Origin of the sequence: Streptomyces sp. NPDC028722 (assembly GCF_040637655.1) — a bacterium.
Lineage (GTDB): Bacteria > Actinomycetota > Actinomycetes > Streptomycetales > Streptomycetaceae > Streptomyces.
The window spans coordinates 1-57671 of the sequence record NZ_JBEZWU010000004.1 but is presented as its reverse complement, the minus strand read 5'-3'; the positions used below and the strand labels follow the sequence as shown (position 1 = coordinate 57671).

Genomic DNA, 57671 nt, shown 5'->3' with positions numbered 1-57671 from the left:
CTGCGGCCCCCGCCCCGACAGCACCTCTCCGTACGCCTGCATCAGATCGGGCAGCCGCAGCGTCGCCAGGTCCTGGCGGGACAGGTCACCCGGGCAGACGGACAGCCTCAGGTCCCGGTACGCGCAGCTCTTCTCGTACAGCGTCCGCAGGAAGCGGCCGTTGCCCAGCTCGTCGATCCAGCCCTGGCCGACCACGTGGCCGGCTATCGACCGCAGCTCCTCCAGGGCCTCCTCGTCCCACAGGTCCCCGTTCTCGGCCGCCAGCACCTTGCCGATCTCGGTGAGTTCCTGCGGCCGGTAGGAGGGGAAGTCCACCCGGGTGGTGAAGCGGGAGGAGAGCCCGGGGTTGGCGGCGAGCAGACGGTCCATGCCCTCCGGATAGCCGGCCAGGATCACCACCAGGTGGTCCCGGTTGTCCTCGGCCCGCTTCAGCAGCACCTGGAGCGCCTCGTCGCCGTATGCGTCCCCCTTGCCGTAGCCCGAGTTGGACAGGGAGTACGCCTCGTCCACGAACAGCACCCCGCCGATAGCGGAGTCGATCAGCTCGTTGGCCTTCACGGCCGTCTGCCCGAGGTACTCGCCGACCAGGTCGGCCCGCTGGGCCTCCACCAGATGGTCGCCGCCGAGCAGACCCAGCGCGTAGAAGACCCGGCCCAGGATGCGGGCGACGGTGGTCTTGCCCGTACCGGACGGGCCGGAGAAGACGAAATGCCGTTTCGGCGGCTGTACCGGCAGCCCCTGCCCGGCCCGCAGCCGGGCCATGTTCAGCTGTGCCGACAACGCCTTGACCTGGCGCTTCACCGGTTCGAGCCCGACCATGCGCTCCAGTTCGGCGAGTGCCTCCTCCAGTAACGCGGGGTCGGTCGGACCGGCCGGGACCGGCGGGCCGGACACCCCGCTCTTCACCCGCACGGAGGGGTCGGCCACCGACGGCAGCGGCCCGGTCGGCAGGTCGGGCTCCGGCAGCCGCAGGTCCCGGCCCTCCGCGCCGAACAGCGGGTCGAAGCCGTCCGGTCCGTCCACCGTGTCCAGTCCCGCGCCGGTCAGTGTGATCGCGGCGAGGTCGGACGTGTCGTCGTACCCGTCGCCCTCGGCGATCGCGGCGAGCCGGGCGGAGGTGTCCATGAAGGCGGGGTCGGCCCGGTGCACCGCCCGGTACAGGGGGAGCGCGGCGGCGCTGCGGCCGGTGCCCTCGTGGGCGCGCGCCAGCCAGTACCGCAGCTCCTTGCGCTGCGGCTGCTCGCTGCGGCAGCGCATCAGCGCCGCCGCCAGCAGCGGTTCGGCCTGGCCGTACATCTCCAGCCGGACCCGGGCCATGCCGCCGAACAGGCCGGCCTCGATGCCGAGCAGGGCGTCGCTCAGCAGCGGGTCGGTGTGCCGTATCAGCTGCTCCCAGTCCTTGACCAGATAGGCGCGGCAGGCATGCAGGAAGCGGACCTGCGCGTCGGTGTCGACCGGGGGGAGCCCGGCCAGGGCCCGGTCCAGCTCGGGCACGTGCCGTCCGTCCAGCCAGTGGGAGGCGTGCGCCAGCAGCAGATCGCGCGGGCTCTCCAGCACCGGCTGCACCCACCAGCCCAGCCAGTACCAGGAGTTCAGGGACCGGCGGTGCCGGGTGCGCTGTTCCCCGAAGCGTTCGCGGTGCCGGAACATGCGCAGCAGCGCGGTCGTCGTGTCGACCCGGAGGGCGTGCAGCCCCAGCCAGGCGTCGGCCATGCCCGGGTCCATCCGCACCGCGGTGCGGAACTCCTCCTCCGCCTGCGGATAGGCGCCCATCGTGTAGGCGTCCACGCCCCGCAGCCAGGCAAGGTCGGCCGGGGCCTCGGGGCCCCGCGTGCCGAAGTCCATCACGTCCCCCCACAGACCGTGCCCCCGTGGTTCACCACCGGGCAGTCGCCCGACGGCCGCCGCGGTCTAACCGCTGGGCCGCGGACCGGAGTTGCCGATGCGCCAGACAGACGCGAAGGTCGCACCGAAGGCATCGTACCCGCGTGGTGACCGCGCGCCGAAGGGTGCCGCACCAGGCGTTCCGCGAGGTGGGAGCAGACGGGGCGCACGCGGTTTCGTGACCGAGGGTGAGCGGATCGGTGCGCGCGGCGGCCGGGGAGCGGACCGCGGGCAGAACGAAGCCCCCGGTCACGGGGGAACAACCGGGGGCTTCGTGTCGGTGGGCGGCCCCGAAAGGCCGCACACGGAGAACGTAAGACCTGTACGGCCATGGGTCAAGCAACCTCGGGGCACTCGCGGAAGTTGTCCGGCCGGACTCTTCACGACTTCACCACATCGCGGGCGGACCTTCACGCTCGGTGACCTTCCGGTCCGCCGCGGGGGCCGCGCCGGGTCCCGGCAGCACCTCGTACCCCTCCTGAATCCTCAGCACCAAGAGATCGGCATGGGGGCGTGAGGGATCGGCGGCGAAGTGCGCGCGCTCCGCCGCGACCCAGCCGTCCCAGAACTCCCGCTGCTCCGGTCCGTCCCGCAGCCGGCCGCGCCGCCAGGACTCCGTCGGGGGCAGTTCCATCCACAGCAGCCGCGCCAGGTGCGGGCGCAGTGCCCGGCGGCCGGCGCCGACGCCCTCGAGGAGGACCACGGGCGCGGGCGCCAGCGGGCGCGGGACGCCGAAGGCGCGGGCCCGCCAGTCGTACGGGGTGTAGTGCGCGTTCTCGCCGCGGCCGAGTGGGTCGATCACCTGCGCCGTGAGCCGGTCCGTCCAGGCGAAGAGCCGCTCGTGGCTGGCGATGTCGTCGAGGTGGAGCACCGGAGCCCCGCCCAGCGCAAGGGCCAGCCGCGCGGCGAAGGTGGACTTGCCGGAACCGGCGTGCCCGTCGACGCCGATCAGCCGGACCGGTCCGAGGGACGGGGGGAGCCCGCGCAGCCGGGCGGCGAGGTCGTGAATGGCGTTTCCCGGGATGTGGAGCGGTGCGGGATGTTTTCTGCGAAACAGTGTAGTCGCGTCTTGAACCATCGGCTGCCGGCCAGTCAATGGCACCGATAAACGTCCCGAATCCCCTGACCGATATGTCGAATTCGGCGTTCCGGGTGTGCCCGACGCTGAGTAAGGTGCCTCCTGCGCAACGTGATGCGACGTGCGGGGACCGGCAGGGGGGACATGGCCGCGGAGTTATTCGAAGGGCACTACGTATGGCATCCGGCGGCCGACGACCGGGTCCTGGCGAGCGTATGCGTCGACGTGCGCGCCGGACGTTATCGATACGCGCACGAGGCCCTCGCCGAGACACGTACCGACTTCGCCCTGCGGGCCCACCGCTCGCTGGTGCTCGCCTCCGAGGCGGCCGGCACCGACCTGGTCGAGCGCTGGCTCGCCGAGGAGCCGACGCCCGAGGCGGCGCTGATGTGGGCCCGGGTGGCGGTGCAGCGCGCGCTGCGGGCCGCCGACGCGCGGGACGACCGTGCCGAGAGACTGGAGCGCATCGCGCTGACCGCCTGCGACCGGGCCGCCGCCGAAGCCCCCCGGGACCCCACCCCCTGGGTCGCCAGGCTCTCCATGGCCCGGCTGCACCGGCTGCGCGATCCGGCCCCGCAGGGCCTGCTCACCGCGCCGCCCGGCCCCTGGCGGCTGTTCGCGCACATCCTGTCCCTCGACCCCTGGCACCGCGAGGCCCACCACCGCTTCCTGTCCTTCTTCTTCACGCGCCACGGCGGCTCGGTCAACGCGGCCTGGGACGTGGCCGCCTTCCTCAGTCAGCGGGCGCCCGCGGACTCCGCGCTCCGGCTGCTGCCCCTGGTGGCCCTCGTGGAGAGCTACAACCCCACCCGGCTGCTCGCCGACCGGATCTGGGAGGAGCCCCAGTGGCGCTCCACCGCGCTCGCGGTCTACCAGAACTGGCTGCCCGCGCTGGCCGGCTACCGCTTCACCCCGGTGCTCGACCTCGCCTACCTCGCGCACGCGCTGGTGATGGCCCAGTGCGAGTTCGAGGCCCGGGCGGTGTTCACGGCCATGGGTCCGTACGCCTCGCGCATGCCCTGGAGCGCCTTCGGTGACCCCGCCGAGCAGCTCTCCCGGGCCCGGCGCGCCTGCGGCCTGCCCGTTCCGGCGCCCGCCTGACCCGGCTCGCCCCCCTGCCCCTCGTCCTCCTGCCCCATCGAGAGAAAGGCCGATCTGTGTCGGAACAGATGTCGACTCCCCGGGCGCGGACGCGCGCGGTGGACTCCGTCGTGCTCGACGACGACGCGACCCTGCACGCGATGGGTTATCCGCGGAAACTCACCCGGCGCTTCCAGGCGTTCGACAATTTCGCGATCTCTTTCACCATCATCAATATCCTCTCGGGTATCTTCTCGTCCTTCGGATTCGGTATGAACGCGGGCGGACCGCGCATTCTCGTGTTCGGCTGGATCGGCGTCTCCGTCATGGTGCTGCTCATCGGCGCGGCCATGGCGGAAGTCGCCTCCGCCTTTCCGACGAGCGGCGCCCTGTATTTCTCGGCCGGTAAACTCGCCAAGCGGCACAAGGGCGCCTGGTCCTGGTTCACGGGCTGGCTGAACTTCGTGGGCCAGATCGGCGGCACCGCTGCCACCGGTTACGCGGCCGCCACCTTCATCCAGGTCTTCGTGCAGCTTCAGTGGCCCTCGTACCGGCCGACCGCGCACCAGACGGTGCTGATCACGGCCCTGGTGATCGTTCTCCAGGGACTGGCGAACACCTACACCGTCCAGCTCGTCGCGTTGCTCAACCGTATTTCCGTGTGGTGGCTCCTCATCGGACTCGTCGTGATCGTGGGCGCACTCATCGTGATGCCCGATCAGCACCAGTCCGCGTCCTTCGTGACGCATTTCGAGAACAACACCGGGTTCACGAACGGGCTTTACGGCGGCATGCTCGGCCTGCTGGTCACCAGTTGGACCTTCACCGGGTTCGACGGCAGCTTCCACATGTCCGAGGAAACGGTCCGCGCGACGGTGAGCGCCCCCAAGGGGATCACCCGCGCCATCGCCTTTTCCGCGATCACCGGCCTGCTTCTGATGCTGGCACTGGTCTACAGCATTGGTGACTACGACACGGTCGCCGGTTCCGCCGCGCCGCCCGTCCAGATCCTCATCGACGGCCTCGGTCTCGGCGTCGCCAAGGTGATGCTCCTCATCGTCATCGGCGCCATGCTCTTCTGCGGTCTCGCCAACCTCACCAGCAACACCCGGCAGATCTTCGCCTTCTCGCGGGACGGCGCCATGCCCGGCTCCCGCTGGTGGCACTCGGTCTCGCCGCGCACCCGGACACCCGTCAAGGCCGTGTGGTTCGCGGTGGGCTGCTCGCTGGCCCTGGTGGTGCCGGGCTGGTGGTCGCACACGGCGTTCACCGCGATCGTCAGCGTCAACGTGGTCGGGCTCTTCCTCGCCTACGCCGTGCCGATCTTCCTGCGGCTGCGGCTCGGGGACGCCTTCCAGCCCGGGCCCTGGCACCTGGGCCGCTGGGGCAGGCCGATCGGCTGGCTCGCGGTGGTGTGGATCCTGCTCAGCAGCGTCCTGTTCATGCTGCCGCAGGCCTCGCCGATCACCGTCGACTCCTTCAACTACGCGCCGGTCGCGCTCGCCGTCGTCCTGCTGGTGGCCACGGTGTGGTGGTTCGCCACCGCCCGCCGCCGTTTCCAGGGCCCGGTCAGCTACGGCCGCCCCGACGAGGTCGCCGCGATGGACCTGGTCTGATCCGGCCGGCCGCACGGCCCCGGCGCACCCCTCCCGCGCCGGGGCCGTCCCGTGCCCGCGGCGAACCCTTTCGGCGGACCAGACCAATATTGGTGCCGCGGCATGCGCGCAAGTGCTGGCAGGGCGATCCGGCCTGCCCCATAGTTGGCGCACAACCGTGCACCGGACCTGCCCTACTCGGACACCTGGGGGTCGTCGCACCCATGAGCCAAGCCCAACAGCCGTCCCGCAGAACCGTCCTGGCCGTCGCCGTCGCCGCGGCGGTGACCGGTACGGCGGCCCCCGCGGCCGCCGCCGCACCGGCAGCCGCCGCCGACGCGCCCGGCCGGGCGCGGCCCCGCCCGATCGACTACCGCGCCTGGACCACGTACGCCGACTGGCGTTCCGGCACCGCCGAGGGCACCCGGGCCGTCTCCGGCCGGCGCCCCGGTGTGGTGATCGGCGTCCCCGCCGGCCGCACCGACTACACCGACCCGCACACCGGCACCACCGCCACCTGGGAGTACGCCACCTGGACCTCCCCGGTCCACCGCCTCACCACACCCGCGACCGAGGTCGTCGCCTCCTGGAACGCGCACACCCCCGACGGGACCTGGCTCCAGGTCGAGCTCCAGGGCACGTACTCCGACGGCACCGGCACGCCCTGGTACGTGATGGGGCGCTGGGCGGCCGGCGACCAGGACATCAAACGGACGTCGGTGGACGGGCAGACCGACGGCAGGAGCAGCGTCTGGACCGACACGTTCGCCGTCGACGACGCGAGCACCGGGCTGCGCCTGGCGTCGTACCGGCTGCGGCTCACCCTCTACCGCCGGCCCGGCACGCGTCTCACCCCGGCCGTCCGGCGGCTCGGCGCGATGGGCTCCGACGTCCCCGACCGCTTCACCGTCCCGGCCTCCACCCCCGGACTGGCCCAGGAGCTGGCCGTCCCCCGCTACTCGCAGGAGATCCACAAGGGCCAGTACCCGGAGTACGACAACGGCGGCGAGGCCTGGTGCAGCCCCACCTCCTCGCAGATGATCATCGAGTACTGGGGCGGCCGGCTCACCGCGGAGCAGCTGTCCTGGGTCGACCCGTCCTACGCCGACCCGCAGGTGGACAACGCGGCCCGGGCCACCTACGACCACCAGTACCAGGGCTGCGGCAACTGGCCCTTCAACGCCGCGTACGCCGCCACCTTCGAGGGCATCCAGGGCGTGGTCACCCGGCTCGCCTCCCTCACCGACCTGGAGACGCTGATCGCGGCCGGCATCCCGGCCATAACGTCCCAGTCCTTCCTGAAGACCGAGCTGACCGGCGCCGGTTACGGCACCTCGGGGCACCTGATGACGGTGATCGGCTTCACGGCCGACGGCGACGTGATCGCCAACGACCCGGCCTCGCCGGACGACGAGGCGGTACGGCGGGTCTATCTGCGCCGGGAGTTCGAGAACATCTGGCTGCGCACCAAGCGGTACAACGCCTCCGGCAAGGTCGTCTCCGGCACCGGAGGGGTCTGTTACCTGTACTTCCCGGCCCACCCCACCTCCCACCAGCGCAGGGCCCTCGCCGCGGTGGGGGTGCACTGAGGCGTGTGACCAAGCTCATGGCCGCAAATACCGACACGGGTGGCATGGTGGACGAAGGACGGGGAAGTCTCGCCCTTTCATCCGACCTCTGTGAGTAATCACCATGACCGCATTCCCGGCCACCGCCCCCCGTGCCGCCACCGGCGGCCCCAAGGAAGACGGCCCGGACATCGTCGAGCACGTCATGGGCTGGGTCCTCGTCGTGGTGTTCGCGATGCTCGTGACCCAGCTCGGACTGCTCTGAACGACCGGCCGCAGGCACGGCATGTTCTGACATACTGCGGGAGTCCCGCCGGCCGCCTAGACCAGGGTCGACCTTGAACTTGCCGCAGCAGCGTGCCGCCACACCGGTGCGCGGCACCGAGCGCTCCGCGACGCGTCGCGCCGAACTCATCGCCATCGGGCGGAAGTTGTTCGCCGACACGTCCTACGACGCGCTGTCCATGGACGACATCGCCCGACAGGCGCGGGTCGCCAAGGGGCTCATCTACTACTACTTCCGGTCCAAGCGCGGCTATTACCTGGCGATCGTCCAGGACTCCGTCGCCGCTCTGGTCACCTCCGCGGCCGACGGCGTCGGGCTGCCCGCCGTGGACCGCGTGCACCGCACCGTCGACGGCTATCTGCGCTACGCCGAGAGCCACCAGGCCGCCTACCGCACCATCGTCAGCGGCGGCGTCGGCTTCGACACCGAGGTGCACGCGATCCGGGACGGCGTGCGCGAGGTCATCGTCACCACCATCGCCGAAGGCGCCTACGGCAACGGCGAAATCCCCCCGGTGGCCCGGATGGGCCTGCTCGGCTGGGTGTGCAGCGTGGAGGGCGCCACCCTGGAGTGGATCGACCGCCCCGGGCTGCCCCGGGACACGATGCGCGAGCTGCTGGTGCGGACGCTCGGCGGGACCCTGCGCGCCATCGAGGAACTGGACCCCGCCTGCCCGGCCCCGCCGCCCGCCCGCCGGGACGGCTGACCCGGAGAACGCCGGGGAGAGGCCGGAGAACGGAACGGGAGCGGAGGCTCGTGGTCCCCCGCTCCCGTCTCCCCCTGGTGCGGGGCTAGTTGATGGCGTTGATCAGCTCACCGTTCGCGGTGTCGCCGCTCAGCTCCCAGAAGAAGGTGCCGCCGAGTCCCTGCTGGTTCTTGTACGTCATCTTCGTGGCGATGGTCGACGGGGTGTCGTAACTCCACCAGTCGCTCCCGCACTTGGCGTACGCCGTGCCGGCCACCGTGCCCGTCGCGGGGCACTTGGACTTGAGCACCTTGTAGTCGTCGATGCCCTGCTCGTACGTTCCGGCCGCCGGGCCCGTGGCCGTACCGCCGGGCGCCGCCTGGGTGACCCCGGTCCAGCCGCGCCCGTAGAAGCCGATGCCGAGCAGCAGCTTCGAGGCCGGGACGCCGAGGCCCTTGAGCTTGGCGATGGTCGCCGAGGTGTAGTAACCGGCCTTCGGGATGCCGGAGTAGGAGTTCAGCGGGGAGTGCGGGGCGGTCGGACCCTTCGCGTCCCAGGCGCCGAAGTAGTCGTACGTCATCGGGTTGTACCAGTCGACGTACTGGGCGGCGCCCCCGTAGTCCGCGGCGTCGATCTTGCCGCCGCTGGTGGCGTCCGCGGTGATCGCGGCGGTGACCAGGCCGCTGGAGCCGAACTTCGACCGCAGGGCGGCCATGACGTTCCTGAACGCGTCCCGGCCGCTGGTGTCGCAGGTGTCGCCGCAGGCGTTCGGGTACTCCCAGTCGATGTCGATCCCGTCGAAGACGCCCGCCCACTTGGAGTTCTTCACCAGGTCGTAGCAGGACTGGGCGAAGGCGGCCGGGTTCTTCGCGGCCTCGCCGAACCCGCCGGACCAGGTCCAGCCGCCGAAGGACCACAGCACCTTCAGACCCGGGTGCTTCTTCTTCAGCTTCAGCAGCTGGTTGAAGTTGCCGCGCAGCGGCTGGTCCCAGGTGTCCGCGACGCCGTCGACGGACTCGGCGGCGGTGTAGGCGCGGTCGGTGGCCGCGTAGGAGTCGCCCATCGCGCACTTGCCGCCGGTGACGTTGCCGAAGGCGTAGTTGATGTGGGTGAGCTTCGCCGCGGAACCGGAGGTCTCGACGTTCTTGACGTAGTACTTGCGGTCGTAGGTGCCCCATTCGGTGAAGTAGCCGACGACCTTGGAGGAGCCGGCCGCGGCCTGCGGGGCGCCCGGGGCCGCCGCGGTCGCCGTGCCCGAGCCGGCCAGCAGGCCCGCGCCGAGGGCGGCGGTACACGCGGCCGAGACGAGCGCCCGCAGGACGGAGCGGTGGGGAGTGTGCATCGGGTGTCTCCTCGTGGGGGAAGAGGGGATCGCGCGCCGATTGGCATGAACGCGGTAAAGCGTTGGTCATGCACAGTAGGAGGACTAGACCAGTCGGGTCAATGGTTCGGACCAATTTCCGCCTCGGACGACCTCCCGGGAGGCGGTCCGAAGTAAGCGGTCGTTAACTGGTGACGGGAGGTCGCCGATCGGGCATACTCACAGCGCATGCCGCTGGTCAGCAGCTTCCGAGACCCGGGAGCGGGCGCCACCGGCCAGCGCGACGAACAGGCGGAGCCGCCCCCACCCCCGGGCCGGACCGCCGGTGCCCGAACAGGGAGGAGCCGACGCCATGTCCGACCGCGACCCGCAGCCGGTGGAGCGTCAACTGCCCACGGACGAGGCGAGGGATCTGCTCGCCCTCGTCCGGGACATCGCCCGGCGTGAGATCGCCCCGCAGGCCGCGCAGGAGGAGGACGAGGGCCGCTTCCCGCGCGAGATCTTCACCCTGCTCTCCGAGTCCGGCCTGCTGGGCCTGCCGTACGCCGCCGAGCACGGCGGCGGCGACCAGCCCTACGAGGTCTACCTCCAGGTCCTGGAGGAGCTGGCCGCGGCCCGGCTCACCGTCGGCCTCGGCGTCAGCGTCCACACTCTCGCCTCCTACGCCCTCGCCACGTACGGTGCCAAGCAGCAGCAGGTCGAGCACCTGCCCGCGATGCTCGGCGGCGGCCTCCTCGGCGCGTACTGCCTCTCCGAGCCGTCCTCCGGCTCCGACGCGGCCTCCCTGCGCACCAGGGCCGCCCGGGACGGCGACACCTGGGTGATCGACGGCACCAAGGCCTGGATCACGCACGGCGGCATCGCCGACTTCTACACCGTGATGGCCCGCACCGGCGAGGACGGCCCCCGCGGCATCACCGCCTTCCTCGTGCCCGGCGACGCTCCCGGACTGAGCGGTGCCGCGCCCGAGAAGAAGATGGGCATGAAGGGCTCGCCCACCGCCCAGGTCCACTTCGACGGCGTCCGGGTCCCCGACGAGCGGCGGATCGGCGAGGAGGGCCAGGGCTTCGCCATCGCCCTGGCCGCCCTCGACTCCGGCCGGCTCGGCATCGCGGCGTGTGCGATCGGCCTCGCCCAGGCCGCCCTGGACGAGGCGGTCGGCTACGCCACGCAGCGCCGGCAGTTCGGCCGGCCCATCGCCGACTTCCAGGGCCTGCGCTTCATGCTCGCCGACATGGCCACCCAGATCGAGGCCGGCCGCGCGCTCTACCTCGCCGCGGCCCGCCTGCGCGACACGGGCCGGCCGTTCGCCAAGCAGGCCGCCATGGCCAAGCTGCACTGCACCGACACGGCGATGAAGGTCACCACCGACGTCGTGCAGATCCTCGGCGGCTACGGCTACACCGCCGACTTCCCGGCCGAGCGCTATATGCGCGAGGCCAAGGTCCTCCAGATCGTCGAGGGCACCAACCAGATCCAGCGCATGGTCATCGCCCGTCACGTGGCGGGACCCGAGGGTCGCTGAACTGCCCCCGCAGGACCGTCGGGGCCGCGAGCCTGGTCCACTCCGGGTCATGGCGGCCGGGCAGGGTCCGGCCCCGGTCGGCCCAGGTCCGCAGCAGATCACGGTAGATGGGCGGGTCCTGCGGCACCGCTGACGGAACCGATTCCGCGGGGCGCGGGACGAACATGCGGCGCTGATATCCGGTCGCCGAGTCCATGAGGCTCATACCCGGCCAACGCGGTGGCGGCCGGACAGGTCACCGCCCGGCGGATTCGGGCTTCAGTTCCCGCGCGTCCGGTTGCCCCCACCGCCGCCTGCGTACGCCGCGAAGACCGCCGTCCCGGCCACCCCGCTCCCCGCACCACGACGGCCCGCGCGCCGTGCGCGGTGCGGGTGCGGGGAGGGGACGGGCCGGTACCCGGGTGTGTCAGGCGGCCTCGCGGCGCATCGCCGGTACGCGCATCGGGCGCGAGCCCGGGCCCCCGACGTGCGAGAAGGGCTGTGTCCGCCAGTCCAGACCCTGGGGGAGCGTCAGCAGCAGAGCGGTGTCCTGCTCCTGGGGTTCGCAGGACTCGTCCGCGGGGCGGGCGTCGGCCGCCGCGCGGCCCGTGCCCGCGCACACCGTCAGCCCGAACGGGTTCCACGGCGAGGCGCACAGCGCGTGCTCCGGCAGGACCTCCTCGTCCGCCAGCAGCGCGATCGGCTGCGCGCAGTCCGGGCAGATCACCCGGTACATCTCGAAGGTGTCGTAGGCGTCCAGTTCCTCGTCGAAGAGGTCGTCGGGTTCGACGCCCTCCGGCTCGGGCTCGAGGACCGGCTGCCGCCGTGCGGACGCGGAACGATCAGGGTGGCTGACACTCTGCATGGGTTTCTCCCCCTAGGACTGGGCCGTGACGGCACTGCGGTCTCGACCACAGCAAGCACTTCCCGTCCCGTCCCTGCGGTAATCACGAGAACATCACGGAGCCCGCACCGGACGTGTGGCCTTGGTCACATGCCGCGCGCAGATGCCCGTCCCGGTACCTTTTCCGCCCCACAGGGAATGACCTGGGCCTCCGAGGTATCCGAGGAGATCAGACGCACTGTAGGTTTTGGCGGCATGGAGGAGCTGGACCGTCAGATCGTGCAGCTGCTCGTCGTCGACGGGCGGATGAGCTACACAGACCTGGGCAAGGCCACGGGCCTGTCCACGTCGGCCGTGCACCAGCGGGTGCGCCGGCTGGAACAGCGTGGCGTCATCCGCGGTTACGCCGCGGTGGTCGACCCCGAGGCCGTCGGGCTGCCGCTCACCGCGTTCATCTCGGTGAAACCGTTCGATCCCAGCGCCCCCGACGACATCGCGGAGCGCCTCGCCGGCGTTCCCGAGATCGAGGCATGCCACAGCGTGGCCGGCGACGAGAACTACATCCTCAAGGTGCGCGTCGCCACCCCGCACGAACTGGAGGAACTGCTGGCCCGGGTGCGCAGCCTCGCCGGCGTCTCCACGCGCACCACCGTGGTGCTGTCGACCCCGTACGAGGCGCGCGCCCCGAAGATCTGACCGGCCCGCCCCGGTGCCCGGTGAAGGCCGCGCACGCGAGAGACTGTGCGTCATGAGTGAGCAGTCCGCCGAGCCCGCCCAGACCGTCCTCCTGCGCCGGGGGGAGGTGCACAGCCCCGCCGACCCCTTCGCCACCGCGATGGTCGTGGAGCGCGGCCAGATCGCCTGGGTCGGCTCCGAGGGCGCGGCCGACGCCTTCGCCGACGGCGTGGACGAGGTGCTCGACCTCGACGGCGCCCTCGTCACCCCGGCCTTCACCGACGCCCATGTGCACACCACCGCCACGGGCCTCGCCCTGACCGGCCTGGACCTGTCCGGCGCCCCCTCCCTGGAGGCGGCTCTCGCCCGGATCCGCGAGTTCGCCGCCGCCCGCCCCGGTGACCGGGTCCTGCTGGGACACGGCTGGGACGCCGCCCGCTGGCCCGGCGGACGCCCGCCGGCCCGTGCGGAGCTGGACGACGCCACCGGCGGACGCCCGCTGTACCTGTCCCGCATCGACGTGCACTCGGCGGTCGTCACCACCGCCCTGCTGGACCTGGTCCCCGGCCGCGTGCCCCGCGAGGACGCCCCGCTCACCGGCGACGCCCACCACGCGGTACGCGAGGCGGCCCTCGCCGCCGTCACCCCGGCCCAGCGTGCCGAGGCCCAGCGCACCGTCCTGGCCCACGCGGCCTCCCTGGGCATCGGCACCGTCCACGAGTGCGGCGGCCCGCAGATCTCCTCCGAGGACGACTTCACCGCCCTGCTGGAGCTCGCCGCCGGCACGCCGGGCCCCCGCGTGGTCGGCTACTGGGCGGAACAGGACCCGGCGAAGGCCCGCGAGCTGGGCGCGGTCGGCGCCGCGGGCGACCTCTTCGCCGACGGCGCCCTCGGCTCGCACACCGCGTGCCTGCACGAGCCCTACGCCGACGCCGGCCACACCGGCACCGCCCACCTGGACGCCGACGCCGTCGCCGCTCACGTCCTGGGCTGCACGGAGGCCGGACTCCAGGCCGGTTTCCACGCCATCGGCGACGCCGCCGTGTCCGCCGTGGTCGACGGCGTGCGCGCCGCCGCCGAGAAGGCGGGCCTCGCCCGGATCCGCGCCGCCCGGCACCGTGTCGAGCACGCCGAGATGCTCACCCCCGAGACCATCGCCGGCTTCGCCGAGCTGGGCCTGATCGCCTCCGTCCAGCCCGCCTTCGACGCGCTGTGGGGCGGCGGGGACGGCATGTACGCCCGGCGGCTGGGCGCCGAGCGGGCCCGCACCCTCAATCCGTACGCCGCGCTGCTGCGCTCCGGTGTACCGCTCGCGTTCGGCTCCGACAGCCCGGTCACCCCGCTCGACCCGTGGGGCACGGTCCGCGCCGCCGCCTTCCACCGCACCCCCGAGCACCGGATCTCCGTCCGCGCCGCGTTCACCGCGCACACGCGGGGCGGCTGGCGGGCCGTCGGCCGCGACGACGCCGGGGTGCTCGTCCCGGGCGCGCCCGCGGACTACGCCGTCTGGCGGACCGACGAGCTGATCGTCCAGGCACCCGACGACCGGGTCGCCCGCTGGTCCACCGACCCGCGCTCCGGCACCCCCGGCCTGCCCGACCTCGGTCCCGGCCGCGACCTGCCGGTCTGCCTGCGCACCGTCGTGGGCGGCCGGACGGTGTTCGTACGGCCGGGCGAGTGATCTCCGGGGTGGCGTGGCGGGCCCCGGCCGCCGCGGGCCCGCCGCCCCACCTGCGCATCCTCCCCGCCGACTCGGCCGCTTCGCCGGTCTTCGCAGCTCAGGCGGCTGTTGACAGTCAGCGGCGGAGGGCCGGTAGGTTCGGCCGAGTCCACCACCGGACGTCCGACCGAGGAGCGTTCGGACACGGTCGCAGCGCCGCTGGGTCAGGGACGGTGTGCCGCACCGGGCACCGTCGCCGGGAGCCAGGGTCAGCGCCCGCGCCGACGGGGGAACGGCCGGCTGGTCGGCCAGGTGTGACCCGGGTGGGGCCCGGGCGCTCAGTAGACAACGGCTTTCGGTCGATCCGCAGCCAGCGGGTCCCAGGTCGGCCCGAAGGGCGCCGGGCCCCCATCCGCCGTGCCACGCGAGAGGCGGCGCGGACGTAAGGTGAGAGGGCCGAAAAACGGGTTCTTACCCCGTTCTTGTGCAATCGACACCACCGGACGCACGAGCCGTCACGTCCTCCCAGGCCGGGGCCACTATGGTGGTTCCCTGCGTACGACATGAAGGGGCAGCAGTGAACGACGGCGACGGAACCCTCGCGGCCAAGGCCCAGGAGCGGCGGTTCGGCCCGCTCGGCACGGCCTTGGTGATCATCCCGACCTACAACGAGGCGGAGAACATCAGGACCATCGTCGGCCGGGTACGCGAGGCCGTCCCCGAGGCGCACGTGCTGATCGCGGACGACAACAGCCCCGACGGCACCGGCAAGCTCGCCGACGAGCTGGCCGCCGGGGACGACCACGTCCAGGTGCTGCACCGCAAGGGCAAGGAGGGCCTCGGCGCCGCCTACCTCGCGGGTTTCCGCTGGGGCCTGGAGCGGGACTACGGCGTGCTGATCGAGATGGACGCCGACGGCTCCCACCAGCCCGAGGAACTGCCCCGGCTGCTCACCGCCCTCAAGGGCGCCGACCTCGTCCTCGGCTCCCGCTGGGTGCCCGGCGGCCGGGTGGTGAACTGGCCCAAGTCCCGGGAGTTCCTCTCCCGCGGCGGCTCGACCTACTCGCGGTTCCTGCTCGACGTGCCGATCCGTGACGTGACCGGCGGTTTCCGGGCCTTCCGCCGCGAGACCCTGGAGGGCCTGGGGCTCGCCGAGGTCTCCTCGCAGGGTTACTGCTTCCAGGTCGACCTCGCCCGCCGCGCGGTGAAGGCCGGTTACCACGTCGTCGAGGTCCCCATCACCTTCGTCGAGCGCGAACTGGGCGACTCCAAGATGAGCCGCGACATCGTGGTCGAGGCGCTGTGGCGGGTCACCGCCTGGGGGGTCGGCGACCGCATCGGCAAGCTCACCGGCAAGGACAAGCAGGCCTGACCGGTCCCTTCACGGCCCCGGCTGATCACTCCCTTATCCCGCGCTGAGCCACGCCCAGGCACACTGGAAGCATGACGACTGGCGCTCCGCCCTCCCCGTACACCGCCCGGCCCCGGCGCTCCCGGCTGCGCAGGTATCTGCCGCTGGGCCTCGCCGGGTGGCTGGTGCTGGAGATCTGGCTGCTGACCCTGGTCGCGGGTGCGGCAGGGGGCCTCAGCGTGCTCCTGCTGCTCATCGCGGGCGTCGTGGCCGGCTCCGTGATCATCAAGCGGGCGGGCCGCCGCGCCTTCAAGAACCTCAGCGAGGCACTCCAGCGGGGCGGCTCGCCGGCGCGCGGCGGCGGCAACGGCCTGACGATGCTCGGCGGCCTGCTGCTGATGATCCCCGGCCTGGTCTCGGACGCCGTGGGCCTGCTCCTGCTGCTCCCGCCGGTCCAGAGGGCCGTGAGCCGCCGCACCGAGAACGCCCTGGAGCGCGGGCTCCGCAAGGCCGCCCCGGGAGGTCTGGGCCACGCCTTCCAGCAGGCCCGCACCCACCGGCCCGACGGCAGGGTGGTGCAGGGCGAGGTCATCAGGGAGAACCGGACCGGGCCGGAGGAGCAGCGCCCTCCGCTGACGCGCTGACCCAGGGCGCGTCCGGGGGCGGCACCGCCGTCCGGACAGCGCGAAACCGCGGGCGCCGTACGTCTTCACGTACGGCGCCCGCGGTTACTGGTGCTTGTCTCGCGTTATGCGCTCTTGCGGCTGTCCCTGGGGTGAACGGCGATGTTCATCGCCCCCGACCGGAGAACCGCCAGACGCTCCTCGAGGACCTCTTCGAGTTCCTCGCGGGTGCGTCGCTCCATCAACATGTCCCAATGGGTACGCGCGGGCTTGGCCTTCTTCTCTTCCGGGCCGTCGCCGTCCACCAGGAGTGCCGGGGCCCCGCAGACCTTGCACTCCCACTCCGGCGGGATCTCCGCCTCGACCGAGAAGGGCATCTCGAAACGATGGCCCCTCTCACATGCGTACTCCACGGCCTGGCGCGGGGCCAGGTCGATGCCGCGGTCCGTCTCGTAGCTGGTCACCACGAGGCGCGTACCGCGAAGAGCTCGCTCACTCATGAATCGTGCCTCCCGGGCTTTGTCGCCCACAGGACAGGTGTCGCTGTCGTCGTCATCCGGTCAACGTCCGGTCGGCGGTAAAGATTCCCGTTCCGAGTCCCGTTCCGGGTCGTGCGTCGCCGTCGTAGCCGCCCCTTGTTCTACCCACAGGTGCCCGGTTTGTCACATCTGCTAGCAGATGTGACCCAGCGCTTCTGCTTCTTTGACGCGCAGTAACGGTACGCCTGGCAGGCCAAACGCGTACACTACCGCCCTTTGGCGCCGAGTGCTAAATCGACGCTAGATCCTTTCCGGTACCGGGTTCCCCGCCTCGCCGATCGCACGCCGCACAGGTACCCGTGCGAGCAGGACGAAACCGATCACGAAGAAGGCCACCAGCGACACGATCGCGGACCGGTAGCTTCCGGTCAGCTGGTACGTCACGCCGAACAGCAGCGGGCCGAGCCAGCTCATCCCGCGGTCGCTCAGCTCGTACGCGGAGAAGTACTCGGCCTCCTTGCCCGGCGGCACCAGGTGCGAGAACAGCGACCGGGACAGCGCCTGACTGCCGCCGAGGACCAGGCCGATCCCGGCGGCCAGCACGAAGAACCACACCGGGGCCCTCGCAGGCAGGAAGTAGCCGGCGGCGAGCGTGACCGTCCACGCCACCAGCGAGCCGAGGATCGTCCGCTGCGCGCCGTACGCCCGCGCCAGCCGCCCCATCGCCAGCGCCCCGGCCACGGCCAGCACCTGCACCAGCAGCACGGCCCCGATGAGCGTCGACTGCCCGAGCCCCAGCTCCTCGGAGCCGTAGACCGAGGCCTGCGAGATCACCGTCTGGATCCCGTCGTTGTACACGAGGTACGCCAGCAGGAACGCCAGCGTCAGCGGGTGCCGGCGCATGTCCCGGACCGTCGCCGCCAGCTGCCGTGCCCCGGGCGCCGCCGACCCCGCCACGCGCGCGTGGCGGTCGCGGAGCCTGCGCAGCGGTACGAGCGTGAACGCGCCCCACCACAGGCCCGCCGACGCCAGGCACACCCGGACCGCTGCCGACTCGGTCAGCCCGAAGGAGTCGTGCGCCGAGTACAGGACCAGGTCGGCGACGAGGACCAGGGAGCCGGCCGCATAGCCGAAGGCCCAGCCGCGCGAGGAGACGGCGTCGCGCTGCTCGGGCGGCGCGATCTGCGGCAGATAGGAGTTGTAGAGCATCATCCCGACGGACTGCGCCGCGTTGGCCACGACGAGCAGCACCCCGCCGAGCAGATACCGGTCGCCGTCCAGCAGGAACATGCCCGTGGTGGCCGCCGCCCCGGTGTACGCCGCCGCGGCGAGCAGCGGCTTCCGGCGGCCCGTGCGGTCGGCCGCGCTGCCCACCAGGGGCATCACGACGACCGCCACGATCACCGACAGGGACACCGAGTAGGCGAAGAAGGAGCCCGCCCGGACCGGGACGCCCAGCGGGTGCACATAGCCGCCGGCGTCCGCCGCCCGCTCGGCGACCGCGGTGAGGTACGGGCCGAGGAAGACCGTGAGGACGCTGGTCGAGTACACCGAGCACGCCCAGTCGTACACGTACCAGCCGTGCCGCTCGCGCCTGAGTCCGGCGGCCTCGTCCGCCACCGGTGCCCGCACGGTCTCCGTGCCCACCCGTGCCCTCGCCTCCCCCGCAGTGCCGTGCGAAGGCGCGGACCGGCCGGTCCGGGCGGTCAGACCCAGACGCCGCGGTCCTCCATGACCTTGCGCAGCATGTCGATGTGATCGGTCATGATGCCATCAACCCCGAGATCCAGGAGCCGGTGCACGCGCCGGGGCTCGTTGACCGTCCACACGTGCACGTGCAGCCCGCGCGCGTGGGCGGCGCGCACGAAGCGCTGGTCCACCACGGGCACGCCCGACTGCGCCTCGGGCACCTGCGCGGCCACGGCCGACCGGCGCACCGCGCCCGGCAGCCCCCAGGAGCGCAGCCGCAGGTTGAGCACCCCGCGCGTCCCGAAGGAGGTGGCCAGGCGCGGCCCGCCCAGCCGCTGGGCCCGCAGCACACGCGCCTCCGAGAAGGAGCCCACGCACACCCGGTCCCAGGCGTCCGCGCGCTCGATCAGCCCCAGCAGGGGCCGCAGCGCGGGCTCCGCCTTGACGTCGACGTTCCAGCGCACCTCGGGGAAGGTGTCCAGCAGGTCCTCGAACAGCGGCACCGGTTCCCGGCCGCCCACGCGCGCGTGCCGTATCTCCGCCCACGGCAGGTCGGCGATCCGGCCCGCCCCGTCGGTGACCCGGTCCAGGGTCGCGTCGTGGAAGGCGACCAGCCGGCCGTCCGCCGAGGCGTGCACATCGGTCTCGATGTACCGGTAGCCCAGTTCCACCGCGCGGTGGAACTGCGCCACGGTGTTCTCCAGACCGTCGGCGGCACCGCCCCGGTGGGCGAAGGCGATCGGGCCGGGATGGTCCAGGTACGGGTGGCGCGGGGCCGGTGTCGTGAGGCTCACGGACGCAGTATGACCCCCTCCGGTGTCACCGTGGCGACGACCGCCCTGCCGGCCGGTGCCGGCCGCACGGCGAACATCCGCAGGAACAGCTGGACCAGCGGGCCGATGGCCACGGCGTACAGCAGGGTGCCCAGGCCGATGGTGCCGCCAAGGGCGAACCCGGTGACCACCACCGTCACCTCCACGGCTGTCCGCATCAGCCGGACCGACCGGCCGGTGCGCCGGTGCAGACCCGTCATCAGCCCGTCGCGCGGGCCCGGACCGAAGCTCGCCGCGATGTACAGACCGGTCGCCACGCCGTTCAGCACGACCCCCGCCAGCAGCAGCGGGACGCGTACGGCGAGGGAACGGACGTCCGGGACGAGCGCGAGCGTGCCGTCCATGGCGAGGCCGACCACGAAGACGTTGGAGACCGTGCCGAGCCCGGGCCGCTGGCGCAGCGGGATCCACAGCAGCAGCACCACCGCGCCCACGATGATCGACACGACGCCGATGCTCAGCCCGGTCAGTTCCGCGAGCCCCTGGTGCAGCACGTTCCAGGGCTCCAGCCCCAGGTCCGCCGCCACGAGCAGCGCGGAACTCGCGCCGTAGAGCACGAGCCCGGCGTAGAGCTGGATCAACCGACGTCCGACATGGCGGCCGGGAGCGGACACGACATACCCCCCCTGGGTAGTGGAACTGGACTGGCACATGTCACTCTGTGGCTCGGGATGGAATGTCATCCATGGCCAATCCGGGGAAGGTGGACTGATCTTCATGGCGCAGTGGACCTCGGCGGTGGGAGCCGCACAGCTCGCCCGGCTCCTCAACTCCCAGCAGGACCGCCCGGCCGGCCCCGGCACCCGCCGTCCCCCCGCCTATCGTGCCCTCGCCGACGGCATCCGGCTGCTGGTGCTCGAGGGCCGTGTCCCGGTGGCCGCCCGCCTTCCCGCGGAACGCGAACTCGCCGTGTCCCTCTCCGTGAGCCGTACGACCGTCGCGGCGGCCTACGAGGCGCTGCGCGGCGAGGGCTTCCTGGAGTCCCGGCGCGGAGCCGGCAGCTGGACCGCCGTACCGGCCGGCAACCCGGTTCCCGCCCGGGGCCTGGAGCCGCTGCCCCCGGAGGCCCTCGGCTCGGTGATCGACCTGGGCTGCGCCTCGCTCCCGGCGCCCGAGCCGTGGCTCACCCGGGCCGTGCGGGGCGCCCTGGAGGAACTGCCGCCGTACGCCCACACCCACGGCGACTACCCGGCCGGGCTGCCCGCCCTGCGCTCGATGATCGCCGAGCGGTACACCGCCGGCGGCATCCCCACCATGCCCGAGCAGATCATGGTGACGACCGGCGCGATGGGCGCCATCGACGCCATCTGTCATCTCTTCGCGGGCCGCGGCGAGCGCATCGCCGTGGAGTCCCCGTCCTACGCCAACATCCTCCAGCTCATGCGGGAGACGGGCGCCCGGCTCGTCCCCGTCGCGATGGCCGAGGGGCTCTCCGGCTGGGACATGGACCGCTGGCGCCAGGTCCTGCGCGAGGCCGCACCCCGCATCGCCTATGTCGTCGCCGACTTCCACAACCCCACCGGGGCGCTCGCCGACGAGGACCAGCGCCGCCGGCTGGTGGACGCGGCCCGCTCGGCCGGCACGGTCCTCGTCGCCGACGAGACGATGACCGAGCTGTGGCTCGACGAGGAGGTCCGGACCGCCGGCATGCCCCGGCCGGTGTGCGGCTTCGACCCGGCCGGCTCCACGGTGATCACGGTCGGCTCCGCCAGCAAGGCGTTCTGGGCGGGCATGCGCATCGGCTGGGTACGGGCGGCACCGGACGTCATCCGCAGCCTGGTCGCCGCCCGCGCGTACGCCGACCTGGGCACACCGGTGCTGGAACAGCTGGCCGTGAACTGGCTGTTCAGCACCGGGGGCTGGCAGCAGGCGGTCGACCTGCGCCGCGCCCAGGCCCGCGAGAACCGGGACGCCCTGGTCGCCGCGCTCCGCCGGGAACTGCCCAGCTGGGAGTTCGAGGTGCCGCGCGGCGGCCTGACCCTCTGGGTCCGCGCCGGCGGCCTCTCCGGCTCCCGCCTCGCCGAAGCGGGCGAACGCACCGGCGTCCGCGTCCCGTCCGGCCCCCGCTTCGGCGTCGACGGCGCGTTCGAGGGCTACGTCCGGCTTCCGTTCACCGTCGGGGGAGCGGTGGCGGACGAGGCGGCGGCCCGGCTCGCCGCCGCGGCCCGGCTGGTGGAATCGGGCGCGCCGGGAGCGGGGGAGTCACCGCGGACGCTGGTGGCGTAGGGGCGCTGGTGGCGTAGGCGTGGGGCTGGGCGCTCGTGGCGTGGTGGGCCCGCGCGGTGGGCCTGGCGTGGGACGTGCCTGGTCCGGAGACGGGAGTGCGACGGCACGACTCAGGCGGTCTCGGCGCCCACGGTCTCCGCGGTCCGCGGTGTCCGCTCGACCGCCGACTCCGTCGGCTCCGTCGGCCCGACCGGTTCCACCGGCTTCGTCATGTCCGGCGGTGCCGGAGCCTCCGCGTCCCCGGGGGTGCTCCGCGCGGGCAGCAGTGCCATCACCGCCTGCCGGTCGGCGTCGCTCGTGGCGTCGTCGTACGGATCCGGTGTCCGCGGGACCTGGAGCCGGTGCACCGGACCGGACCCCAGCCGGGCGTACCCCCGCCCGGGCGGCATGTGCACGAGCGGCGTCGTGTGCGGGGGCACGCCCAGCACCGCTTCCACCTGCTGCGGTGCCGCGGCACCGAGCACGACACGCGCGCGTGTGTGCTGCCGTACCGCCTCGCTCAGCGCCTCCCCGCTCTCGAACTGCTCGGCGACGACCACGGTGACGTTCGCCGCGCGGCCGTGCCGCAACGGCACCTGGAGCAGCGCCTGCGGGTCCTTGCGGCCCTCCGTCCCCGCGAGGTGGGCGAAGACGCCCGGCCGGTCGAGCAGGATCCACAGCGGGCGCCGGGTGTCCTCGGGCGGCGGCTCGCCCGCCTGCCGGGCCAGGTTGATCGCGATGAGCCGGCGCTCGGTCTCCTGCGCGGCCCACTCCAGGCTGGCTAGCGCCCCGGCGAGGGCGCACTCCACGGCGAGTACGCCGTCCCGGCCGGTCAGGCACGCGTACTCGCCGGTGCCGCCGCCGTCGACGATCAGGACGTCGCCGTACTCCAGGGCCTGGAGGGCGATGGAGCGCAGCAGGGTGGAGGTGCCGCTGCCGGGATGGCCCATGGCCAGCAGGTGCGGCTCGGTGGAGCGGATGCCGGTGCGCCAGACGATGGGCGGGACGTCGATCCGTTCCTCGCCGTAGGAGAGGGGGAGCGTGCGCTGGACCTCGCTCGGGTCGGTGAAGCCGAGGACGGTCTCTCCCGGGGCGGTGACGAAGCGCTGGGCCGGGACGTCGGCGGGCAGCGGGGCGAGCACGGTGACGGTGAGCCGGTTGCCCTCCTCGTCCCACGCGAAGTGGTACTCGCGGCCCCGGCCGGCCTTCACGGTGAGCAGCTGCTCGATCCGCGCGCGGGCCGCGGGCTCGCCGTCCGGGAAATAGGCGGGGTAGCGGACGACGAGGTGACCGACGCGGCCGGCGTCGTCGAACTCGTGGTCCGTGAAGGCGCTCTCCCAGGTCCCGCCGTGCGCGTACAGCGGCGCCGGGTCGTCGGGGCCGGAGAAGTACGGCACCAGGGCCTCGTACAGCGCCTGGAGCCGTTCGGCCTGGGACTCGTCGGGCCCGTCGGGCACCGAGGTGCGGTCGCGGCCCTGCCAGGCCGCCGCCCCCATCACGGTGATGACGGTGAGCAGCGGCCCGTACGGTACCAGGGCCACGAGGAGGACCAGGGAGGCCACCAGGAACAGCAGTGGCCCGCGTTTGTCCTTGGGGGTGTCCGCCCATCTGCGCCGCCCGGCCGAGGCCAGCCGGCGCAGTCCGCGCGAGACGGTGATCAGCGGGTGGAGGACGTCGGTGGCGCTGTCGGCCGCCGTCCGGGCCAGCTCCCGGCTCCGGGCGATCTGCGTCCGGGCGATCTGCGCGCTGTCTTTGCTCAGAATGCGGGGGAGAGGGCGCCGGGCCACTGCTGTCTCCTGATCGTGCGTACGGGCGGGACGGGCCGGGTCAGAACTTGATGCCGCCGAGGAGGCTTGCCAGGCTCTCTCCGCCGGCCTTGATGCTCGGGGCGATGGCCGTGCTCGACAGGTAGAAGCCGAACAGGGCCGTGACCGCGGCGTGCGAGCCCTTCAGTCCGTCCTTGCGGAAGAAGAGGAACACGATGGTGCCGAGCAGGAACACGCCTGACAGGGAAAGGATCATTTCGGGCCTCCTGGTGTCGAGGGTGAGGGACAGTCACCATGAGTCCTTCCAGGATCACAGGATGTATCCATACTATTAAAGGTGCAACTGGGTGAAATCGGGCTCATTTCCCCCACGTGGCGGAGCCGTTCCTGCCCCGTTGACCAGGCCGGTTGCGTCCGGCGGGCGCTGTTGGCGATCTTTACCTCGGGCACATCGGGTCATGTGCCGCAGGAGCCAGTACGCTGGCGATTCACTCGTACGGCCGCGCTCCGCTCGCTGCCGTACGCTCGCTCGGTCCGAAGCGGGCCCCGAGCGGGCCCCGAAAGCGGGCCCCGAGCAGTCCCCGAGCAGTTCCCGCATGCGCAAGGAGAGGCGGTCCGGCCGATGAGTGAAGCCCCCGATCCCGAGGTCGTGGAGCTGGCGACCAAGATCTTCGATCTGGCCCGGCAGGGGCAGACCGAGGCGCTCGTGGCGTACGTCGACGCGGGCGTGCCGGCCAACCTCACCAACGACCGCGGCGACTCCCTGGTGATGCTCGCCGCCTACCACGGCCACGCCGACGCGGTCCGCGCGCTGCTCGCCCGCGGTGCGGCGGCGGACCAGATCAACGACCGGGGCCAGACCCCGCTCGCCGGCGCCGTCTTCAAGGGCGAGACGGACGTGATCAAGGCCCTTCTGGAGGGCGGGGCCGACCCTTCCGCGGGAACGCCGTCGGCCGTCGACACGGCCCGGATGTTCGGCAAGACGGAACTGCTGGAGCTGTTCGGCGTCCGCTGACGGCGGCGTCCCGACCAGAAACGACACGCAAAACGGGGGAGGCGGTAGCAGGCCGCCGGAAATACGGTCGCGGCAGGACACACCGCGGGTCATCATGACGACGTGATTCACGGACGTGATGGACGGGCAGGTGATGCCGCACCGCGCGGGCCGTGATGAGGTCCGCATGGGCCACCGACGAGAGGCAGAGAGAGATGGTCTACAGCAAGCAGAAGACGGCGGGCACTCCGACGTTGTGTCACGCGGCCAGGTAATGCGTGGTTCCCGGTTGCGTCGACGCTTGATGTGAGGCTGTTTCCCATGTTCGATCCGGTCATAGCGCCCAGCGGTACGCTGCTCGGGCTGCTCCAGCGCGGCCGTGGCGACGGCACGCTGCACGCGCTCACCGCCCCGCGGGCCGAGGCGCTCGCGGCCCTGAACCACTGTGTGCTGCGCGATCCCCGCCACGACTGGCAGGTGGAGAACCGCTCCCTGTACTACGCCCGCCTCCATCTCGACCTGAACGGCGAGCTGGACGCCCTGGAGGCGCACCTCTTCGGCGCGGACGACATCCTCGACACCGACGAGTCCCGTACCGGCCTCGCCCTGGCCGTCCTCGGGCACCTCGCCTCCTACGGCCGCCGGGACGCCCTCGAACTGCTGCGCAGGTACGCCGCCCAGGGAACCAACTGGGCCTGGGCGCTGGACGAGCTGGCCCTGCGGGACGACGACGCGGGCCTGCGCGCCCTCGCCGCCCCCGTCCTGGCCCGCTTCACCACCGACCCCGAGGGCGAGGCCGAGCTGGCCGCCGCCGTGCGCGACGCCTTCGAGCCCCGGCCCTGGCGGCTGTGGGCCGACGATCCGCGGCCGTCGATCGCCACGCGCGTGCGTGCCGCCCAGGAAACCGGCTGTTTCGACCGCTGGCAGCGCCAGATGCGCCCCACCGGCCCGCGCCCGGGGTGGAGCGTCCGCGCCGTCTTCGAGTGGGCCCAGCAGGGCATGGAGCGCGGCGCCGCCCTGTACGTGCCCGCCGCCCGCTGCCTGGTCGCCGTGGCCGGCCCCGAGGACCGGCCCGAGATCCTGCGGGCCGCGCGCGACGGCATCGACGGAGCCCGCTGCACCGCACTGCGCTACCTCGCCGACGGCAACGATCCCGGCGCCCTCGACCTGATCGAGGCCGCGGTCGCCGACGGCACGCCGGCCGTCGTGGAGGCCGCCGTCGACGCCTTCGAACGGATGCGCAGCATCGCCGCCGTCGACCGCGCGCGCGGCTGGGCCCAGCGTCCCGACGCGCTCGGTGCCGCCGCCGGCCGCATGCTCGCCTGCCGCGGCGCCGCCCGGGACAGCGACCTCGTCCTCGGTGCCCTCCGCGAGGCCGTACGCGGCGAGGGCCCGGACGCACCCACCCTGTGGACCCTCGTCGACGGTGCCGGACGCCTCGGTATCGCCTGCGCGGCCCCCGTGCTGCGCCACATCTACCGCGAGACGGCCTCCTCCCACCTCCGCGGCCGGGCCGCCCGCGCGCTGGCCGCCACCGACCCCTCCTTCGCCACCGGCTTCGCCGTCGAATGCCTGTGGGACTGCGAGGAGACCACCCGCGAACTCGCCGCCCGGCACGCCGAGACCGGTGACGCCCGTGTCGTCGAGCGACTGCGCCGCCTGGCCGCCGACCCGGCCGAGGAGGCGGAGGTGCAGACAGCGGTCCGCAGCCGCTTCGGCCCCGACGCGACGCTCGGCTGAGGCCCCGGGCACGCCGGCCGAGCCGCACACCTCCCGAGGCCCGCGCTCTGCCGAGCCGCACGCCCTTCGAAGGCTCCCCTCGCTCCCTGCCCGGGGGACGGTCGCCTCGCCCGGGGACCATGGGTGACCCCGTGGGGCGGGCGGTCATGGCGGCGGGCCGGCGCGGTCCTGCGTGCGGGTGCGTGCGGGCGAACGCTCATGGGACGTTTCCCGCGCCGACAGATCGAAGTTGACGCGGGCACGCCCAGCGTGGCGACAACACCCGTATGCGTGTCGTCATCGTGACCGAATCCTTTCCCCCCGACGTGAACGGCGTGGCCCACTGCGCGCTCCAGACCGCCCGGCACCTCGTGGATCGCGGTCACCATCCGCTCGTCGTCGCCCCCGCCCCCGCACCCGGCAGCGGTTCGGACGCGGAGGCCCCCTGCCCGGTCGTCCGGGTGCCCTCCCTGCCGCTCCCCGGCTACCCCCAGGTACGCGTCGCCCTGCCCAGCCGGCGCCTGGCCGCGGCCCTCGTCGCACACCGCCCCGACGTGGTCCACCTCGCCAGCCCCTTCGTCCTCGGCGCCCGCGGCATGGCCGCCGCCGCCCGGCTCCGCGTCCCCGCCGTCGCCGTCTACCAGACCGACCTGGCCGGATACGCCCGCACCTACATGGGCGCAGGAGAGTCCGCCGCCTGGCGGCGGATCCGCGCAGTGCACGCCGCAGCCGACCGCACCCTGGCCCCCTCCAGCGCCGCCCTGGCCGACCTGGAGACGCACGGCGTACCCCGGGTGCGGCTGTGGCCGCGCGGCGTGGACGCCGTACGTTTCCGGCCGCAGCGCCGGGACGAGGCGCTGCGGCGCACGCTCGCCCCGGACGGTGAAGTGATCGTCGGCTACGTCGGCCGGCTCGCCCCCGAGAAGCACCTCGAACTCCTCGCCGGGGTCCGGGCACTGGCGGGTGTGCGGCTCGTGCTCGTCGGCGACGGACCCAGCCAGGCGCATCTGACCGAGGCCCTGCCGGGCGCCGTCTTCCTGGGCCGCCGCACCGGAGACGACCTCGCCCGGATCTTCGCCTCACTGGACGTGTTCGTGCACACCGGCCCCTTCGAGACGTTCTGCCAGACCGTCCAGGAGGCCATGGCCAGCGGTGTCCCGGTCGTCGCGCCCGCCGCCGGCGGCCCGCTCGACCTGGTCGCCCACGGCCGCACCGGCCTGCTCGTCTCGCCGCACGACGCCCAGGCCGTCCAGCAGGCCGTCCATGCCCTGGCCGCCGATCCGGGACGGCGGGCCGCGTACGGCGCCGCTGCCCGCGCGAAGGTCGGGGGCCGCACCTGGGCCGCCGTCGGTGATCAGCTGATCGCCCACTACGACGACGTGCTCGCGGCCCGGAGGACGGTGGTGGCGGCATGACCGGCCGGCCCCTGCGCATCGTGCGACTCGCCAACTTCGTCACCCCCGCGTCCGGCGGCCTGCGCACCGCCCTGAGGGAACTCGGCAAGGGCTTCCGGACCGCGGGCCACGAACCGGTCCTGATCGTGCCCGGCGACCGGCACACCGACCGCGACACCGAGCAGGGCCGCGTCATCACCCTGCCCGGCCCGCTGCTGCCCGGCACCGGCGGCTACCGGGTCCTCGCCGACAGACAGCGCGTGGCCGCCGTCCTGGAGGGACTGGCCCCGGACCGCCTGGAGGTCTCCGACCGGACCACGTTGCGCTGGACCGGCCGCTGGGCCCGCCGCGCGCGGGTCCCCGCCGTGATGGTCTCCCACGAGACCGCCGACGGCGTGCTGCGCACCTGGGGTCTGCCCGGGAACCTCGCCCGGCGCGCCGCCGACGGCCTCAACACCCGCACCGCGCACGTCTACTCGCGGGTGGTGTGCACGACGGAGTACGCCGAGCGCGAGTTCGTGCGCATCGGCGCGCGCAACGTCGTACGCGCCCCACTGGGCGTCGACCTGGAGGAACGGCATCCCGCGCTGCGCGACCCCGGACTGCGCGCACGGCACGCGCGCGGCGACGAGGCGCTGCTCCTGATGTGCTCCCGGCTGTCCGTGGAGAAACGGCCCGGTACGGCCCTGGACGCCCTGGAGGTGCTGCTGCGGCGCGGGTGGCGGGCGGTGCTCGTGGTGGCCGGGGACGGGCCGCTGCGGGCCCGGCTGGAGCAGCGTGTCCGGCAGCGCGGGCTGCCGGTGACCTTCCTCGGGCACGTCTCCGACCGGGCCGTCCTCGGCGCGCTCCAGGCGTCCGCCGACGTCTGCCTCGCGCCCGGACCAGCCGAGACGTTCGGCCTCGCGGCCCTGGAGGCCATGGCGTGCGGTACGCCCGTCGTCGCGAGCGCGTCCTCCGCGCTGCCCGAGGTCATCGGGTCCGCCGGGACCGTCGCGGCCGGCGGAGGGAAGGCGTTCGCCGACGCCGTGGAACTGCTCCTGGAACGCGGTGAGCCCGAGCGGCGGGACGCGGCACGCGCGCGTGCCGAGTGCTTCGGCTGGGGAGCGGCCGTGGAGGCGTTCCTGGCGGCCCACGACGCGGAGGCCCACCACCACGCCGGGCCCCGCCCCACCCTGCCGGGCGACGCCGCCTGACCCCGGGCGCCGGCTACGGCGGTTCTGCGGCAGACGGTCCGGTGCGGCGCGGGGTCCGCGCGGGGCTTCACCGAGGCGGGCGCAGTTCCGCTGTGGAGGGCCGGGGCCGGCGCCGTACCGGGGCGGGTGCAGTTCGGCTGTGGAGGGCCGGGCCGGGGTGGCGTGGCTGACCCTGGGCGTCGGCCACGCCGGTACTGCCGCAGGCCGTCCGTCCCGTACGGGCGCAGGGCCACGGGCGGGCCGTGCTGGGCGGGCGCGGCTCGGCTGTGGGGCGCCCGGGCCCCCGCGGCAGTACTGCTCGGTTGCCGACGCTACGAGGGTCAGCGGCGGCGTACCGGTACGAAGCGGACCGGGATGCCCGGCAGTGCCTGGGCGGCGGCCGGGAGGTCGGCGGCGCGGACCACGGCGATCACCGGGTAGCCCCCCGTGGTCGGGTGGTCGGCGAGGAAGACCACCGGGCGCCCGTCCGGCGGCACCTGGACCGCGCCGAGGACCAGGCCCTCGCTGGGGAGCTCCCCGGTCCGGGCCCGCTCCAGCGCGGGTCCCTCGGTGCGCAGGCCGATACGGTTGCTCGCCGCGGAGACGCGGTACGCGCGCGTGGTGAGGTCCCGGAGCGCCCGCGCCGTGAACCAGTCGTCGCGCGGGCCCGGCGTCACACGCAGCACGAGTTCGGCCGGCGGACACGGCAGCGGAGCGCCGTCCACGCGCGCGGGGGGACCTGCCGGAGCGCCGAGCGGCAGCGTCATGCCCTCCGCGAGCGGGGCCGGGCCCAGGCCGGACAGCAGGTCGGTGGCCCGGCTGCCGAGCACCGGCTCGACGGTGATGCCCCCGTCGACCGCGACATAGCTGCGCACCCCGGCCGTGGCCGCACCCACCTCCAGCAGCGTCCCGGCCGGCACGGCGACCGGGACGCCCCACGCCGCCGGCCGGCCGTCCACCGACACCGGACAGGGCGCGCCGCCGACCGCGACGGTCACCGTGGCGCGGGGACGCACGGCACAGCCGTTGAGCGTGGTCTCCAGGACGGCGGCATCCGGCGGATTGCCGACGAGCCGGTTCACGAGCGCCGCCGCGGGCGGGTCGAGCACCCCGGACGGCGGCACACCGAGATGCGCGTACCCCGGCCGCCCACGGTCCTGCACGGTGGTCAGCGCCCCGGCACGCACCACCGAGAGCACACGGTCACTCATGCGCCCACCCCGCACCTGTGACGCTGGCGCGCACCGCCGGTGGGGAGTCCCCTCGCTGACCCGGCGCCGGGTACGGCGTGCCCACGGGCGGGAGCGGCCGTGCGCGTCCCGCCGGCCGCGCCACCGCTCGGCCCGCCCACGAGCGTCCGGGCCACGGCCCCGTCACCGAGCGTCCGGCCCACGGCCCCGCTACCGAGCGTCCGGGCCACGGCCCCGTCACCGGGCGCCCCGGTCGCGTTCCCTCCTCCGGGCGCCCCGGTCATGGCCCGTCCACCGGAACGAACCGCACCCGTGTCCCCGGGGCCAGCAGCGCGGCCGGTACCCGGGTCGGGTCCCACAGGACGGCGTCCGTCGTGCCGATCAGCTGCCAGCCGCCCGGCGAGGAGCGTGGGTACACGCCCGTGTACGGCCCGGCCAGCGCCACGGCACCGGCCGGGACCGCCGTGCGCGGGGTGGCGCGCCGCGGGACGTGGTAGCGGGCCGGGAGGCCGGTGAGATAGCCGAAGCCGGGGGCGAACCCGCAGAAGGCCACCGTGAACTCGGTGCCCGCGTGGATCCGGGCCACCTCCGGCTCGGGCACCTGCCAGTGCGCGGCGACCTCCGCGAGGTCCGGGCCGTCGTAGCGCACGGGCAGTTCGACCAGCTCACGCGCGCGTGGCGGCGCCGCGGGCACGTCGCGGGCCGCCAGCTCGGCCGCCCAGCGGGCCCGGTCGGCCAGTCCGTCCAGCAGGACCGTCCGGGCCGCCGGGACGATCTCACGGACGGTGAGCGCGCCCTCCTCGCGGCACCGGAGCAGCTCCGCGTGCAGGGCCTGCGCCTCCTCCCCGGAAGCCACCTCGACCAGCAGGGCGTCGTCGCCGACGGGGAGCGCCCTCATGCGAACGCCTCCAGCCGCACGCCCGCCGCCACGAGCCGCTCGCGCACCCGGCGGGCCAGCTCCACGGCGCCGGGCGTGTCACCGTGCAGGCACAGCGACCGGGCGCGCACCTGGATGCGCGCGCCGGAGTGCGCGGTGACCGAGCCGGAGCACGCGAGGCTCACCGAGCGCTCCACGACGGCCTCCGGGTCGGTGACCACGGCACCGTCCCGGCCGCGCGGCACCAGCGTGCCCTCGTCGGTGTAGGCGCGGTCCGCGAACGCCTCCGTGACGGCCGGCAACCCCGCGCGCGCGGCCAGTTCCAGCAGCCGCGAGCCGGGCAGGCCCAGCACCGGCAGGGCCGCGTCGGCGAGGAGCACACCCTCGACGACCGCGTGGGCCTGCTCGGCGTCGTGCACGACCCGGTTGTAGAGCGCGCCGTGCGGTTTGACGTACGCCACGCGCGCTCCCGCCGCCCGGGCGAACACCTCCAGGGCGCCGATCTGGTAGGCCACTTCGGCCGCCAGCTCGGCGGGCGGCACGTCCATCGCGCGCCGCCCGAACCCGGCGAGGTCCCGGTAGGAGACCTGCGCGCCGATCGTCACCCCGCGCGCGACCGCGAGATCGCACACCCGGCGCATGGTGGCCGGGTCCCCGGCATGGAACCCGCAGGCCACGTTCGCACTGGTGACGACGGACAGCAGCTGCTCGTCGTCGGTCAGCCGCCAGCGGCCGAAGCCCTCGCCGAGGTCGGCGTTCAGATCGATCGCGGTCATGGTGTTCCGGTGCCTTCCGGTTCGTCGCCGACGTACATCGGCACCTCGCGGCCCTGTTCGACATGCCGGATCGGCACGCCCGCCCGGCCAGGCGTGCACTCGGCGGTGAACCCGTACCCGAGCGGGACCGACACCAAGTCGTCCCGCCGGTACGCGCACGCGTGCTCGTCGACCGTGGTGACGGGGCGCTCCCCGCTGCCGTCCACCCGCGTCACGCCAGCTCCTTCCCGCGCGTCTCCGGCAGCCCCAGCAGTGCCAGTGCCGCCAGGCCGTAACCGATCGCGCCGAAGACCAGCGCGCCGCCCACCCCCCAACTGTCCGCGAGGAAGCCCACCAGCGTCGGGAACACCGCGCCCACCGCGCGGCCCGTGTTGTACGTGAAGCCCTGCCCGGTGCCGCGCACCGCCGTCGGGTACAGCTCGCTCAGGTAGGAGCCGAAGCCGCTGAAGATGGCCGACATGCAGAAGCCGAGCGGAAAGCCGAGCACCAGCAGCAGGGTGCCGGCGCCCTGCGGGATGTTCGCGTACACCAGGATGCACAGCGCCGACAGCAGTGCGAACAGCCAGATGTTGGTGCGCCGGCCGAGCCGGTCGGTGAGGTGGCCGCCGGTCAGGTAGCCGAGGAACGCGCCCGAGATGAGGAAGGCCAGGTAGCCGCCGGTGCCGACGACCGACAGGCCGCGCTCGGACTTCAGGTACGTCGGCACCCAGGTGGCCAGCGTGTAGTAGCCGCCCTGCACGCCCGTGGACAGCAGGCTCGCGAAGACCGTGGTGCGCAGCAGCCCCGGGGCGCCGTCCCGGCCCGGCCGGAAGATCGCCGCGAAGGAACCCCGCCCCGGGTCCTGCTCGCGTGCCGCCGTCGCCGTGGGGGCGTCGTGCACCCGGCGGCGCAACCACACCACGAACAGCGCGGGCAGCGCACCGGTCCAGAACATGATCCGCCAGGCCAGATCGTCACCGGCGAAGGAGAACACCAACGTGTAGACGACCGCCGCCAGCGCCCAGCCGACCGCCCAGGCGCTCTGGACCGCGCCGAGCGTACGGCCCCGGTGGCGCGCACTCGCGTACTCGGCGACCAGGATGGCCCCGACCGCCCACTCGCCGCCGAAACCGAGGCCCTGGAGAGCGCGGAAGACCAGCAGCGTCTCGTAGGTGGGCGCGAAGCCGCAGGCGACCGTGAAGACCGCGTACGTGAGCACGGTGATCATCAGGGCCCGGACCCGGCCCATCCGGTCCGCGATCACACCCGCCGCGGCGCCGCCGACCGCCGAGACCACGAGCGTGACGGTGGTGAACAGACCGGTCTGGCCGCTGCTGAGACCGAAATAGGCGGAGAGCGCCACCATGCTCAGCGGCAGGGTGAAGTAGTCGTACGAATCCAGGGCGTATCCGCCGAAAGCTCCGGTGAACGCGCGCCGGCCGCCCGGGCCGAGGGCGCGCAGCCAGCCGAGCGCGCCGTCATCGGCGGCGTCTTCGGTCCCCGGGTGGACGCCGGAGGGGGGCGCGGACCGGGGCGGCGGTGGGGTCGTGCTCATGGGCACCTCGCAGAGGGGGACGGAGGGTGCGGGACGTGAGCGGTACGGAGGCGCTGCGATGGGGAGGAGGCGCGTACGTCGCGCCGTACGAATGCCGCGCCAGGAGAGCACCGTAGAGGATCGTTCAACGATCCTTCAATACCCACGTTGTCTCGTCCCCGGGTCTGCGATTGAATCCCGGCATGGCAGAGCAGCTGGCGGGACTGGCCGACGACCGCGCCCTCCTGGGGCGTACGAGTACGGCGGAGCGGGTCGCGGACATCCTCAGGAGCCGCATAGCCGACGGGTACTTCCCGCCCGGCACCCGGCTGTCGGAGGACAGCATCGGCGGGGCGCTCGGGGTCTCCCGCAACACCCTGCGCGAGGCGTTCCGGCTGCTCACGCACGAGCGTCTGCTGGTCCACGAGCTGAACCGGGGCGTGTTCGTCCGCGTCCTGACCGTCGAGGACGTGGAGGACATCTACCGCACGCGCGCCCTCGTCGAGTGCGCCGTCGTCCGCGGCCTGGGCGAGCCGCCGTACCCGCTCCAGGAGCTGGCCGAGGCGGTCGCCGAGGGCGAGCGGGCGGCCGTCGCGGGTGACTGGAAAGCGGTGGGTACGGCCAATATCCACTTCCACCGGGAACTGGTCGCCCTCGCCGGCAGCGAGCGCACCGACGAACTGATGCGCAGCGTCTTCGCCGAACTGCGGCTGGCCTTCCACGTCGTGGACGACCCGCACCGGCTGCACGAGCCGTACCTCGCCCGCAACCGCCGGATCCTGCGCACCCTGGAGGCCGGGGACCGGAGCGGCGCGGGACGGCTGCTGGCGACCTATCTGGCGGACTCCCTGGAGCGGGTCGTCGAGGTGTACCGGCGACGGGTGGGCGAGGACGGCACGGAGACCTTCTGAACCTCCCCTCCTCGCTGAATGCGGTGACGGTCGTGCCGAGCCTCCGTGACGGTCGTGCCGAGTCGCCGTGACGGTCGTGTCGAGCCTCCGTGACGGCCGTGGCTTCTGCGTCGTTTGGGTCGATGTCAGACCGAGGACCTAGTCTGTGCACCGTGACTTCGCCTGCATCGACGGACCGTGTTCCGCCCCAGCTCAGCGCGGGGCCGCGCCCGGCTCCGGGCCCGGCCGCCGACGAGGGGCTGGCGCGCCGGCTGCGCGCGCTCGCCTGCACCGCGCCGCTGCACGACCTCGACGCCCGCAAGGCCAATCTGGCCGGCGAGTACTCGGTGTACGGGATGGCCGAGGTGGCCCTGGCCGCCATCGACCTCGTCACGCTGAACATGGACTTCGACACCGGCGCCGACCACGAGCAGATCGTCGCCCGGCTCGTCCCGCGCATCGCCGCCCAGGCCCCCCGGCGGGACGCCGGCGAGCACGAACGGGTGGCCCGCTGGGTCCTGGAGAACCTGATCAACGTCGGCAGCGTGGACCGCGGTTTCCGCGCGGTGTACGGCACCTTCGCGCCCGACGGCACGTACGTCCGCCGCGACTACGACTTCAAGCTGATCGAGGAGGTCCCCGGCCCCGGCGGCACGGTCTACCTGCGGACGACGGACGAGGCGGTCAACGTCCTCGTCGGCGCGCTCGACACGGACGTCACCAGCGCCCAGATCGCCGCCGAGGTCAAGCTTGAGGTGCTGATCAACCGCGGCCGGCTCGCCGACGCGCAGCTCGCCGCCGAGCAGGCCCGCTACCGCACGGTGCAGTACTCCGAGACGCTCCGCCGCGCCCTTGACGCCACCCGGCGCAACGTCCGCGCGGTCGACTGGCTCAACGCCGTCCCCGACATGATCGCCGAGGCCCTCGACCACGTGGCCGAGCGCTACCGCCACGAGAACGCCATCCTCACCAACATCCGCAAGGCCCGCGACGAGACCGAGGACACCGAGCACAAGCGCCGTGCCGCCGAACTGGTCGACATCGTCAAGGACTGCATCCGGCGCCACACCCAGCTCCAGGCGCGCCTGCTGGAGGCCGGCCCGCTGTTCCGCGCCGAACAGGACCGGCAGGCCTTCGCCACCCCGGCGGCGACCTCCGGGACGGACCTCTACGGCCACCTCCTCGCCCCCGTCCTGCCGCTGCCCCTGGAGCGGGCGATCCGGGTCACGGACGCCTTCTTCGCGCACGGCACGGGGCTCAGGACGCCGGTGTCCGTCCGGGTCGGTGACCTGGTGGACATCCTGCTGACACCGCCCGTGGAGCGCGAGCACCTGGGCGCCGAGATGCCCGAGCCCGATCTGATCGCCACCCCGGACGACAGCCGGTTCAGCGAGGAGCAGCTCGCCACGGCGACGGAGCTGCTCGACCTGCCGGCGGACGCCCCCAGGAGACTGTCGGGACTGCTGGCCGAGGCCCGCCGGACCGGTGACCCGGACCTCGCCTACCTCGTGGCGCTGCTGGCGGTCCACGCCGCCAGCCCGCCCGTCGGCACCGCCTACCGGCAGGGCGAGCAGAAACTGCTGTTCGCCGTGGACGACGGGACCGAGCTGGACGATCCCGAGTTCGGCGGGGCGGACCTGATCGTCGGCACCGCCCTGCTCGACTCGGCCGGAATGGCCGCGGACCGGACGGAAGCAGCATGAGTGAGCACGACCGCGACAAGGAGCAGAACCCGTGACCGAGCCCGCCGACCGGAGTGAGCCCGAGCCCGCCGCCGCGCCGGCCGGTGCCGCAGTCACCCCCGCCGACGCCGCCGACGCGGCGCGGCTCGTCGCCTTCGGACTCCAGCCCAGGCTCCAGCCGGCGCGCGACCAGGAGTACACCGAGCTGCTGCGCCGCTACCGCGACGACCCGCCGTTCGCGCGGCTCGCGGACGCCGTCGCCGCCGGTCTCGGCCTCGTCGTCCTGGAGGTGTCCCCGCGTGCGGGGATGGCCGTGACGGCCGCCGAGGACTCCGTCTTCGCCGTCCGCATGGGTGACTACGCGCGTCGCACCGCCGCCGACTCCGGCGACCGCTTCCTGCACGGACTCGCCCATCTCGCCGCCGCCGCGCTGGCGTTCCCGCGCCCGGAGGACCTCGCCGACGACGCCTACATCGGCCGGGTCACGGTCAACGGCGTCGACGCCTTCGTCCGGCAGGCCTGCCGCCGCCTGGAGGAACGCGCCGAGGAGCAGGGCGAGAACACCGACCCGGTGACCGACGCGCCCGGCCTGGAGGCCGCCTGGCGGATCTGGGCCAGACGCAGCGCCACCGGCGCCACCAAGGACGCCCGCCGGCCGGCCGCCTCCACCACCGGCATCGTGGCGAAGGCCCTCGCCTTCCTCACCGACTCGGGTTTCCTCCAGCGCACCGGCGACGACCACGGCGGCACCTACCGCACCACCGCCCGCTACCAGCTCCAGGTCCGTGACCTGGCCGGCAGCGCCGCCCTGGCCGAACTGCTCGAACTGGGCGTCGTCCCGGTGACCGACGGCACGGCCAGCCTGCTGCCCGCGGAGGACACGGACGACCTGGACCTGGTGGCCGACGCCGGCCTGCCGTTCCACGCCCCCTCGCACCCCTGACCACCTCACCGAACCGCCAGAAGACTGACGAGAGTCCGCCATGTACGAGCTGTCCCGGGTCCGCCTCTACTCCATCGGTCCCGCCGGTGCGCGCTACGCCGACACCGTGCTTGACCTGCGGGGTGTCGGCGAGCCCGTGCCCGACCCGGCGCCCATGCAGGCGGAGTTCTTCCAGGAGGAGCCGTCCGGCCCGCCGCGCCGGCCCGCGCCCGCCGGCGTGCTGTTCCTGGAGAACGGCGGCGGCAAGTCCGTACTCCTGAAACTGATCTTCTCGGTGATGCTGCCGGGCCACCGCAACACGCTCGGCGGCGCCAGCTCCGGTGTGCTGCGCAAGTTCCTCCTCGCCGACGACTGCGGCCACGTGGCCCTGGAATGGCAGCACGTGCTCACCGGCGAGTGCGTCGTCGTCGGCAAGGTCAGCGAGTGGCGCGGCCGGCAGGTCTCCAACGACCCGCGCAAGTTCGCCGAGGCCTGGTACTCCTTCCGGCCCGGCCCCGGACTGAGCCTGGACAACCTGCCCGTTGCCGAGTCCACCGCCGTACGGCCGCCCGTGGAGGGCAGCTCCGGCGCACAGGGACGCCGCCGCACCATGAAGGGCTTCCGTGACGCGCTCATGGAGGCCGGCAAGGCCTACCCGCACCTGGAGGTGCACTGGGAGGAGATCCACGACCGCTGGAACGAACACCTCGGCGACCTCGGTCTGGACCCCGAACTCTTCCGCTACCAGCGGGAGATGAACGCCGACGAGGGCGAGGCGGCCGGTCTCTTCGCGGTGAAGAAGGACTCCGACTTCACCGACCTGCTGCTGCGCGCGGTCACCGACACCCGCGACACCGACGGCCTCGCCGACCTCGTCAGCGGCTTCGGCAGCAAACTGGGCCGGCGCGCCGAACTGATCGCCGAACGCGACTTCACCGCCGGCTCGGCCGACCTGCTCGGCCGGATCGTGGAGGCCGCCGAAGCCCGCTCACGCGCGCGGGACATCCACACCGGCGCCGAGCGCCGTACCCGCACCCTGGCCCGGCGGCTGTCGGCGCGGGCCGTGCGCGAACGGGTCCGGGCCGCCGACCTCGCCCAGCGGGTCACCGCCGCCGCGTACGCCGTCACGCACACCGAGGGCGCGCGGGAGCGCAGCGCCCTGATCGCCGCCGAACTCGCCTACCGGCACGCCTCCCTGGCCCTCGCCGCCGCCGAGAAGTCCGCCGCGGCGCAGAAACGCGAGCTGGCCGACGCCCGCACCCTGCACGCGGCCTGGCAGGGCGCGGAGGCCGTGCTGCGCCACCGCGCCGCCGCCGACCGCGTCGCCCGCGTCTCCGCCGCCATCCAGGAGGCCGAACGGGACGCGGCCCCCGCCCTCGCCGCCCGCGCCAGGGCCGCCGTGGACCTCGTGCGCGCCCTGCACGGGGCCGCCGCGAGCGCGGAGGCCCTCGCCAACGAGGAGGAGGAGCGCTCCGCCGCTCTCCAGGAGGTCAGCGACACCGCCTACCGGGACTCCACCGCCGCCGCCACCGAGGCGCAGCGCGCCCGCAGCGAGACCGGGCACCTGCGCCAGCGGCTGGCCGAGGTCGAGCAGGAGACCGCCGAGGCGGTCCGCGCCGGCTGGCTCGACGACAGCGCCCCGGACGCCGACCCGGCCCGGGCCGCGCTCGCCGCCAGCGACGCCGAGAAGACCGCCGTGGCCGCCTGGGACACGGCCCGCGAGGCCGCCCGCAAGGCCACCGAGCACGCGCGCGAGGCGGCTGCCTCCGAGTCCCGCGCGGAGCTGACCGCGGCCCGCGCGGCCGACGCGGCGACCGCCGCCGAACGGGCGTACGAGGCGGAGCGGCGCCTGGCCGAGTCGCTGGCCGCCGAGGAACGCCTCGCGGAGCTGCTGAGCCTGCCGGGCACGCCGGGAGCGGCACGCGCGGGTGTACCGGGCCCCAGGAGGGGCTCCGACGACGGCACCCCGGCGGCCCCCGGGGACACCTCCCGCGCCCACGGTGACGGTCCGCTCACCGCCGTCGAACTCGACCGTTTCGCCGACGAGTTGCGCGAACTCCTCGACGACGCCGTGTCGAGGGCCGAACGGCACCTCTTCGACCTCCGTACGGCCGCCGCCGACGACGCCCGCATCCTCGGCGCCCTCGGCGACGGCGGACTGCTGCCGCCCGGACCCGACGTGCTCGCCACCGTGGAGTTCCTCGGTGAGCACGGCATCCCAGCGCTGCCCGGCTGGCGCTACCTCGCGCAGGCCGTCGACCCCGTCGACCACGCGCGCGTGCTGGCCGCCCGCCCCGAACTGGTCGACGGTGTCATCATCACCGACCCCGACACGCACGCACGTGCCCGCGAGGCACTGAACGCCGCCGCCCTCCTGCCGCGTTCCGCGGTGGCCGTCGGCACCGCCGCCGCGCTGCTCGCCCCGACCCCCGCCGCCGCCCCGGACGACGTCTTCCTCGTGCCGCCGAACCCGGCCATGCACGACGAGTACGCCGCCGACGAGGAACGGCAGACCCTGCGCGCCCGGGCCACCATGCGCGACGAGGAGATCCGGACCCTCGCCGCCCGGCTCGGCAAGGACCGCGAACTGGCCGCCCGGCTCGCCTCCTGGCGCACCGGCTGCCCCGCCGGACGCCTCACCGAACTCGCCCGGACCGCCGAGGAAGCCCGCGCGACCGCCGAGGAGAGCGAGGCAGCACTCGCCGAGGCGCGGACCGTGCGCGCGGAGGCCGACGAGGCCGCCGCCGAGGCCGTGCAGGTCCGCGACGAGCGGCAGGAAGCCGCCCAGAAGGCCCGCCGCGCCGCCGACGCCCTCGCCGGCCTCGCCTTCCGGCTCCGCGAGCGCGCCGGCTGGCAGGCGAAGCTGCGCGAACTCGCCGACGAGGCCACCGAGTCCGAGGCCCGCGCCCAGGCCTGCCTGGAGCGCGCCCGGGCCGCCGACGAGGACCGCCGCGCCGCCCAGCGCGCCGCCGACGACGCCCGCCGCACCGCGCGTGCCCTGCGCGCCGAGCGCGCGGAGATCGCCGGCGCCCCCGACGACGTACCGGCCGAGGACGCGGACGCGCCCAAGGCGTCCCTGCCCGCCCTGCGCGAGGCGTACCGGGCCGCCTCCCAGGTCTACGAGAAGGTCGGTGTCGGCGCCGACCTGCGCGCCGAACAGGCCCGCGCGGAGAGCGACGAGAGCGCCGCCCGCACCGAACTCGACCGGCTCAGCAACAAGGTCCGCACCCGCGCCGAGCAGCTGTTGCAGTCACCCGACGGCGCCGACGGGCCCTCCCGGCAGGCCGCCGCCGCGCGCGCGGAGGAACTGGTGCAACTCCTGGAGACCCGCGTGTCGACCGCGAGCGAGCAGCTCGGCCGGCTGCGCGGCGAGGCCGAGCGGCACGCGCCCGAGGACGGCGGGACGCACACCGGACTGGCCGAGGAACTCGTCCCGCGCGACGCCGAGCACGCCCAGGCCCTGCTGCGCACCGCCACGGCCGAACTCTCCGCCCGCACCGAGGCCCTGGCCGGGGCCCGCGAGGCGCACGCGGAACTGCTGGAGACCCACCGCGCCGCCGAGGACGCGGCCGGCGGCTTCGACGAGATCGCCGCCATGCTCCGCGACCTGCTGCGCGAACACACCCCCGACGAGGAGCAGGAGGAACCGGAGCCGTACCCCGGCACGCTGGAGGAGGCCCGGAACTCCGCCGCCGAGACCCGCCGCTCGCTGCGCGGCTGCGCCGGCGACCTCTCCGCCGCCGAGACGGCCGTACGCGAGGCGAGCGACATCCTCGTCCGGCACGCCAACTCCACGCGCTACGAGCAGGTCCGCACCCCCGCCCGGCAGCAGATCCGCGAACTGCCCGCCGCCGCGCTGCCCGAGCACGCCCAGAAGTGGGCGGACGCCTTCGCCCCCCGGCTGCGCGTCCTGACGGACGAGCTGGCCCAGCTGGAACGCAACCGCGACTCGATCGTGGACCGGCTGCGCGGACTCGTGGAGTCGGCCCTGGCGACGCTGAGGTCCGCCCAGCGGCTCTCCCGGCTGCCGGAGGGGCTCGGCGAGTGGTCCGGGCAGGAGTTCCTGCGCATCCGCTTCGAGGAGCCCGACCAGGCCGTCCTCACCGAACGGCTCGGCGAGGTCATCGACGAGGCCACCCGCGCGGCCGTGAAGAAGAACTCCGACCTGCGCCGCGACGGCATGTCCCTGCTGCTGCGCGGAGTGGCGGCGGCACTCCAGCCCAAGGGCGTGGCCGTCGAGATCCTCAAGCCGGACGCCGTACTGCGCGCCGAACGCGTCCCGGTCGGCCAGATGGGTGACGTCTTCTCGGGCGGTCAGCTGCTGACCGCCGCCATCGCCCTGTACTGCACGATGGCCGCGCTGCGCTCGAACGACCGTGGCCGGGACAAGCACCGGCACGCGGGCACCCTGTTCCTCGACAACCCGATCGGCCGCGCCAACGCGACCTACCTGCTGGAGCTCCAGCGCGCGGTCTCCGACGCGCTGGGCGTGCAGCTGCTGTACACCACCGGCCTGTTCGACACGACCGCCCTCGCCGAGTTCCCGCTGGTCATCCGGCTGCGCAACGACGCGGACCTCCGGGCGGGCCTGAAGTACATCAGCGTGGAGGAGCACCTGCGGCCGGGACTGCCACCCCAGCCCCAGGCAGGAGAGACGGTGCACAGCGAGATCACGGCGACCCGGATGTTCCGGAAGCCGGCACCGGCCACGAGCTGATCCACGCCGGCCCGGGGTGGCCGTACCGCCCGCCGCCCCGGCGCCGCGGATCCGTCCGGCCGGGTCAGGAGTGGGACAGCCGGCCGGTGCCGCCCCGCGGGGCTATCCGGTCCCGCGGAGCCGTCCGCTCCTGACGGCGGCGGGCGCGCCGCTCACGGCGGAGGGTCCGGGCGGTGCTGCTCGGCTCGGAGACCACGCCGTGCCGCTGGTTCCACACCTGGCGGGTCACCCACACGTCCACCACGGCCCAGGTGGCGGCCACGGTGCTCGCCACACTGCTGATCACCATGGGGAACGCCGGCCAGGAGCCGGCCATCGTGCACAGGAACGCCACCATCGCCTGGATGAGCGTCACCGATATGACGAGGACCGCCCGCACCGCCGCCGCCCGCACCGGGTCGGGCGTCGGGTGCCGGCGCGCGGGCTCCTCGATCCACAACGGCCGGTAATACTGCTGCTGATCGTCACCGGCGGCCTCACCGAGGCGCCGCTGCGCCGGAATGTCGGGATCCGAACCCTCCTGCCGCCCCCTCGTCCGTGAGCGCACCGCCGCGCTCTCCTCGGGCGCCTCGCGCCGCTCCACCGTGCCCATCACCGCGTCACTCCCCACCGCCAGCAGACCGCTCGCCCCGACGTCCGAAGACACCGCTACCCAGGGCCTGCCCGGCTTGCGCTGCTTTACGCCGCCGGGGTGCGGGACACGACTCCCGTGACCCATTCCGCCCCCAATTCCCGTAGAGGAGGACGAACGAGACCGCCCGAAGATTCCCGCCCGGCGAAAAGTTTCAGCCAACCCCCGGTCCTGGAGCCGCGGTCCTGTGCACCACGGGTGCCCGCAGGGCGGTGGCAATCTCCCGCAATGCCCGGACAACTCGTCATCTCTCGCCTGCGGTGCGGAAGTTCGCCCTCCGGACATGTCTTCGAGTTAACGGTGCCGCGGTAGTAGGCTCGCGCCGTTTGTTGACGGATATGTGCGCCCCCGGCCGGCGGGGGTCGAGCTGGGGGAGGCCATGCGCTTTCGCGGGAAGTCGATCCGCCGGAAGATCGTGGCGCTGCTTCTCGTGCCGCTGTTGTCCCTGACCGTCGTCTGGGGCTTCGCCACGGTACTCACGGGACGCGAGGTCGCCCACCTGTTCCGCGTGTCGGACGTCGTGGAGGACATCGGCTACCCCACCGAGGACACCGTCCGCGTCCTCCAGCAGGAGCGCCGTCAGACTCTCGTCTACCTCGCCGACCCCCGGGCCGCCGAGGCCCTCACGGGGCTGCACCGCACCCGCACCGCCACCGACCGGGCGATCGCCAAAATCCGGAAGAACGCCAGGGACCGCGACCTGCGCGACGGCATGGACGCCGATGACAGGGACGTCCTGACCAACGTGCTGGACGCCTTCGGGGGCCTCGACCCCCTGCGCCGCGGCGTCCAGGAGGGCACCGTCACCCGGGCCCAGGCCCTCGACGCCTACAACCGGCTCGTCGACCCCTGCTTCGTGCTGCTCGCCAACCTCGACGGCATCGACGACGTGGAACTCGACAAGCAGGCCCGTGCCCTGGTCAACGTCCTTCGCGCGCGCGAGCTGCTCTCCCGCGAGGACGCCCTGCTCGGCTCCGCCCTCGTGGTCGGCCGGATCACCGGCGAGGAGAGCCGCGACATCTCCGACCTCGTCGCCCAGCGCACCCTGCTGTACCAGATCAGTCTGCCGCTGCTGCCCTCCGACGAGTGCGAGCGCTATGAACGGGTCTGGAAAAGTGCCACCACGGCTCCGTTGCGCATGACCGAACAGACCGTCTCCGGCACGGAGTCCGGCACCCCCCGCGGTGTCACCGCCAAGAGCTGGGACGCCGCCGCGGCCTCCGCCCTGGACCAACTCGGCACCCTCGACGACCAGGTCGGTGACCGCCTCCAGGACCGTACGCACCCCGTCGCCGTCGGCGTCATCCTCCAGGCCGCCGTCTCGGGCTTCCTCGGACTGGCCGCCCTGCTGTTCTCGGTCGTCCTCTCCGTACGGATCGGCCGTCGCCTCATCCGTGACCTGCGCCAGCTGCGCATGGAGGCGCACGAGGCGTCCGGCGTCCGGCTGCCCAGCGTGATGCGCCGCCTGTCCGCGGGCGAACAGGTCGACGTCGAGACCGAAGTGCCGCGCCTGGAGTACGACAAGAACGAGATCGGCGAGGTCGGCCAGGCCCTCAACACCCTCCAGCGCGCCGCCGTCGAAGCCGCGGTCAAACAGGCCGAGCTGCGGTCCGGTGTCTCCGAGGTCTTCGTGAACCTCGCCCGCCGCAGCCAGGTGCTGCTGCACAAGCAGCTCACCCTGCTCGACAGCATGGAACGGCGGACCGAGGACACCGACGAACTCGCCGACCTCTTCCGCCTGGACCACCTCACCACCCGTATGCGCCGGCACGCCGAGGGTCTGGTGATCCTCTCCGGCGCCGCACCGTCCCGGCAGTGGCGCAGACCCGTGCAGCTGATGGACATCGTCCGCGCCGCCGTCGCCGAGGTGGAGGACTACGAACGCATCGAGGTCCGGCGGCTGCCACGGGTCGCCGTCACCGGCCCCGCCGTCGCCGACCTCACCCACCTCGTGGCCGAACTCCTGGAGAACGCCACGGTGTTCTCGCCCCCGCACACCGCCGTACAGGTCCTCGGCGAGCGGGTCGCCAACGGCTTCACCCTCGAGATCCACGACCGGGGGCTCGGCATGACGGCCGAAGCGCTCCTGGACGCCAACCTGCGGCTCGCCGAGACCCCCGAGTTCGAACTCTCCGACACCGACCGGCTCGGCCTGTTCGTGGTCAGCCGCCTCGCCCAGCGTCAGAACGTCCGCGTCTCCCTCCAGCCGTCACCCTACGGCGGCACCACCGCCGTGGTCCTCCTCCCCGACGCGCTGCTGACCGAGGACGTCCCGGACACCAACGGCGTCGGCTTCCGGCTGGACCGGGACCGCCCGGCCAAGGGCGCCGAACAGGCGGTGGGCCGTGCCGCCGGACACTCCCCGGCACCGCTCCAGCTGCCCGGCCTGCCGACCTCCCTGCTGGACGGCCCGGTCGAACTGGAGGCACCCGTCGACCTCGACGCCCTCGACGCCCTCGACGGCTTCCCCGGCGTCCTCGCGGACGAGGACAGCGAGCGCGGCGGCCTGTTCCGCCACCGCCGTCCCCGTCCGGCCCCCGACGACGAGGTGGCCGCCCCGCCGACCGGCCGGCCCCCGCACGACGGGACCGGCGACGCCGTACCGCTGCCCCGGCGGCAGACGCCCAAGCTCGTCAGTTCGCACGGCAGACCCGTCACCGAGCAGCGGTCCCGCCGCGGCGAACCGGACCAGCAGCCCGCCGCCGCGCCGCGCCGCTCCGACACGGGCGGCCCGGCCCCGCTGCCGGCCCGCCGCCGCGGTACGGGCCCGCTGCGCCCCACCGACCCCGCCGAAGCACCCGAGGCGTACCGGGCAGCTGACGCCGACGGGACGCCCGGGGTGCCGGAACTGCCCAGGCGGACCCGGACCGGCGCGGCCGGCCCCGGCGGCCCCGGCGACACGGCACCGCCGCACGACAGCACCGCCGCACCCGCGGGTGACCCGTCCGCGGAACCGGACACCGGGCCGCTGCCCCGGCGCGTACGCCAGGCCAGCCTGGCCCCCCAGCTCAAGCGGGCCACCGAGCGGCCGGCCGAGCGCGCGGGGGAGCCCGCCGACCGCGACGCCGACGAGGTCCGCAGCCGGATGGCCTCGCTCCAGCGCGGCTGGCAGCGTGGCCGCGAGGAGAACGCCTCGGGCGACGACGCCCGGAACGGCACAGCACCAGGAACGACTAAGGGGGACGGTCGATGACCGCACCGAAGGCGACCGGCCACACGGCGACGAACCAGAAGGAGTTGAACTGGCTCCTGGACGACCTCGTCGACCGGGTCGCCAGTATCCGCAAGGCCGTCGTCCTGTCCGGCGACGGACTGGCGACGGGCGTGTCCAAGGACCTCACCCGGGAGGACGGCGAGCACCTGGCCGCCGTGGCTTCCGGTTTCCACAGCCTCGCCAAGGGCGTGGGCCGCCACTTCGACGCGGGCAGCGTCCGCCAGACGGTGGTCGAGCTGGACGAGGCCTTCCTGTTCGTCACGGCCGCCGGGGACGGCAGCTGTCTCGCCGTCCTCTCGGACGCCGACTCCGACGTCGGACAGGTCGCCTACGAGATGACCCTGCTCGTCAAGCGGGTCGGCGTGCATCTGGGCACCGCCCCGCGCACCGACCTGTCCGCGGGCGGGTAGTGGGATGACATGAGCGCAGACGGTCAGGCAGGAAACCACTGGTTCGACGACGAGGCCGGACCGGTCGTCCGTCCGTACGCCATGACGCGTGGCCGCACCACGAGTACGGCCCAGCACCGCCTCGACGTGATCGCGGTGGTCGTCACCGAGCCCGGCACCGGGGACCCGGAAGCCGATCCGACCCTGTCGCCGGAGCATGTGGAGATCGTCGGGCTCTGCCGGGACACACCGCAGTCGGTCGCCGAGCTGGCCGCGGAACTCGACCTGCCCATCGGCGTGGTCCGCGTTCTCATCGGCGACCTCGTGCACGCCGAACTCGTCCATGTGACGCGCCCCGTGCCCCCGGCCGAGCTGCCGGACGAGAGCATCCTGCGCGATGTGATCAACGGCCTCCGGGCGCTGTGACCGGCGCGGGAGCGGGGCAGTGACGTGACCGGCAGACGGATCGGCCGCCCCGTCGGGGGCGGCGCGTTCGTCCAGCCCTCCAGTGGTGCCGGCGGCCGCGGCCGGCCGGCACCCGACCCCCATCAAGCAGGAGAAGAGATCGATGATCTTCGGGCGTTCTGAGCGCGGCAAGCCTCCGGTCGAGCCCGTCACGCTCAAGATCCTCGTGGCCGGCGGCTTCGGCGTGGGCAAGACGACCCTCGTCGGCGCGGTCAGCGAGATCAGACCGCTGCGCACCGAGGAACTGCTCACCGAGGCCGGGCGGCCGGTCGACGACACCAGCGGTGTCGAAGGCAAGCACACGACCACGGTGGCCATGGACTTCGGCCGCATCACCCTGCGCGAGGACCTGGTGCTGTACCTCTTCGGCACACCGGGGCAGGAGCGGTTCTGGTTCATGTGGGACGAGCTGTCCGAGGGCGCGCTCGGCGCGGTGGTCCTCGCCGACACGCGCCGCCTGGAGGACTGTTTCGCCGCCGTCGACTACTTCGAGCGGCGCTCCATCCCTTTCCTGGTCAGCGTCAACTGCTTCGAGAGCGCCGCCCGCTACCCGGCCGAGACCGTCCGTCAGGCCCTCGACCTGGACGAGGACGTACCCGTCCTGCTGTGCGACGCCCGGGACCGGGAGTCGGTCAAGGAGGTGCTCATCGGCGTCGTACGGCACGCCATGGACTACGCGGCCGACCGCCGCCAGGCCATCACCGGCTGACCGCGTCCACCCCCGTCACGGAGCGGCAGGCGCGGCCCGTACCCCCGCCGACCGGGGTACGGGCCGCGGTCCTGTGGGACGCGCCCACGCGCTTCCCTCGGCGCCGCCACGAGGCGATCGGAACCGGCGCTTCCGTACCGGACGCCGCCCGTGGCCACGTCCGCCGGAGGCGGGGCCGGTCCCCGCCGCCCCACCCGGCGCCCATGCCGGGCGTGCCGTCGCAGCCGCACCGCCCGGAGGGACGGGTCGTGGCGCAGGACAGACCTCTGCCGAAGGGCCTGATAGACCGAGAACGTACGGCGATGTCGGCTGACACCGGGAAGTGTTCACCGGCGCCCCCGGGGCGTCAAGGTTGCCGACGGCAACGGTGACACCGGCGTACCCACCGGGTCCGGCGGTGCGGGCAGGTGTCGACCCACGCGCGCGGGAGGGCGGTTCACCATCCCGGGTCGGCAGTGGCGTACCCGGCCTGCGCCGGGGCCGGTCCCGGGCTCCCGCGCCGGATCTCGTGGCCGGGGAACCCGGCGCGCCCGAGCACCCAGCTCGCACCGTTCAGCGACTTGGCGGCCTTCTTCAGCGGGGCGAGCTGGGCGGCGGCCTGGTGGTGGTCGCGCACGCTGCCCGCTCCGCAGACGACGGTCGCCAGGGAGAGCGTGACCGGCCGGCCGCCCGCCGACCAGGAGGCGCTGTCGAGCACCGCGGCGACCAGCGGGCGGAGCGCCTCCTCGTCGGCCAGCACCAGGAAGTCGTCCCCGCCGATGTGCCCCACGCGCGCGTGCCCCGGCACCGCCTGCTGGAGCGCCCGGCCCACCGCGCGGATCAGCTCGTCCCCCGCGGCGAAACCCGCGCCGTCGTTGACCTGTTTGAAGTGGTCGATGTCCAGCCAGCTGAGCGCGAACGGCCGCCCGTCGGAGATCCGCCGGTCCACCTCGCCGACGATGGCGTCCGAACCGGGCAGCCGGGTCAGCGGGTTGAGCCCGGCCGCCTCCTCCACCCGGCTCTCGGCCAGCGCCCGCACGAGGTCCGCCAGCCGTACGACTCCCACGCACCGGCCGCCCTCGTCGACCACCGCCACGTCGTCGGAGGTCCGGTCCCGGCCGCCGACCGCCACCACGTCCAGCACCTCCCAGGCCGTCGCGCCGGCGCCGACCGTGCGAGGCGCGTCCCCCAGCTTGACGGCCGGCCGGTCGGCGTACAGGGCGTGCCCGTAACGGCCGGACATCGACAGCAGGAAGCGCGAGCGGTGCACCGACCGCACGGGCCGCCCGGCGCGGTCCACCAGCAGGACTCCGGAGACGTCCGGGGACCCGGTGAGCAGCGCCCGCACCTGCCCCGCCGACGCGGTCACCGGCAGCATGGCAGCGGGGCGCACGAACTCCCGCACCGACGGCCCGGAGCGCGGGGCGGCCGGGGCACCGGGAACCTGCGGCGGAACGTACACGTCCGCGACGGGGATCCGGGCCGGCGGCGCGAACAGCTCGCCCTGGGCCAGCTGCGCGCCGGCCGACAGCGCCACGGCGTACTGCCGTTCGGTCTCCACGCCCTCCACCGCCACCAGGGCGCCCAGTTCCTCGCACAGCGTCCGCATCGCCCGCACCGCGGCCGGCCGCGCCAGCAGGCACGCGTCGAGCTTGACCAGATCGGGGGAGAGGTCGGTGAGCAGCCTGAGCGGCACGTCGCCGTCACCGATGCCGTCCGCGCTGATCCGGAATCCCTGCTCGCGCAGCGAGGCCACCGCCTCCAGCAGGGCCCGCTGCGGCACGTGCGTGCAGGGCGGGACGATGTCGACCGTCACCTCCCACGGCAGCCGCCCCGCCGCGCGCACGGCGTCGTGCAGCGGTGTGAGGCCGCCGAGGTCGGCGAGCGTCGCCGCGAACACGTTCAGGTGCAGCGGCAGCAGCGTCTCCTTGCGCGCCGCGGCACGGAACGCCAGCACGGCCAGCCTGCCGTCCAGCTCCGGATCGCGGCGGGCCTCGGCGAGGACATCACCGCTCTCCGGGCGGGCGAGCGTCTCCAGCGCCGCGACCGCGCCCGTCCTCAGGTTGACCACCGGCTGGAAGGCGAAGCGCAGAGTATCCGTCCAGGAGTGCACGGCAGCATCCTGGCGCCGCCCGCGCACGCCCAAGCCCAGTTCATGAGACGTTCACGCGGCATTCCGGGCCGGTCACACAGCGTGGGCGCCCCAAGTCGCGGCAGCGGATGTCCCCGCGTGGGAAGAAGACCGGGCCGCAGGCCGGTTCACGTGAACCGAACGGCCCCGTACGGCGTCGTGGTAGAGGAAGGGTGGCCGGGATCGACGGGGGTGATTCCGGCCACCCTTTCTGTTTCGCTCATTCCCGGTACATCACCGGCGGAAGACGTCCGTCCCCTGATCGGATACAGTCCGCGCGTGTCCGAAACTCAGCATCCGACTGTCAACTCCGCGCCGAATTCACACTGTTCGAGCTGCGGAGCGCCCTACGGAGAGGGCATTTCCGGCTGGCCCCGCACCTGCCCGTGCTGCGGAACCGTCGCCTACCACAACCCGCTGCCGGTCGCCGTCGCGCTCCAGCCCGTGTACGACACGAAGGGCGCCGCCCTGGTCGTCATCACCCGGACCGTCGCCCCCGCGCGCGGAGGCACGGCCCTGCCCGGCGGCTACATCGACGACGGCGAGGACTGGAAGCAGGCCGTCGTACGCGAACTCGGGGAGGAGACCGGCATCGACGCAGCCGCCCGGGACGTGCGGCTCGTGGACGCCATGAGCTCGTCCGACGGGCACCTGCTGCTGTTCGGGGCCCTGCCCGAACGCCCGGCCGACGGACTCCCGCCCTTCGTGCCCACGACCGAGACGGACGGCCGGCACCTGCTGCGCAGGCCGGAGAAACTCGCCTTCCCGCTGCACACCGCCGCGGTGCAGGCGTGGTTCGAGGGCCGCTACGTCTGAACGGGGCGCCGCAGCCGAGCCGCCGGGGCCGCCATGTCTGAGCGGGCGCCACAGCCGAGCCCCCGGGGCCGCCATGTCTGAGCGGGGGCCGCAGCCGAGCCCCCGGGCCCCGCTGAGTCCGACCCGGGCGCCTCAGCCGAGCCCCCGTACGCGCACCGGCCAGGGCGGCTCACCCCCGCCGCCCTCCCGGTCCCGGGTGACCACCACCCGGTCGCCCTGTCGGCGGGCGACGTAGCGTTCGATCTCCGGGTCGTCCCACCCGTCGTCCGCGTCCGGCACGACCAGCCCGCCCCCCGTGCGCCCGGGCGCGGGCGCCCAGACCTCCAGCTCCAGCCCGCCGCCGGCGCCCCGCACCGGCAGCACCGCCCCCGCGCGCGCGAACACGGGTATGCGTGACAGCGGCGCCTCCACGCGGACCTGTGCCGGGCCCTCGTAGACCTCCTCCGTCACCGTGTCGTACCAGCGGCCCCGCGGCAGCCGCACCGCGCGCCGGCCGGTCCCGGAATCCAGGACCGGGGCGACCAGCAGGCCGTCGCCCAGCAGGAACGCGTCCTCGCAGTCGCGCAGCGCCCGGTCCTCCGGCGCCGCCCACCACAGCGGCCGCACATAGGGCGCACCGGTCCGCCGCGCCAGATGCGCGAGGGTCAGGAAGTACGGCAGCAGCCGCCGCCGTTCGAGCAGCGCCACGCGCGCGTGCTCCAGCACGTCGGCACCGAAGTCCCAGGGGTCCCCGCGCCCCGCCCGCGGATGCGTGTGCGTACGGAACAGCGGCAGATACGCTCCGAGCTGCAACCACCGCAGATACAGCTCCGGTGACGGACCGCCGTCCCGACCGCCGACGTCCGGACCCGAGTACGGCACCCCGCACAGTCCCAGCCCGAGCACCTGCGACAGCGCCGCCCGCAGCCCCGGCCAGCCAGGCGCCACGTCCCCCGACCAGATGCCGCCGTACCGCTGTGACCCCGCCCAGCCCGAGCGCGAGAACTGGAACGGCCGCTCCCGGGGCGACGACGCGCGCAGCGCCTCGTAGCCCGCCCGCGCCATGCACAGCCCGTACAGGTTGTGCGCTTCCCCCTGATCGTCGCCCCGCCCGTCCAAGGCGTACCGGACGCCGCACGGCATTGGCTCGTGCCCGTCCTGCCAGAATCCGGCGAAGCCCTGCCCCAGCCGCTCCGCGTACGGACCGCCCCACCACGCGTCCGTCTCGCCGGCCCGCGCCGCACCCCGCACCGTGCGGTCCCCCGCGTCCCGTACGAACACGTCCACGGCCGGACCGATGTCGTGCCCGGCGTCGCCCGGTTCCGCCCGGACCGCCGCGCCGACGACCGACACCAGCCGGATCCCGTCCCGGCGCAGCTCCTCCGCCAGCACCGACAGCTTGGGAAAACGCTCCTCGTCGACAGCGGACACCCGGCCGTCGTCACGACCGACATCGAGGTGTACGGCGTCCAGCGGCAGCCCCCGTTCCTGATACCCCGCGACGACCCGGCGCACCTCCTGCTCACCGTCCGGGCCCCACCGCGCGTGCTGGTGGCCCAGCGCCCACGCCGGCGGCAGCGGGGGCGCCCCGGTCAGCGCGGCCCACGCGTGCAGCACGCGCGCGGGAGTGCCCACCACGACCCAGCAGCGCAGCGGACCGCCGTCCATCCGCAGCTCGCAGTGCCCCGCCCGGTCGTGCCCGGACCCGGCCCCCTCCTCTCCCTCCCGAAGCACCACGGTCCCGTCCCAGGTGGTGTCGTGGAACACCAGATGCGTGCCGGCGTCGGCCACCACCAGTTGCACCGGCATCGTCGGATCCAGCCGTTCGTCACCCGCCCCGGACGCGCGGCCGGGAGCGGCGTTCCCCAGCCGGTACACGCCGTCCCGGAGCCGGGGCCCGCACGCGCGCCCACCCAGGCCGAAGAACCGGGCGTCCGCCGCCACCTCCGCACGCTGCACCCACCGGGCCGCACCCCCGCCGACCGGCTCCCACCAGCGCGGCGGCAGATCCCGCCGCAGGGTCACCCCGCCCGGCGTGCACACCTCCACCGCGCCGTACCGCGAGACGACGACCGTCATCCGCTCGGCCACCACCCGCCAGCCGCCGTCCTTGTCCGGCTCCAGCACCGCCCGCGGATCCGGCTCGGGACCGCTGCCCACGAGCGCGTACGACGGCTGCGGACCGGAGCCGTCCCATCCCCAGAAGACCGCCCCGTTCACCGCCACGACGATCCGCAGCTCCGAGCGGCCGAACCGGATCAGACCGCCCCCGGGGCCCGGCTCCACGCCCTGCACCTGCCCCGGCACACGGGCCCGCTCAGGCCCCCGAGGTGCCGGCCCGGCGGCGTCGACACGCCTCCCGCGCCAGGCGGCCCGTACGGTACGCAACCCCCGAGCAGCCCACCCTGAACCGACCACATTCACCGAACGCACCAGGTCACGACCGTCCATGCTGCTCACCCTGCCACTGAGCGACCCACGCGCGTGCGGCGTTCAACTGCCGTTCACCCGTGCCGGCACCACATCTTCATGACACGGACTATGTGGGGGACACCCTGGTGCGGAAATCGATCACATGGCATCGTCCCTGTCAGCCGCGTCACGCGCACACCCCAGCCCGTGCGCGGACCGACGCCCACGACGCGCACAGCCCGGGAGCCACCCCATGTCGACCGCGAACCCCCAGCCGCTCTGGCAGCCCGATCCCCAGCGGATCGCCCAGGCCCGCATCACCCAGTTCCAGGCATGGGCCGCCGCACACCACGGCGCCCCCGCCGACGGCGGCTACCCGGCCCTGCACCGCTGGTCCGTCGACCAGCCGGACACCTTCTGGGCAGCCGTCACCGAGTGGTTCGACGTGCGGTTCTCCACGCCCTACGCGCGCGTGCTCGGCGACCGCGCCATGCCCGGCGCCCACTGGTTCCCCGGAGCCACCCTCAACTACGCCGAACACGCCCTGCGCGCCGCGGCCGACCGCGCCGACGAACCCGCCCTCCTGTACGTCGACGAGACCCACGAACCACGCCCGGTGAGCTGGTCGGAGCTGCGCCGCGAGGTCGGCTCCCTCGCCGCCGCGCTGCGGACCCTCGGCGTACGCCCCGGCGACCGGGTCAGCGGCTACCTCCCCAACATCCCGCAGGCCGTCGTCGCGCTCCTCGCCACGGCCGCCGTCGGCGCCGTGTGGACCTCCTGCGCCCCCGACTTCGGCGCCCGCAGCGTCCTCGACCGGTTCCAGCAGGTCGAACCCGTCGTCCTGTTCACCGTCGACGGCTACCGCTACGGCGGCAAGGAGCACGACCGCCGGGAGACCGTCGCCGAGCTGCGCCGCGAACTGCCCACCCTGCGCGCCGTCGTCCACATCCCGCTGCTGGGCACCGAGGCACCCGAAGGCGCCCTGGAGTGGGCGGCACTGACGACCGGGGACACCGAGCCGGTCTTCGAACAGGTCCCGTTCGACCATCCGCTGTGGGTCCTGTACTCCTCCGGCACGACCGGCCTGCCCAAGGCCATCGTCCAGTCGCAGGGCGGCATCCTGGTCGAACACCTCAAACAACTCGGCCTGCACTGCGACCTCGGCCCCGAGGACCGATTCTTCTGGTACACCTCGACCGGCTGGATGATGTGGAACTTCCTCGTCTCCGGCCTGCTCACGGGCACCACGATCGTCCTGTACGACGGCAGCCCCGGCTACCCCGACACGGGCGCCCAGTGGCGGATCGCCGAACGTACCGGAGCCACCCTCTACGGCACCTCCGCCGCCTACGTCATGGCCTGCCGCAAGGCCGGCGTCCACCCCGCCCGCGACCACGACCTGTCCAGGGTGAAGTGCGTCGCGACCACCGGCTCCCCGCTGCCCCCCGACGGCTTCCGCTGGCTGCACGACGAGGTCCGCGACGACCTGTGGATCGCCTCCGTCAGCGGCGGCACCGACGTCTGCTCCTGCTTCGCCGGAGCCGTACCCACCCTCCCCGTGTACACCGGCGAACTCCAGGCACCCGGCCTCGGCACAGACCTCCAGTCCTGGGATCCGAGCGGCAAGCACCTGGTCGACGAGGTCGGCGAGCTGGTCGTCACCAACCCCATGCCCTCCATGCCGATCCACTTCTGGAACGACCCCGACGGCAGCCGCTACCACGACAGCTATTTCGGCACCTACCCCGGCGTCTGGCGCCACGGCGACTGGATCACCCTCACCTCGCGCGGGACCGTGATCATCCACGGCCGCTCCGACTCCACCCTCAACCGCCAGGGCGTCCGCATGGGCTCGGCCGACATCTACGAGGTCGTCGAACGCCTGCCGGAGATCAGGGAGTCCCTCGTCATCGGCATCGAACAACCCGACGGCGGCTACTGGATGCCGCTGTTCGTGCACCTCGCACCGGGAGCCACCCTCGACGAGCCACTCCTGGACCGGATCAAGCGATCCATCCGCGAACAGCTCTCACCCCGCCACATCCCCGACGAGATCATCGAGGTGCCCGGCATCCCGCACACCCTTACCGGCAAGCGCATCGAGGTCCCGGTCAAACGCCTGCTGCAAGGAACCCCCCTGGAGAAGGCGGTCAACCCCGGCTCCATCGACAACCTCGCCCTGCTCGGCTTCTACGAGGACCTCGCCCGCAAACGCGCCTGACCCACTGGAGCATCACCCTCCGCATCCGCGTCCACGCCGCAGAGAGCGCCCCTGACCTGCGCAGACGCTCCCATCGCCGATCCTCGACCACCGGCGGCACCGCCGTTGTCAGTGCCGTCGGTTACGGTGAGTGAGCATTGATCGACCGCGCACCAGGGGGAAACATGGCGCACACCGACCACCAGACCATGCGACGCGTCCTGCGCCGCGAGATCGCCGGCACCATCGGCGTGCTCACCGACGAACACGACTTCCGCGTCATGCGGCGCTACCGCAGCTTCACCTTCGACGACCACACGGCCTACCTCCAGCAGATGGAGACCGTCCTGCGCACCCGCGCCGCCCAGGGCAGCCACACCACCCTCGCCCTGTTCGACCCCGAGGACTACGCCGCCTACTGCGCGGACACCGGCCTGGACCCGGAAGCCCCGGCCAGCCGCACCCGGTTCACCGCGGAACTCGCGGCCACCGGCCCCACCGTCCCCTACGACGGCCGACCCCTCGCCGACCTCCTGCCGGCCCTCGTCGACGAAGCCGTACGCCAGGCCACCTGGGAGTACACCACCACCCTCCTGACCCGCCTCGGCCCCTGCCCCACCTGCGGCGAGGACATCGGCAGGGCGGCCTTCACCCGCGCCGCCGACCTGGTGGTCCGCATCCTCGACACCGCACCGCCCGGTGACCGGCACCTGGTCTGCACCGTCTCCGCGGCCCCGGACACCCTCGCCGTCGTCCTGCACGGCGACCAGGACCCCCACGGCGCGTCCCGCCTGGACGAGGCCGAGGCCCTCGAGTTCACCGGCGTCCTCGCCCTCGGCCTCGCGACCCGCAGCCCCGGCGGACTCGTCATCCGCACCACCGCCCCCGGCACGGCCGACCAGGTCTACGGCTGGCGACTGCGCACCGGCGCCCTGGAACCCCTGACCGCGTCCGAGGTCTTCGACGCCTACTGCACGGACGTCGACACCGGTGACCTGATCTCCCCGGAGTCCAACGTCGACTACCGCGAACCCCCCGACCTCGGAGCGGACAGCACGGCACCGGACCACCGCCACTGAGACCCGGCGACGGCCGGACAGACACCGAGGGGCGCCCCACCCGAAGGCAGGACGCCCCTGACCCCGCACGCCGGAGGCGCGCCGGTACCGCTACTCGCCGGACAGCACCGCCTGAGCCGCGCCGCGCGCCTCCTCGGCACTGTCCGTCGCACGCGCCGCCGCCGCGGCCCGCTCGCACTGCGCCAGCGTGTACTTCGCCAGCGTGGCCCGGACGTAAGGGATCGACGCCGCACCCATGGACAGGGAGGTGACACCCAGACCGGTCAGCACACACGCCAGCAGCGGATCGGACGCGGCCTCACCGCACACCCCGCAGCTCTTGCCCTCGGCCCTGGCCGACTCGGCCGACAGCGCCACCAGGTCGAGCAGCGCCGGCTGCCACGGGTCCTGGAGCCGCGACACCGCACCCACCTGCCGGTCCGCGGCGAACGTGTACTGCGCCAGATCGTTGGTGCCCAGCGACAGGAACTCGACCTCCTGAAGGATCGAACGCGCCCGCAGCGCGGCCGACGGGATCTCCACCATCGCGCCGAACTTCGCCCGCAGCCCCGCCTCCCGGCAGGCGTCCGCGAACGCCTTGGCGTCCCTGCGGTCCGCCACCATGGGCGCCATGACCTCGAGATAGACGGGCAGCCCCTCCGCGGCCCGCGCCAGCGCGGTCAACTGCGTGCGCAGCACCTCGGGGTGGTCCAGCAGCGTCCGCAGGCCCCGCACGCCCAGCGCCGGGTTCGGCTCATCGGCCGGCGTCAGGAAGTCCAGCGGCTTGTCGGCGCCCGCGTCCAGCACACGCACGACCACACGGCCCTCGGGGAACGCCTCCAGCACCTGCCGGTAGGCCTCCACCTGCTTCTCCTCGGAAGGAGCGTTCTTGCTGTCGTCCAGGAACAGGAACTCGGTACGGAACAGGCCGACACCCTCGGCCCCGGCCTCCACTGCCGCCGGCACGTCCGCGGGCCCGCCCACGTTCGCCAGCAGCGGCACCTTGTGCCCGTCCGCCGTCGCACCGGGCCCGGTCGACGCGGACAGCGCGGCCCTGCGCTCGGCGGCCGAGGCCTCCAGCGCGGCCTTCTTCTCGTCACTGGGGTTCACGAAGACATCGCCGGTGCTGCCGTCCACGGCCACCACCGTGCCCTCGGCCAGCTCACCGGCACCCGGCAGCGCCACGACGGCCGGTACACCCAGCGCCCGCGCCAGGATCGCGCTGTGACTGGTCGGCCCGCCCTCCTCGGTCACGAAACCGAGCACCAGAGACGGGTCCAGCAACGCCGTGTCCGCGGGAGCCAGGTCCCGGGCCACCAGCACATAAGGCCGGTCACTGTCCGGGACACCCGGCATCGGAACGCCCAGCAGACGGGCGACGATCCGGTTGCGCACGTCATCCAGGTCGGCCACGCGGCCGGCGAGGTACTCACCCGCACCGGCCAGCAGCTCCCGGTACGCCGCGAAGGCGTCGTACACGGCACGCTCGGCCGTGCTGCCGACGGCGATCCGCCGGTCGACGTCCGCCATCAGTTCGGGGTCCTGCGCCATCATGGCCTGTGCCTCCAGCACGGCCTGCGCCTCACCTCCCGCCAGGTTGCCGCGTGCCGTCAGGTCGGCGGCGACCGCGTCCACGGCCTGACGGGCGCGACCCTGCTCCCGCTCCGCGTCCTGCGGGGGGATCTGCTTGGCCGGCGGCTCCAGCACCGCCGTACCCATGTGCCGAACCTCGCCGATCGCCACACCATGGCTCACGCCGACGCCTCGCAGCGTTGTCTCCATCTCACCCGTCTCCGATAGTGCGGCAGGTCCCGCCGCGGTGGTTGTGCTGTCGGCCGTCCTGCGACGGCACTGCCGTCAGTTCCAGGAGAAGAGGCCGTCGCCGGTCTTCACGTCACCGCTGTCACGGAGGTCGGAGAGGGACTCGGCGGTGGCTTCGAGCGCGACGACCGGGCACACCGGCGACTTGCCGGCGGCCTCGACCGACGCGGGGTTCCAGCGGACGATGCTCTGGCCGCGCCGCACGGTGTCGCCCTTGTCGACGAGCAGCTCGAAGCCCTCGCCGTTGAGCTGGACGGTGTCGATGCCGAGATGCGTGAGCACGCCGCGCCCGCTCTCGTCGACCACGACGAACGCGTGCGGGTGCAGGGAAACGATGACGCCGTCCACGGGCGCGACGGCCTCGGAGGGCTCGCGCACGGGGTCGATCGCGGTACCCGGGCCGACCATGGCCCCGGAGAAGACCGGATCCGGCACTGCGGCCAGTCCGATGGCCCGTCCAGAGAGAGGGGACGTCACGGTGATCATGGGAAGCCTCCCAGGAGTGGAGCTACTCGCGGGCCGTCACCGGTACTCCCGAACGGCGCGTTGAGCAGCAGGGTATGTCATGTGAAGTGGTGGTTCCGTATGGAAGCTAGCAGCTAGTGGTCTAGACCACCAACCCGGGAGATTTGCCCCTGCTCCAAGGCTCCGTGTACAGTCGTAACCCTGCTCGGGACGGAGCGGCGCGCAACAGTGTCCTCACCTGGCAGAACCCAAACTCGTCAGATCCTATCCCTGGATCTCCTTCTGCGTGCTCGCAGGGGAGTGGTCAGGGAGAGGGAAAAACCCTGGTAGAGTTTGAAACGCAAGACCGAAGGGAAGCGCCCGGAGGAAAGCCCGAGAGGGTGAGTACAAAGGAAGCGACCGTTCCTTGAGAACTCAACAGCGTGCCAAA

General features: G+C 73.5%; 46 protein-coding genes (1 of these 46 running past the window's edge). 26 read left to right on the top strand and 20 right to left on the bottom strand.

Features of this window, described 5'->3' with window-relative positions; all coding sequences use genetic code 11:
• On the bottom strand, positions 1-1845 hold the 5' portion of the coding sequence (locus AB0F03_RS07835) for an AAA family ATPase (RefSeq protein ID WP_361987616.1). The gene continues 18 nt to the left of window position 1, outside the view; the window shows 1845 of its 1863 coding nt (coding positions 1-1845); its start codon is at positions 1843-1845; its stop codon lies off the left edge, out of view.
• 427 nt (positions 1846-2272) lie between these two features.
• Positions 2273-2962 (bottom strand): hypothetical protein, encoded by a 690-nt coding sequence (locus AB0F03_RS07830; protein ID WP_361987614.1) that lies wholly within the window; start codon positions 2960-2962, stop codon positions 2273-2275.
• 144 nt (positions 2963-3106) lie between these two features.
• On the opposite strand from AB0F03_RS07830, the gene AB0F03_RS07825 reads away from it, so the two are divergent.
• From AB0F03_RS07825 to AB0F03_RS07805, 5 genes are all read left to right on the top strand, one after another.
• Positions 3107-4063, top strand: a complete 957-nt coding sequence (locus AB0F03_RS07825) for a hypothetical protein (protein ID WP_361987612.1) — start codon at positions 3107-3109, stop codon at positions 4061-4063.
• A gap of 56 nt (positions 4064-4119) precedes the next feature.
• Entirely contained in the window at positions 4120-5658 is a 1539-nt protein-coding gene (locus AB0F03_RS07820; protein WP_361987610.1) for an amino acid permease, read from the top strand.
• Between the two features lie 203 nt (positions 5659-5861).
• On the top strand, positions 5862-7226 hold the full coding sequence (locus tag AB0F03_RS07815; RefSeq protein WP_361987608.1) for a peptidase C39 family protein: 1365 nt from the start codon (positions 5862-5864) through the stop codon (positions 7224-7226).
• 103 nt (positions 7227-7329) lie between these two features.
• On the top strand, positions 7330-7470 hold the full coding sequence (locus tag AB0F03_RS07810) for an SCO1431 family membrane protein (protein ID WP_361987606.1): 141 nt from the start codon (positions 7330-7332) through the stop codon (positions 7468-7470).
• A gap of 73 nt (positions 7471-7543) precedes the next feature.
• Entirely contained in the window at positions 7544-8197 is a 654-nt protein-coding gene (locus tag AB0F03_RS07805) for a TetR/AcrR family transcriptional regulator (RefSeq protein WP_361987604.1), read from the top strand.
• An 85-nt stretch (positions 8198-8282) separates the two neighbouring features.
• Here AB0F03_RS07805 and AB0F03_RS07800 read toward each other — a convergent pair whose 3' ends face one another.
• Positions 8283-9518, bottom strand: coding sequence for a glycoside hydrolase family 18 protein (locus tag AB0F03_RS07800; RefSeq protein ID WP_361987602.1), 1236 nt, complete (start codon positions 9516-9518; stop codon positions 8283-8285).
• A gap of 331 nt (positions 9519-9849) precedes the next feature.
• On the opposite strand from AB0F03_RS07800, the gene AB0F03_RS07795 reads away from it, so the two are divergent.
• On the top strand, positions 9850-11022 hold the full coding sequence (locus AB0F03_RS07795) for an acyl-CoA dehydrogenase family protein (RefSeq protein ID WP_361987600.1): 1173 nt from the start codon (positions 9850-9852) through the stop codon (positions 11020-11022).
• Positions 11023-11428: 406 nt separating this feature from the next.
• On the opposite strand, the gene AB0F03_RS07790 is transcribed toward AB0F03_RS07795, so the two are convergent.
• Positions 11429-11866, bottom strand: a complete 438-nt coding sequence (locus tag AB0F03_RS07790; RefSeq protein ID WP_361987598.1) for a hypothetical protein — start codon at positions 11864-11866, stop codon at positions 11429-11431.
• A 234-nt stretch (positions 11867-12100) separates the two neighbouring features.
• Here AB0F03_RS07790 and AB0F03_RS07785 point away from each other — a divergent pair, with 234 nt between their 5' ends.
• From AB0F03_RS07785 to fxsA, 4 genes are all read left to right on the top strand, one after another.
• Positions 12101-12541 (top strand): Lrp/AsnC family transcriptional regulator, encoded by a 441-nt coding sequence (locus AB0F03_RS07785; RefSeq protein ID WP_356824546.1) that lies wholly within the window; start codon positions 12101-12103, stop codon positions 12539-12541.
• A 52-nt stretch (positions 12542-12593) separates the two neighbouring features.
• On the top strand, positions 12594-14201 hold the full coding sequence (locus tag AB0F03_RS07780) for an amidohydrolase (RefSeq protein WP_361987596.1): 1608 nt from the start codon (positions 12594-12596) through the stop codon (positions 14199-14201).
• Between the two features lie 556 nt (positions 14202-14757).
• Positions 14758-15552, top strand: a complete 795-nt coding sequence (locus AB0F03_RS07775; RefSeq protein ID WP_361987594.1) for a polyprenol monophosphomannose synthase — start codon at positions 14758-14760, stop codon at positions 15550-15552.
• Between the two features lie 71 nt (positions 15553-15623).
• Complete coding sequence (gene fxsA / locus AB0F03_RS07770; RefSeq protein WP_361987592.1) at positions 15624-16175, top strand: FxsA family membrane protein; 552 nt, start codon at positions 15624-15626, stop codon at positions 16173-16175.
• 104 nt (positions 16176-16279) lie between these two features.
• On the opposite strand, the gene AB0F03_RS07765 is transcribed toward fxsA, so the two are convergent.
• From AB0F03_RS07765 to AB0F03_RS07750, 4 genes are all read right to left on the bottom strand, one after another.
• On the bottom strand, positions 16280-16654 hold the full coding sequence (locus AB0F03_RS07765; protein ID WP_361987590.1) for an RNA polymerase-binding protein RbpA: 375 nt from the start codon (positions 16652-16654) through the stop codon (positions 16280-16282).
• A 279-nt stretch (positions 16655-16933) separates the two neighbouring features.
• Complete coding sequence (locus AB0F03_RS07760; RefSeq protein WP_361987588.1) at positions 16934-18280, bottom strand: MFS transporter; 1347 nt, start codon at positions 18278-18280, stop codon at positions 16934-16936.
• 59 nt (positions 18281-18339) lie between these two features.
• Entirely contained in the window at positions 18340-19116 is a 777-nt protein-coding gene (locus AB0F03_RS07755) for a glycerophosphodiester phosphodiesterase (RefSeq protein ID WP_361987586.1), read from the bottom strand.
• Complete coding sequence (locus AB0F03_RS07750; RefSeq protein WP_361987584.1) at positions 19113-19808, bottom strand: hypothetical protein; 696 nt, start codon at positions 19806-19808, stop codon at positions 19113-19115. The genes AB0F03_RS07755 and AB0F03_RS07750 overlap by 4 nt, the downstream gene beginning before the upstream one ends.
• A gap of 64 nt (positions 19809-19872) precedes the next feature.
• Between AB0F03_RS07750 and AB0F03_RS07745 the strand changes: the two genes are divergently transcribed.
• Entirely contained in the window at positions 19873-21381 is a 1509-nt protein-coding gene (locus AB0F03_RS07745; RefSeq protein ID WP_361987582.1) for a PLP-dependent aminotransferase family protein, read from the top strand.
• A 110-nt stretch (positions 21382-21491) separates the two neighbouring features.
• On the opposite strand, the gene AB0F03_RS07740 is transcribed toward AB0F03_RS07745, so the two are convergent.
• Together AB0F03_RS07740 and AB0F03_RS07735 are read right to left on the bottom strand one after the other, a co-directional pair.
• Positions 21492-23147, bottom strand: a complete 1656-nt coding sequence (locus tag AB0F03_RS07740; protein WP_361987580.1) for a hypothetical protein — start codon at positions 23145-23147, stop codon at positions 21492-21494.
• 40 nt (positions 23148-23187) lie between these two features.
• Complete coding sequence (locus tag AB0F03_RS07735) at positions 23188-23382, bottom strand: hypothetical protein (protein ID WP_121789823.1); 195 nt, start codon at positions 23380-23382, stop codon at positions 23188-23190.
• 366 nt (positions 23383-23748) lie between these two features.
• Between AB0F03_RS07735 and AB0F03_RS07730 the strand changes: the two genes are divergently transcribed.
• The 4 genes from AB0F03_RS07730 (at position 23749) to AB0F03_RS07715 (ending at position 28426) form a co-directional block, all read left to right on the top strand.
• Positions 23749-24141 (top strand): ankyrin repeat domain-containing protein, encoded by a 393-nt coding sequence (locus AB0F03_RS07730; protein WP_361987578.1) that lies wholly within the window; start codon positions 23749-23751, stop codon positions 24139-24141.
• Between the two features lie 300 nt (positions 24142-24441).
• The gene (locus AB0F03_RS07725; protein WP_361987577.1) at positions 24442-25860 is read left to right on the top strand and encodes a HEAT repeat domain-containing protein; all 1419 of its coding nucleotides are present in this window, start codon (positions 24442-24444) and stop codon (positions 25858-25860) included.
• Between the two features lie 266 nt (positions 25861-26126).
• Entirely contained in the window at positions 26127-27254 is a 1128-nt protein-coding gene (locus tag AB0F03_RS07720; RefSeq protein ID WP_361987575.1) for a glycosyltransferase family 1 protein, read from the top strand.
• Positions 27251-28426: a glycosyltransferase gene (locus AB0F03_RS07715; protein WP_361987574.1), complete on the top strand. Its 1176-nt coding sequence runs from the start codon at positions 27251-27253 to the stop codon at positions 28424-28426. The genes AB0F03_RS07720 and AB0F03_RS07715 overlap by 4 nt, the downstream gene beginning before the upstream one ends.
• A 320-nt stretch (positions 28427-28746) precedes the next feature.
• On the opposite strand, the gene AB0F03_RS07710 is transcribed toward AB0F03_RS07715, so the two are convergent.
• The 5 genes from AB0F03_RS07710 to AB0F03_RS07690 all read right to left on the bottom strand — a co-directional run bounded on the left by AB0F03_RS07710 (position 28747) and on the right by AB0F03_RS07690 (position 32782).
• Positions 28747-29616 (bottom strand): biotin-dependent carboxyltransferase family protein, encoded by an 870-nt coding sequence (locus AB0F03_RS07710; protein ID WP_361987572.1) that lies wholly within the window; start codon positions 29614-29616, stop codon positions 28747-28749.
• Between the two features lie 259 nt (positions 29617-29875).
• Entirely contained in the window at positions 29876-30493 is a 618-nt protein-coding gene (pxpB, locus tag AB0F03_RS07705) for a 5-oxoprolinase subunit PxpB (protein ID WP_361987570.1), read from the bottom strand.
• Positions 30490-31248 (bottom strand): 5-oxoprolinase subunit PxpA, encoded by a 759-nt coding sequence (locus tag AB0F03_RS07700; protein WP_361987568.1) that lies wholly within the window; start codon positions 31246-31248, stop codon positions 30490-30492. The genes pxpB and AB0F03_RS07700 overlap by 4 nt, the downstream gene beginning before the upstream one ends.
• Positions 31245-31463 (bottom strand): hypothetical protein, encoded by a 219-nt coding sequence (locus AB0F03_RS07695; RefSeq protein ID WP_361988237.1) that lies wholly within the window; start codon positions 31461-31463, stop codon positions 31245-31247. Before AB0F03_RS07695 ends, AB0F03_RS07700 begins: the two co-directional genes overlap by 4 nt.
• Positions 31460-32782, bottom strand: a complete 1323-nt coding sequence (locus tag AB0F03_RS07690; RefSeq protein ID WP_361987566.1) for an MFS transporter — start codon at positions 32780-32782, stop codon at positions 31460-31462. Before AB0F03_RS07690 ends, AB0F03_RS07695 begins: the two co-directional genes overlap by 4 nt.
• Positions 32783-32964: 182 nt before the next feature.
• Between AB0F03_RS07690 and AB0F03_RS07685 the strand changes: the two genes are divergently transcribed.
• From AB0F03_RS07685 to AB0F03_RS07670, 4 genes are all read left to right on the top strand, one after another.
• Positions 32965-33672 carry a GntR family transcriptional regulator gene (locus AB0F03_RS07685; RefSeq protein WP_361987564.1) on the top strand — a complete coding sequence of 236 codons (708 nt, stop codon included), beginning with the start codon at positions 32965-32967 and terminating at the stop codon, positions 33670-33672.
• 152 nt (positions 33673-33824) lie between these two features.
• Positions 33825-35354 carry a hypothetical protein gene (locus AB0F03_RS07680; protein ID WP_361987562.1) on the top strand — a complete coding sequence of 510 codons (1530 nt, stop codon included), beginning with the start codon at positions 33825-33827 and terminating at the stop codon, positions 35352-35354.
• 31 nt (positions 35355-35385) lie between these two features.
• Positions 35386-36276 (top strand): hypothetical protein, encoded by an 891-nt coding sequence (locus AB0F03_RS07675; protein ID WP_361987560.1) that lies wholly within the window; start codon positions 35386-35388, stop codon positions 36274-36276.
• A 40-nt stretch (positions 36277-36316) separates the two neighbouring features.
• Positions 36317-40972, top strand: coding sequence for a hypothetical protein (locus AB0F03_RS07670; RefSeq protein WP_361987558.1), 4656 nt, complete (start codon positions 36317-36319; stop codon positions 40970-40972).
• Between the two features lie 64 nt (positions 40973-41036).
• Here the strand turns inward: AB0F03_RS07670 and AB0F03_RS07665 are convergent, their stop codons facing one another.
• A complete protein-coding gene (locus AB0F03_RS07665; RefSeq protein ID WP_361988211.1) occupies positions 41037-41564 on the bottom strand; it encodes a hypothetical protein in 528 nt (175 codons plus the stop codon).
• 418 nt (positions 41565-41982) lie between these two features.
• Here AB0F03_RS07665 and AB0F03_RS07660 point away from each other — a divergent pair, with 418 nt between their 5' ends.
• The 4 genes from AB0F03_RS07660 (at position 41983) to AB0F03_RS07645 (ending at position 46380) form a co-directional block, all read left to right on the top strand.
• Positions 41983-44796 (top strand): nitrate- and nitrite sensing domain-containing protein, encoded by a 2814-nt coding sequence (locus AB0F03_RS07660; protein ID WP_361987556.1) that lies wholly within the window; start codon positions 41983-41985, stop codon positions 44794-44796.
• Entirely contained in the window at positions 44793-45227 is a 435-nt protein-coding gene (locus AB0F03_RS07655) for a roadblock/LC7 domain-containing protein (protein WP_361987554.1), read from the top strand. Before AB0F03_RS07660 ends, AB0F03_RS07655 begins: the two co-directional genes overlap by 4 nt.
• Positions 45228-45236: 9 nt before the next feature.
• A complete protein-coding gene (locus AB0F03_RS07650; RefSeq protein ID WP_361987552.1) occupies positions 45237-45632 on the top strand; it encodes a DUF742 domain-containing protein in 396 nt (131 codons plus the stop codon).
• 142 nt (positions 45633-45774) lie between these two features.
• Positions 45775-46380: an ATP/GTP-binding protein gene (locus AB0F03_RS07645; RefSeq protein ID WP_361987550.1), complete on the top strand. Its 606-nt coding sequence runs from the start codon at positions 45775-45777 to the stop codon at positions 46378-46380.
• A 436-nt stretch (positions 46381-46816) separates the two neighbouring features.
• On the opposite strand, the gene AB0F03_RS07640 is transcribed toward AB0F03_RS07645, so the two are convergent.
• The gene (locus AB0F03_RS07640) at positions 46817-48472 is read right to left on the bottom strand and encodes a GGDEF domain-containing protein (protein WP_361987548.1); all 1656 of its coding nucleotides are present in this window, start codon (positions 48470-48472) and stop codon (positions 46817-46819) included.
• A 297-nt stretch (positions 48473-48769) separates the two neighbouring features.
• Between AB0F03_RS07640 and AB0F03_RS07635 the strand changes: the two genes are divergently transcribed.
• A complete protein-coding gene (locus AB0F03_RS07635; protein ID WP_361987546.1) occupies positions 48770-49306 on the top strand; it encodes an NUDIX domain-containing protein in 537 nt (178 codons plus the stop codon).
• Positions 49307-49438: 132 nt separating this feature from the next.
• Here the strand turns inward: AB0F03_RS07635 and AB0F03_RS07630 are convergent, their stop codons facing one another.
• Positions 49439-51736 carry a glycoside hydrolase family 31 protein gene (locus AB0F03_RS07630; RefSeq protein ID WP_361987544.1) on the bottom strand — a complete coding sequence of 766 codons (2298 nt, stop codon included), beginning with the start codon at positions 51734-51736 and terminating at the stop codon, positions 49439-49441.
• 214 nt (positions 51737-51950) lie between these two features.
• On the opposite strand from AB0F03_RS07630, the gene AB0F03_RS07625 reads away from it, so the two are divergent.
• Together AB0F03_RS07625 and AB0F03_RS07620 are read left to right on the top strand one after the other, a co-directional pair.
• Positions 51951-53918, top strand: coding sequence for an acetoacetate--CoA ligase (locus AB0F03_RS07625; protein WP_361987542.1), 1968 nt, complete (start codon positions 51951-51953; stop codon positions 53916-53918).
• A 164-nt stretch (positions 53919-54082) separates the two neighbouring features.
• Positions 54083-54976 (top strand): hypothetical protein, encoded by an 894-nt coding sequence (locus AB0F03_RS07620; protein WP_361987540.1) that lies wholly within the window; start codon positions 54083-54085, stop codon positions 54974-54976.
• 90 nt (positions 54977-55066) lie between these two features.
• Here the strand turns inward: AB0F03_RS07620 and ptsP are convergent, their stop codons facing one another.
• Both ptsP and AB0F03_RS07610 read right to left on the bottom strand, forming a co-directional pair.
• On the bottom strand, positions 55067-56737 hold the full coding sequence (ptsP, locus tag AB0F03_RS07615; RefSeq protein ID WP_361987538.1) for a phosphoenolpyruvate--protein phosphotransferase: 1671 nt from the start codon (positions 56735-56737) through the stop codon (positions 55067-55069).
• A gap of 75 nt (positions 56738-56812) precedes the next feature.
• Positions 56813-57262 carry a PTS glucose transporter subunit IIA gene (locus AB0F03_RS07610; protein ID WP_361987536.1) on the bottom strand — a complete coding sequence of 150 codons (450 nt, stop codon included), beginning with the start codon at positions 57260-57262 and terminating at the stop codon, positions 56813-56815.
• Between the last annotated feature and the right edge of the window lie 409 nt (positions 57263-57671).

What these genes read in the sequence shown, in the direction of transcription:
- AB0F03_RS07830 (WP_361987614.1), bottom strand. Translation starts at nt 2,962, where the DNA reads ATGGTTCAAGACGCGACTACACTGTTTCGCAGAAAACATCCCGCACCG.
- AB0F03_RS07825 (WP_361987612.1), top strand. Translation starts at nt 3,107, where the DNA reads ATGGCCGCGGAGTTATTCGAAGGGCACTACGTATGGCATCCGGCGGCC.
- AB0F03_RS07815 (WP_361987608.1), top strand. Translation starts at nt 5,862, where the DNA reads ATGAGCCAAGCCCAACAGCCGTCCCGCAGAACCGTCCTGGCCGTCGCC.
- AB0F03_RS07810 (WP_361987606.1), top strand. Translation starts at nt 7,330, where the DNA reads ATGACCGCATTCCCGGCCACCGCCCCCCGTGCCGCCACCGGCGGCCCC.
- AB0F03_RS07800 (WP_361987602.1), bottom strand. Translation starts at nt 9,518, where the DNA reads ATGCACACTCCCCACCGCTCCGTCCTGCGGGCGCTCGTCTCGGCCGCG.
- AB0F03_RS07795 (WP_361987600.1), top strand. Translation starts at nt 9,850, where the DNA reads ATGTCCGACCGCGACCCGCAGCCGGTGGAGCGTCAACTGCCCACGGAC.
- AB0F03_RS07790 (WP_361987598.1), bottom strand. Translation starts at nt 11,866, where the DNA reads ATGCAGAGTGTCAGCCACCCTGATCGTTCCGCGTCCGCACGGCGGCAG.
- AB0F03_RS07785 (WP_356824546.1), top strand. Translation starts at nt 12,101, where the DNA reads ATGGAGGAGCTGGACCGTCAGATCGTGCAGCTGCTCGTCGTCGACGGG.
- AB0F03_RS07780 (WP_361987596.1), top strand. Translation starts at nt 12,594, where the DNA reads ATGAGTGAGCAGTCCGCCGAGCCCGCCCAGACCGTCCTCCTGCGCCGG.
- fxsA (WP_361987592.1), top strand. Translation starts at nt 15,624, where the DNA reads ATGACGACTGGCGCTCCGCCCTCCCCGTACACCGCCCGGCCCCGGCGC.
- AB0F03_RS07765 (WP_361987590.1), bottom strand. Translation starts at nt 16,654, where the DNA reads ATGAGTGAGCGAGCTCTTCGCGGTACGCGCCTCGTGGTGACCAGCTAC.
- AB0F03_RS07750 (WP_361987584.1), bottom strand. Translation starts at nt 19,808, where the DNA reads ATGTGCCAGTCCAGTTCCACTACCCAGGGGGGGTATGTCGTGTCCGCT.
- AB0F03_RS07745 (WP_361987582.1), top strand. Translation starts at nt 19,873, where the DNA reads ATGGCGCAGTGGACCTCGGCGGTGGGAGCCGCACAGCTCGCCCGGCTC.
- AB0F03_RS07735 (WP_121789823.1), bottom strand. Translation starts at nt 23,382, where the DNA reads ATGATCCTTTCCCTGTCAGGCGTGTTCCTGCTCGGCACCATCGTGTTC.
- AB0F03_RS07730 (WP_361987578.1), top strand. Translation starts at nt 23,749, where the DNA reads ATGAGTGAAGCCCCCGATCCCGAGGTCGTGGAGCTGGCGACCAAGATC.
- AB0F03_RS07725 (WP_361987577.1), top strand. Translation starts at nt 24,442, where the DNA reads ATGTTCGATCCGGTCATAGCGCCCAGCGGTACGCTGCTCGGGCTGCTC.
- AB0F03_RS07720 (WP_361987575.1), top strand. Translation starts at nt 26,127, where the DNA reads ATGCGTGTCGTCATCGTGACCGAATCCTTTCCCCCCGACGTGAACGGC.
- AB0F03_RS07715 (WP_361987574.1), top strand. Translation starts at nt 27,251, where the DNA reads ATGACCGGCCGGCCCCTGCGCATCGTGCGACTCGCCAACTTCGTCACC.
- AB0F03_RS07710 (WP_361987572.1), bottom strand. Translation starts at nt 29,616, where the DNA reads ATGAGTGACCGTGTGCTCTCGGTGGTGCGTGCCGGGGCGCTGACCACC.
- pxpB (WP_361987570.1), bottom strand. Translation starts at nt 30,493, where the DNA reads ATGAGGGCGCTCCCCGTCGGCGACGACGCCCTGCTGGTCGAGGTGGCT.
- AB0F03_RS07700 (WP_361987568.1), bottom strand. Translation starts at nt 31,248, where the DNA reads ATGACCGCGATCGATCTGAACGCCGACCTCGGCGAGGGCTTCGGCCGC.
- AB0F03_RS07690 (WP_361987566.1), bottom strand. Translation starts at nt 32,782, where the DNA reads ATGAGCACGACCCCACCGCCGCCCCGGTCCGCGCCCCCCTCCGGCGTC.
- AB0F03_RS07685 (WP_361987564.1), top strand. Translation starts at nt 32,965, where the DNA reads ATGGCAGAGCAGCTGGCGGGACTGGCCGACGACCGCGCCCTCCTGGGG.
- AB0F03_RS07670 (WP_361987558.1), top strand. Translation starts at nt 36,317, where the DNA reads ATGTACGAGCTGTCCCGGGTCCGCCTCTACTCCATCGGTCCCGCCGGT.
- AB0F03_RS07665 (WP_361988211.1), bottom strand. Translation starts at nt 41,564, where the DNA reads ATGGGCACGGTGGAGCGGCGCGAGGCGCCCGAGGAGAGCGCGGCGGTG.
- AB0F03_RS07660 (WP_361987556.1), top strand. Translation starts at nt 41,983, where the DNA reads ATGCGCTTTCGCGGGAAGTCGATCCGCCGGAAGATCGTGGCGCTGCTT.
- AB0F03_RS07655 (WP_361987554.1), top strand. Translation starts at nt 44,793, where the DNA reads ATGACCGCACCGAAGGCGACCGGCCACACGGCGACGAACCAGAAGGAG.
- AB0F03_RS07650 (WP_361987552.1), top strand. Translation starts at nt 45,237, where the DNA reads ATGAGCGCAGACGGTCAGGCAGGAAACCACTGGTTCGACGACGAGGCC.
- AB0F03_RS07645 (WP_361987550.1), top strand. Translation starts at nt 45,775, where the DNA reads ATGATCTTCGGGCGTTCTGAGCGCGGCAAGCCTCCGGTCGAGCCCGTC.
- AB0F03_RS07630 (WP_361987544.1), bottom strand. Translation starts at nt 51,736, where the DNA reads ATGGACGGTCGTGACCTGGTGCGTTCGGTGAATGTGGTCGGTTCAGGG.
- AB0F03_RS07625 (WP_361987542.1), top strand. Translation starts at nt 51,951, where the DNA reads ATGTCGACCGCGAACCCCCAGCCGCTCTGGCAGCCCGATCCCCAGCGG.
- AB0F03_RS07620 (WP_361987540.1), top strand. Translation starts at nt 54,083, where the DNA reads ATGGCGCACACCGACCACCAGACCATGCGACGCGTCCTGCGCCGCGAG.
- ptsP (WP_361987538.1), bottom strand. Translation starts at nt 56,737, where the DNA reads ATGGAGACAACGCTGCGAGGCGTCGGCGTGAGCCATGGTGTGGCGATC.
- AB0F03_RS07610 (WP_361987536.1), bottom strand. Translation starts at nt 57,262, where the DNA reads ATGATCACCGTGACGTCCCCTCTCTCTGGACGGGCCATCGGACTGGCC.